The following is a 55976-nucleotide window of genomic DNA, read 5'->3' on the forward strand; positions in this document are numbered from 1 at the left end:
TGATAGTAAAATTAACGCCTATCATGTATATTCAGATACAGGCAAAGGTTCTAGTAGAAAAGTAACAAAGGATAGAGTAACCTCCATAGAGCTTAAGATAGTAGAATCTTTTTATTTTCTTCATGAAGAGTTTTTTCACTTTCACTATACTGAGAATCACAAAAAACTACTTGTTTTAGAATCCCCCCTCTTTTAACTCCACTAATTCATTATATACATTGGGGGGGGGTAATAGAGTGAGATTCTATAAGGGTAGAATCATTATGAAGAGAATCGTTCTTTATTCTTAATTCCCTAGCTTTTACTATAAGTCCAGAGATGATATAATTAAAACCAATAGAAGAAAAAAGAAGTAATACATTTTTATATTCCCACCAAGCATAAAATACTACACTGGCTATAACAAGATAGAATCTTGCTAATGTAGTTTTCTTTTTAAGATTAAAGTAAAAATATCCAATAAAAGTAAGAGGTAAAAAGATAAATATAAATTGAAATGAGTTAAAGAGCATGAATTGCCTTAAAAATCTAATCTAATATGGTAGAGGAATTTGATACAAAATTATAAATAATTAGAGAATTGAACATATTTTACTCTGGTTTCCCTGTTGAATATGCAATATAATAAATTCTTTTAAATACTTCCAAAGGATTATTAATCCTTTGGAATAGCCTTAATAATCAATTTTTATTGTTTAGTTTTACCTGCTATGATAAAACGCAATGCGTTGAGTTTAATAAAGCCAGCAGCATCGCTTTGATTATATACAGAATCTTCTTCAAATGTGCTGTATGCAGCATTAAAAAGAGAGTGTTTAGATGTCCTACCAAGCACCATCACATTGCCCTTGTAAAGTCCTAAACGCACAATGCCCTCAACCCTTGCTTGTGTTTTATCAATCAATGCTTGCAGTGCTTCTCGTTCTCTACTAAACCAATATCCATTATAAATAAGTTCTGCGTATTTTGGCATAATAGAATCTTTTAAATGTGCCTCTTCTCTATCAAGGCAAAGAGATTCGATTGCACGATGAGCTTTGAGATAAATTGTTCCCCCCGGAGTTTCATAACACCCTCGAGATTTCATACCAACATAACGATTTTCGACTAAATCAAGTCGTCCGATACCATGTTTCCCTCCTAATTCATTGAGACATCTCCAAAAGTTTGCTGGACTTAGTTTTTCTCCATTGATTGCTATACCATCTCCATTTTTAAATTCAATTGTAATAATTTCTTGTTCGTCTGGTGCATTAAGTGGTGAAACACTCCAACGCCACATATCTTCTTCAGGAGCTACATTTGGATCTTCTAAGATTTGTCCCTCATAGCTAATGTGGAGGAGATTTGCATCCATTGAATATGGTGATTTATTAGCCTTTTTTTCTATTGGAATCCCAGCAGATTCTGCATATGTGAGTAGTTTTTCGCGACTATTGAGATTCCATTCTCGCCATGGTGCAATTACTTTAATGTCTGGATTGAGTGCATATGCTCCAAGCTCAAAACGCACTTGATCGTTGCCTTTGCCTGTTGCACCATGAGAAATTGCGTCAGCATGGACATTTTTTGCGATTTCCACAAGCCTTTTTGCAATCAACGGTCGTGCGATACTTGTCCCAAGTAAATATTCTCCTTCATAGATTGTATTTGCACGAAACATAGGGAAAACGAAATCACGTATAAATTCTTCGCGTAAATCTTCTATAAATATATTTTCTGGTTTAATCCCTAATTTCAGTGCTTTTGTGCGTGCGGGTTCAACCTCTTCTCCTTGTCCAATATCCGCAGTGAAAGTAACAACTTCACAATCGTAAGTGTCGCCCAACCATTTTAAAATAACGCTTGTATCAAGTCCACCGCTATAAGCCAAGACAACTTTTTTAACCTTATGTTTATGTGGCATGTTTTGTTCCTTTACAATATTATGAAATGCTGATTCTATCATATTTTGAAGTGAATGAAACTAAAATATGGAATAATTTTGTTGGGGAAGATGATTTCTTAATACTAAATGTATTGGAATATTGTAATCGAGATTATCTAAAGACTTCTTATGCTAAGATTTTTAAAATTAAGTCATATCATTCTATTTTTTAAATGATTTAATAAATATATTTCAGTCAATCAAATCTTTAGATTTTAATTTTTTCTGAAATGCTATTATTTTATACGCATTACTCGCAACGCATTAAGAAGCGTAATCAAAGCTACACCGACATCACCAAATACAGCAATCCACATATTTGCAATTCCAACAATGCCAAGCAAAATAATCAAAAGCTTTACAGTGAGTACAAAGAAAATATTTTGCCATGAGAGCATACGAATTTTCCTTGCGATTTGAATAACACGGATAATACCCATAAGGGAAGGTGTTGTAAGGATAATATCGGCACTCTCTTTACTAATATCATTATGAGAATTTTGTGAACCAACACTAATTCCAATGTCAGCACTTGCCAATACAACAGAATCATTAATACCATCACCCACAAATGCACAAACTTTATGTGGTGGCATTCCTCTCGCGTGTGTTTCTGTTGTTTTATTATTACATTTATTAGAATCTATTTTACCCACTTTCTCTGCTTGAGCATCATGATTATCCATTAAATTTTGTAAGACTTGTGCTTTTTGAGTCGGGAGAAGATGAGCATAAAATTGTGTAATTCCTAATTCTTTTGCTATATATGCCACATTGTTTTTATTGTCGCCGCTTAAAATTGCTAAAGGGTTAATACCAAGATTACGCATTTGATTTATTGCTTCTTTGGCATCTTCTTTTAATATATCATTGATAAGGATTGCCCCGACATATATACCATTCTTTGCTATATGAACAATGCTACTAGATTCCAATAAAAGATTGGAATCTTGACTTTCAGAATATGTATAAAAAGCCTCTAAATTAATCTTATTTTCTTCCATAAGAGAAATATTGCCAACTAATATAGAATTTCCTAAACAATTTACCATTACGCCTTTGCCCTTATATTCTTTATGTTTTTGTATATCACATTCATGTGTATCAATATGTTGTGCAACATCAAGCAATGAAGTAGCTATTGGGTGATTTGAAAATCTTTCTGCACATACACAAAGTTGTAAGAGTTCGTCTTGTGTAAGATTATGGAAACACAATATTTCGCGTATTGTAAAAACACCTTGCGTAAGTGTCCCAGTTTTATCAAAAACAATATTTTGCAATTTTGCAAGTGCTTCAAGATATTCTGACCCTTTGATTAAAACACCTTTTTGACTAGCGACGCCAAGTGCAGCAAAATATCCAAGAGGAACCGATAAGACGAGTGCACAGGGGCAACTTACCATTAACACAACAAGAGCACGATAAATCCACTCATGCCATTGTGGTTCTTGCCCTATTTGTCCCAAAACAATCGGTGGAATGATTGCAACCACAAGAGCTACAAAAAACATAATTGGGGTATAGATTTCTGCAAATTGTGTGATAATTCTCTGTGTTTTTGATTTTGAACTACTTGCTTTTTCAACTATTTCTTTAATTTTTGCAATTTGAGAATCTGTAAATTTTTGACTCACTTTAACTTCTAATGCTTGACTTAAATTGATTGTCCCTGCTAATACATTATCACCTTCTTTTACACTCATTGGTTTGCTTTCACCGCTTATCATTTGAGTATCTAAATGACTTTGTCCCCGAATGATTATCCCATCACTTGGGATTTTCTCGCCAACTTTTACAAGGACTTCATCTCCTTGTTGCAAGAATCTTGGATGTATATCCTGCCATGTTTGTTTATTATCAGATCCTCTATTATTTTGTGAATCTTGTATAGTAAGAAATTGTTTTTTATGTGCTATTTCAGGCATGATTTCAAGTAAATTACTTATTGATTTTTTTGAACGATTAAGTGCAAGAGATTCTAAAAATTCTCCAATTCTAAAAAAGAGCATAACAGCCACTGCTTCGCTAATCTCGCCAATACAAAATGCTGCAAATGTTGCAATAAACATCAATAGATTTTCATCAAAAATAATTCTATTTTTCAGATTATTATAAACTGCTTGAAAAATGGGAATACCCGCAATAATATAAAGCAGAATCATCAAAATATAAGCGATAACTTTACTAAATGATATATCTTTTTGTAGTGATTCTGGTAACAATGTAAATATTTGCGATGAAAATGATATATTATATATAATATCCAAACCATTCAGAAAAGATTCTAAAGATGATGAATATAAAATTACAATAGCGATGAGGAATCCTGATAAAAGCAATGCAAGTAAGATTGCTTCAGAGCGTATAGGATTTTCTCGATGAGTTTTTTTTGTTTGCAACTTTTGAGTAGAGTGTATTTGCTTTGGATTATCACAATGTGTTTCATGAATAAAGTCTTCATGCCCGAGTCTTTGTTGTGTGAAATCTTGAGAATAAAGTTTTGTTAAAAGACTATTTGGTTCAAGCGATTTTATTTTTTTCTTTACAGATTCTATATCAGTTGTTTGGACTTCAAGAATATTGGTATTAAAATTTACACAGGCATATTCAACACTTGGCATTTTTTGTAAAGCTTTTTCTATTTTATTGGCACATGATGCACAATCAATGTGATCTATACGAAATTTTTGCATAGGATTCTCTTTCTTTAAATTCTTGGAATCTTATTGAGATACTTCAAGAATTGGAAATAATTTGATAATGTAAGTGTAGCATATTTTAATAAATACATATAGGGGTATAGGTATTAAAATATAGTAAAAAGATAATGCTTAAAAATCCAATACATTATTACAATACCACCAAAATTTGCGTATATTTTATTTCTACTTTTATCTATAATAACAAAGTCCTTGCAGTAATGAATAAAAGAATGATATTTCTCACATTTATCAAAAATGCCATCAACATTACATTGGCACTTCAAACTTAAGGCATTTTATACACAATACTTTCTTCGTGCTTTTACTTTGCACTCTTTTGCTCATGTTGATTCTTAGTATTTTTTATACAAATTTATAATTGTAGAAACACCACTTTAACTTCTTGTATATTTGCATTTTTAAGGTTTGATGTAAAACTTTGAGAAAGAATAATTAAGGGAAATAATATATATTTTTTAAGATTTTATTTATTTTACATCATATTGATACTGCTTATATAACTCCTTTAATCGTTCTTCGTCATATTTTGCAACCTTGAAAACGCCCAAAGTCTCTACTCTCTCAATACATTCCAAAAATTCTAGCACGATATGATACGCTTCTCTATTGAAAAAATCATGCACAATGATCGTGCTTTGAGGGCAATATAAAATCGCATTCAAAATACACGCCACACGAAACCTCCCATCGACAAAAATCACATCAAAATCCTGCCTTGCTTCAAAAATACTTCGCGAATAGAGTGGATAATTCTCCTTTTTGCTTTCATCGATAGGGAAGCCCCACGCCCCTGTCTCGCCAATATCGATATGGCAAAGGTTGATTCTATGGAGATTGTTTGCGATAAGTTCGTTGCGAGAAAGGAGGGCGATGAAGTCTTTGCTAGATTCTATGGAAGTGATGGTCGCTTGTGTGATATAGGCGACAAGGAAAGTGCTGCCTCCACACCCAAACTCTAAATATGATTTTGCATTGATGATATGTCGTGCGAAAAGTTCTATTTCAGTGGGGTTTGCATACATAGGGAGATATGTTTTATCCATACCCCCCCCCCCCTGTTTAAATGCTAACATTGCATTTTTTAGCCTACTTGTTATACTCATAATTTTCTCCTAAGGTTTTGTGAATAAAGATAGCATTGTATCCAAATATGCCAAAGAGATGAGAATCTGCATTGCAAAACTATTTTTCCACTATAAAATCTTATAACACGCGTTGTTTTTCAATTTCCCTAAAGACTTCAATTTCATCTTGAGCTTGTATATCATTAAATCCATCGAGCATAATCCCACATTCATATCCCTTTACAACTTCTTTTACATCATCTTTAAAACGTTTTAAGGAAGCTATTTTCCCATTCCATAACACAACACCACTGCGTAAGATTCTAACACTCAAGTTTTTCTCAATTTTCCCTTCAACAACCATGCAACCTGCTATTGTGCCAAGTTTTGCGACAATAAAAGTTTCACGCACACCTGCAATACCAACAACTTCTTCTTCAAGAATTGGCGACATCAATCCACCCAAAAGAGCTTTCATATCATCAATCAAGTCATAGATAATTGAATAGCTTTTAATCGTAATGGCAAGATCTTTTGCAAGATTTTTAATTTCGCTTGTGGGACGCACATTGAATCCTAAAATTACACAATTACTGCTTGCATTTGCTAAATCTACATCACTTTGAGTAATTCCCCCGACACCAAAACCAATAATATTAATTTCAACTTCTTGGTTATTAAGATTCTCAAGGCTAGACTTAATCGCCTCAAGGCTACCTTGTGTATCAGCACGCAATATAACAGGCAGACTTTTAATCTGTCCTTTTGCTACCATAGAACTAAGTTCATCAAAAGTAACCTTTGTGCTTTTACTTAATTGTTTTTGTCGCAAATACGCACTGCGTTTGTTTGCAATCTCCCTCGCAATAGAATCATTTTCTACTACTTGCAATAATGCTCCTGCGAGTGGGACCTCTGATAATCCGGTAATCTGTGCTACGCCACTTGGCTCTAATCTTGTAATGTTTTTACCTGTATCATCTTTTAAGGTTCGAACTTTACCATATGCTGTATCAGCAACTATACATTGCCCGATCTCTAAGATTCCTTGTTGCACAATGATTGTTGCAACAGATCCTTTTCCAATTTGCTGACTACCCTCCAAGACAATTGCTTTTGCTTTTATTTTTTGACTTGCTTTTAATTCTAAAATCTCTGCTTGCAATAAAATTGTCTCAAGCAAAACATCTACGCCATCTCCTGTTTTTGCACTAATAGGGATAAACTCATACTCTCCTCCCCAATCCATAGGTGTAAAACCTAATTCGGCACATTCGGCTTTGAGTTTATCGGGATTTGCACCTTCTTTATCCATTTTATTCATCGCTATAATAATTTGAACACCGGCTGTTTTTGCATGATTAAGTGCTTCAATACTTTGTTGTTTGACACCGTCATCTGCAGCGATTACAATAATAGCAATATCTGTAACTTGTGCCCCACGACTACGCATTTGTGCAAAAGCTTCATGTCCAGGAGTATCAATAAAACTAATCCATTTTCCATTCTTTTGCACCATATATGCACCAATATGCTGTGTAATACCACCTGCTTCGCTACTTGCAATACGCGAACTACGAATATAATCAAGCAATGAAGTTTTTCCATGATCAACATGCCCCATAATTGTAACTACAGGAGGTCGCTCTACTAAATCAGATTCTGCGATCTCTTCTTCTTGGGTTAATGGAGCATCTTGTTGTATGGTTACTTCAATATTATATTCATTTGCCAGAATCTCAATAGTATCTTTGTCTAAAAAATCATTTTTGAGCATTTTCACACCAAGTAAAAATAATTTTCCCAAGACACCACCTAATTCCAAATTTGCTTTCTCTGCAAATTCATAAACACGAATTTCCTCTGGTAGCACAAGAGAAGTAACTGCTTCATTGTTTCGCTTGATTTTTTGGTCTCGATTTTTCTTTCCTTTACCTTTTGATGGTCTCCCTATTGATCCTTCTTTCATCCATGGACTATAACGATTTACTTTAATTTTATCGTTAAGTTCATTTTTCTTTGCACGTTCTTCTTCATAGTTTTCTTGTGGAGCTTCATACGCATCTATTAATAGAATTTCATCTTGTTCATCATCATAGCCTCCACCCCATACATCTCGTTCCATTACAATAACTTGGGAATTATGTTTATGATGTTTTTCTTTAGGTTTTTCTTTCTTTTTCCTATTTTTTTCTTTCCGCTCAATATGCTTTAATTCATCAAGCATTTGTGCTGATTTTTTTTGTGTAACAATAGAATCTCTCGTGGGTTTGGCAATTTCATCATTTCTACTAATTACACGAATTGCACTAATTCTGTTTTTATTATTTGTTTTTTGGATTTGGTTTGGGTCTATTCCTTTAGGAAGGACAGATTTAGAATCATTGCCTTCTTGCTTCATAGTAACCTCAATATTTGGTTGTGTATTCTCTAATATATCGGCTTCTTGTGTAACAGGAGCAAGGATTTTCTCTTGGGTTTCTAGGGCTATTTCTGTAGGTGTTGTAATTGCATTTTTTTTCTCTTTGAAAGGCTCTATTGCTTTGTTTGCCACATCTTCTTTTCCACGACTAATTATTGTTACTTTTTTATCTTTAGTTTCTGTTTTAGTTTTTTCTGCAGATTTGACTTCTTTTTGTTCTTTTGTCTTTTTAGCACTCATTTTTGTCGCAGAATCTTTAGATATAGCTTTTTTTGTTTTATCTTGAGTTCTTGTATTTCTTTGCACAAATCCATCAGGAAGAACACCACTTGTAATATAGTTATAAAGAGTGTCTGCTTCTTCTTGGCTAATTGTGCTTTGTGCATTTTTTACTTTTAAACCTAGTTCTTTAGCTTTTTCAAGCACTTCTTTTTTGGATTTCTCACCTTTTCCTGCTTCGTCTACGATTTGTTGAATACTTACTTTATCACCCATATTTGTGCTATCTCCTCAAGTTGTTCTTGTAGATTTTGTATTTTTGTTACAATTTTTTTTAAGCTATTACAGCCTTTTTTAGTATGCAAACATTCAGAACACATATAAAAACTTCTACCATTCCCATCATATAATTCTAATCTAGATTCTGAAAACTTAAATCGTATAAGATTTTTCTGTAAACTGCGTTCGCGACATGTAATACACATACGAATACTTTTTTCAGAATAATATTGAGTAAGTTTTTTCTGCTTAATCACACACTATCCTTTTTCAAGTTTTACTCCATCATTATCAAAATCTAATGATAATACGCGAAATTTTGGAAATCTCTCACTCATTTTTTTTGATAATATGGAAGCATCGTCGCTATAACATAAGCTAAAAATAGATGACCCGCTTCCCGATAAGGTACTCATCAAAGCACCATTGCTTAAGGCAGTTTTTTGCACTTGAAATAATATCGGATAAGTATCCATTCTTGCATTTTGGTGCATTTTATCCATAGAGCTTTCTCTTAGTAAATCCCATTTTTGCATACTAAATGCTAAACTTAAGACAGAGGCACGAGAAAGATTATATACGCAATCTTGCATACTATAAGCCTTTGGCAAAATGGTACGCGTTTTTTTAGTTGCCATTGCATGGTTGGGTATAACCATAACACTTCTAACATTCTGTGGCATACGTTGTCTAATATGCATAATCATCGATTTCTTATCACCACAATGAGTTTTTATAAAACTGGCATTAAAACCACCAAAAGTTGCGGGAACGATATTGTCAGGATGTTTCTCATAATGGAATGCTAAATCAAGGATTTGTTGTTTATTAGGAATTTTTTTTGCCATTTTATATGCACTAAAAATTGCACCTACTATAATCGCACTTGATGAACCCATGCCGCGAGAAACTGGAATGTTATTATGGAATGTGAAACTAAATTCAGCATTACCACCAAGTTTTTTATAGGTTTGCATAAAAATTCTCACAAAAGTATTATCCTGAACAAAACGAGGATTATTTGTGCCTTCACCATAAACAACAATGCTTTGTTTATGAGATTCTACTATGCTAAAAAAATTTCTAAAACTGAGAGATAATCCTAAGCAATCAAATCCTGGTCCTAGATTTGCACTTGTTGCTGGCACAGAAAAAATCAAGGTTATTGTCTCCTAAAAAGATTACGGATAAATTTAGTTTATTATTATAGCAAAGAATATAGATTTTTACTACATGTCTTTCATATAAAATGGGGCAGTTGCTACAAATAAACTAACATTTAGGAAGCAACAAAAAGCTAATAGCACAACAAAGCCTACAATACTAATCCACCAAGTATGGTAGCCAAAATTCTTCTTACGCTTTTTTGGTTTTGTACTCATGCTACTAAAAATCCAAAAGATTAGCAAGAGAATACTACTTGCAAAACTTAAGATAATTTGAGAATTAATATTTGTACGCAATACCTCGATACCCACATCATCTGCTTTGAGTAAGTAAAGTAGTGAAATAACAGAAGAAAATATCCATGCAATAAAAATTCGTAAAGAAAGAATTTTATAGCGAGAAAAAACACTAATCAAGAGAACAACACAACAAAAAAGTGCCATCACAATGATATAGGCAAAGAGATGCTTTTGCAATAAAATTTGTATTGTATCAATATCAATCAGCTCTATACCAAAATAAAAAAGATCTTTGATAAAATCCATTATTTTCTTTCCTTCAATAAGATTCGAGCAAGAAATTGCTTCTCTTGCTACAAATCTTGTAAGGCACTACACAATTCCTGTAACATTGATTGTATCACCTGTTTGATTTCATTCTGCATTATACCATAACATTCCTTTTTCCCCGCAAATAAATATGCAAGCAAAAGTGAAAAACATAAATGCAGACTACTTCCCTCAAAAAGAATGACACTTTTACGCCTTTTGAAATCATTAATTTCTTGTTGCAATAAAGATTCGATAGAATCTATTTTTGTATATAAATCACCAATATTTTTTGCTTCTTGAATAAGAAGAGATTCTAAATTTCTTAAAAATTGTTTTGCAATATTGAAAATTTCTTTCGTATTAATATCAAGAAAAGCTTGTTGAAAATTCTTTTTAAAATCATGAATAGCTTGTAATTTATCAATTTTTTGCAAACTAAAATCATCTTCATTAAGACTCAGCGTATTCGCAATATACGCTCCATAACCAAGATTAATTGCGGTATTGGGGTTATAATGTTGTATTGCAGAAGCTATATTATTTGCACTAAGATAAAAAAGATCATTGCTGAACACTTTTAAATTTTTATTGGCGGATACTTGGAAGCAATCTTTTGGAATCTCAACTTTCTCTTTACCATAAAAACTATTCTTAGCGTGTTTGCTAAACCCTTCAATATACCCACAATCAAGTCCGCACAACAATATATCACTCCCCAAAAGTGCTGCCAATGCTACACCGGCATTCCCTACAAATGGGGCACTAAGTTCAAGAGAGAATGTTTGATTTGATTCTGTTGATGTATCAAAGTTTTTAGAATTTTTCTCTTTATTGTGGCATAAATGGAATGACATTTCAAAATACGCACTTGCACTTCCTCCACGCATAAACCCATAAGATTCCTTACTAAGATTAACTGCCTTTGTATCTGTCATTTGCGCAAAAATCAAAGGAATATCCTCCAATCCAGCTTCTTGCAATACATCAGCTAAATAATCAATGCGTTCGATTTCAATTTGAAAATCAGGTTTAATATTATGGTAACGCAATACTTTCAAGGCTGTTCCACAACTTAGAATAATCATAGAATCTTGATATTCTTTGATAAAATCAAGGCATAAATCAAGACTTGCCCCATTACCAACAACACAAATTGGTGCATTGATTCGCTTTGGTTGGTGCAGAATCTTACATGAGTGAAGATTCTGCACAGCGTTTTTAAAGCCAATGAGTTCATCTTCAAAGCTTCCCCAACCACGCATAATAGCCTTTTTCTCTTTTGCAACAAGTGATTTAATTGTTTGCACATTTTGTGTGTCATAATGTTGTAACTCCAAACCAATCAAATTATTTGTTAGTCTCTTTGTTGTAAAAAATGCTTTAATAAGCGGTTCACTTATATCTTTTATCATAATAAAACATGCTTGTTTTGAAACTTGTGAAAAAAGTTGTGCATAATCAAGAAAATAAAGTGAAATCCGAAAAAAATCAATATGCTCCTCATAAATCATAAGCGAGTGAAAATGATAGCCTTGCAATAAGAGATCTTGCAAAAATATTCCGCCCATAAGTCCGTAAATGCTTGTTTGGGGCAGGAATTTCATAGTTTCAAAAGATTCTAAAAGATTATTGTCAAGCAATGTATTAATTCCATTGGTAAGATTATGTTGCAATGTGTGAGAGTATTGGCTCGTAGTGTTTTTGCTGCATTCTTCCATAGAATCATATACACTCTGTATGCTAGTTTTCAATATTGCATTGCAAGCTTTTCCTGTTATTGGGAGTCGTTCTTCATTGATAAAATTACTTGTGATATTGGGATTAAAATTTACGAATAATCGCCACTTTGGATGTCGCATAGGATCTTGCGCTAAGTCTTTATGTGAAGCGAACATGCTTGAAACATGCGTTTGCGGTGTAATTGTATTATATTCTTTTGAGTTATTGGTAATATTCTCGTTTGTATTTTTTTGCAAATTCTCCTTTAAATTCGCTAGAAAATCGCGTAATACTAAAGGATATTGTAGCGTTTGACTTGGTAAGTGAATAATATTTATTCCATAAGAATCAACCTGTAAATTGTATAATAAAGGTTCTTTTGTTAATGCTTTAAAAAGTTTAGGGTTCTGTGTACGGAAAAACTCCATATTTTTATGATAATTAATTTGGAATTGTGCTGTATCATAATCGGTGTTTTCATTAAGGTTCTCAATAAATTGATTGTTTTTTATTATCCTATTCATATCTTTCTCTTTGTTTTTTGGTTTATTTTAGCTTATTATATAAGATTTTTAAGAGAAATGAATTTTTAAGAATATAATTTTAACGGAACATAATGAATTTGATAAAATAATGATATACTTTATAATAAAAATTAAATAAAAACTTGTTATTTGTTTTAACGAATCTTCTATAATAGTAGATATATTCAGTAATAATATTTGAATATTAAATATTTGTAAAATAAAAGGAATCTAATGAGAATAAATCAAAATAATATGTTGATTATTATGATAGAATAAAGAGATGTTTTAAACTTTAATATAATTTTAGAAAGATTGGGTAAGGAACTATATGAGAAAAAAAGTAGCGGCACTTGCTTATGAAGAATACAAGGATTATGCACCAAAAGTTGTTGCGAGTGGGCAGGGGAAAATTGCTGAAGCTATCATTAAAAAAGCAAATGAATATCAAATTCCATTATTTTGCAATGCTGAACTTGTAGATTCTTTAGTGAAAATGGAGGTAAATAGCAATGTTCCTCCAGAGCTTTATCAGGCTGTTGTAGATGTGTTTGTGTGGTTACAAAATACAGAATCTTCATCACATATTAGCAATAAAGGTTAAATCTCTAAAATCAAATTTATCAATTTTAAGAATGTTGTTTTAATAAATTTATATGAAGTATTTGCTTTATATTCACTCCCTAAACCCTTTATTTATCGTTTAATAAATCTTAAAAATATACTTTTTTGCATAGATATGAAAACTATACACAAATATTTTACTCAAAAAGCAAAATTTATTACAAAAAGTGATAGGTTTGTAAATAATAAGGGTAAAGTTAAAGAAGGCTTACAAGATAGTTTGGTTTCTCACAGGAATCAATAATTGAGATTCTCAATTATTTCTTTTTGCAAAATAAGTAAATTTTATATTTCAAGTTGTAAAAGATTTAAGAAAGACAATACAAATTATTGTAGTAAAATCGGAAACTTTTGACATAAATTCACTTTTTCACAAACTCAAAAAGCCCCGTTGTCCCCCAATTCACAGCATCAGGGATAGAATCTAGTTTATCTTGATAGATTTGCAACTTATCATCTCTATATTCCATACATAGTGCCGTATCAAAGCCATCAATATAGCTCATCTCAATAATCTGACATTCATTCAGTGTATCAATGATAGTTTGAGGACGATAGACGCGATGAGCGTTGAAGCAAACCTTGTCGATTTTCCCCACAGGCACACTGATATAGAGTTTCCCACCACTTTTTAGGACTCTTTGAAAGGATTTGAGGGCTTTCTCCCACGCGTCTGGTTCGATAGGGTCGCCATATCGCCCTAAACCAAAATGCTCAATACTGCAAAGTGCGGAGAGAGATTCTAAGCTTTCATCTGCGATATTTGTAAGGTTTGTCGCATTAGCTTGAGTGTATTTCCCCCCCCCCCCCCCACTGCGTAAAAATGGCGTATCAAGATTTCTCATCGGACGAATATCAATCAAACACACTTGTTGCTTGAAGCCTTGCAAATGGGCGATAAATCCCGCTACCGATGAGCCAACATCATAATGCACTTCTGGCTTATTCTCATAGACTTTGCGTGCACCCCAAATATCTTGGATAAAATATTGATTATCCATACCGCCATTTTGCACGTATTTATCATCTTTGCAGATATAATCATACTTTCGCTCCACGCTAAAACGCGTATCTTTGTGGAGGGAGATGAACTTTGCCCTATCAGATTCTATCTCTTTATCAGTCATCATTGCTTTTGGTTTTTTTATAATACCTAGTAACTGACCTAATTGTTTGAATGGTCTTTTTATTTCTCTCATAATTTTTGATGCCATATAATCCTCCAAAATCTCTTATAAATTAAGAAAAGCGTACAAATAGTCTTGCTTGACTAAAGTTTGAATAGCTTGTGGTTAAATATTGCTATTTAAAAAATTTTATTATATCCTAAAATCCTATAAATATTTTGTACAATTATATAGAATAATACATAAAAAGGTATAGAATATGCGAAGAGAAATACCAAAGATTAAAAAGATTTTACCTCGTAATGTAAATATTTTTCACAATAGGACTTATATCTATGGGTCGCCCCATAGTGGGAAGACTTTATTGGCATTGAGCTATGCAACAAATTTTTCAGATGTTGTGTATTTAAATCTTGATATGTTGATTTCAGAAACAGCAAAAAAAAATGCAAGAGAAGTTCTCTTTACTCAAAAATCTCCTACGCAACTTTTTATTATTGATAATTTTTACCAAGATTTTTTATTACATAAAGAGATTAATATACCCTGCATATTGATTGGTAATCTTAAGGAATGTCCCACGGGTTTTACAAAAGTAAAAGTGCTTGGATTAAGCTTCGAGGAATATTTAAGTTTTGATAGAAAAAATCTTAGTATTGAATCTTTGCTTTCAAATTTTATTAAAGATGGCAATAATCCTGAAATGAGTTTCCTCGCTGATTTTAAGAAGACAGAAAGGAAGTGGGAGATTATGAAATCTGCCCTACAAGATGATTTTTTACTTTTTTATTATATGTTATCATTACAATCTTTAAAAGTTAGTATTTATGGAATATACAAATATCTCAAAAAATATATCAAAATATCAAAAGATAGAATCTATGCAAGTATAGATTCTATGCATCAAAATCTTATTATTCATTTTTGCAAACATATTCATGATTTTCAAAAGGACATTCCAAATAAGAAATATAAACTTTATTTTTATGATTTTTCCCTGTGTGAATTTTCAGATTCCAAATACTTTATTCGATCGTATGAAAATATGGTTTTTTTAGAATTACTCACAATGGGCTTTTCTCTTTTTTATAGTGATATTGCTGATTTTATAGATAGAGAACATGAAATTATTTTTCTTTGTGTGCCTTTTGTGAGTCTTGAGGGAATCTGCACTCGTATTGAAAAAATACGAGCAAGCGATGAAATATATAAGAATTTTCGTATTATTGCAATTTCTATGAATCTTAATCAAGAAATTAGCACAACAATCACTATCATAGAGTTTAGTAATCTTTCTGTAATCTTACAGCATAATATGCAGAAGTTCTAAGTATATGAAAATATAAATATTGTAATAATTTATTTATATCATAATTAAAATAATTTTTATTAATAGAGAATCTTTTAAAAGTAAATATCCCTCAAATACATTATTGTATTTTTATTACATTATTTGATCTGAATATAATCTTCAATCAATAAATTTATTTCTACTGATTATCTGGTAGAGTTGCGATTTCTTGCCCCATTTTTACAAAATCATTTGTTTTTACAACCCAATTTGCTTGTGCAATAAGAACAATCGTAGAACCCATTTCAAAAGTGCCAATTTCTTCACCCGATTTAAGTATAATGGGTATGTCATATTTCCATATAGAATCACCATTTTGCGCATTCGTTTGTATTCTATCATCAAAAAGAAAACTCATCTTACCTACATTGAGTGCACCAACAGCAACATAATACAGAATCTGTTGGTTGTATCGCATTCTTATTTTAAGCACTACCCTTTCATTGAAGCGATACACCTCATCATTTTTATGCAACGAAGGAATATTAACAGGCATGAGTTTTCCTGAAAAATAATGTGCTTCTAGTATTTCTAAATCACAAGGAGCATGATAATGATGGTAATCTCTGGGGGAAAGATAGAGATTAATGAAGCTATAAGTATTAAAATCTGTGTTAAATTCCCCCAGTAATTGTGGAATACTATAACTTTTTCCTTTGATTTGCAATGCTTTGTTGTCATGTATGATACCAGATTCTATAATAAGAGAATCAGTGGGACTTATAAGATTGTATGGTTTTGTGTCAATATATCGCGGTGTTCTAAGGGAACGCGTAAAAAGTGCATTAAGTGTAGAATATTTTTCATAGGAATCAAATTCACTTAAATCGATTTTAAAGAGGTTGATATAGAATCTATTAATAAAAATTTGTATTGTTTGGGGAAATCTAATATGGGCAATTTTGCCAAAAAGTCGTGAGAATTGATTGCTGAATGCCAAGATAAATCCTTTTAATTGAAAAATAGAATTTTATTCTAGCAAAGAGTTGTTAAAAAATATGAATGAAAATATGTGTTATTGCGTTAGATTCTCTTAAAATCTACATAAAAATCGAATCAAGCAATCCACTAATAAATTCATTTTCGTGAAATTCAATGAGTTCATCTTCTTTTTCACCTACACCTAAAAAAATAATGGGCAATTTCAACTCATGAATAATGCTAAGTATTGCCCCACCTTTACTTGTCCCATCCATTTTAGTAAGAATAATGCCATCAAGTTCTAAACACTCATGAAAAATCTTTGCTTGTTCAATGCTTGAGCTTCCTTGTGTTCCATCAAGCACAAGGATTTTATGAAATGGTTGATTATTTAATGCTTTGGAACAAGTTTTAGAGATTTTTATTAGCTCATTTTTTAAATTTATTTGATTTGGTAATCTTCCAGCTGTATCAATGATTGCATAATCCATTTTGCGTGCAACCGCAGCATTAATTGTATCATAAGCCAATGCACTTGGATCATGGGCGTGTTTGGTCGTGATAATATCAACACCAATTCGTTTGCTCCATAATTCTAATTGTTCAATAGCGGCAGCACGAAAGGTATCGCCAGCACCCAATATAACTTTTTTTCCTTGTGTTTTAAATCGCTTAGCAAGTTTCCCAATACTCGTTGTCTTGCCTGCACCATTTACACCAAAAATAAGATACACTATGGGAGAATTAGCAATTTCATTGAATCTCACTTTATCATAATAGCTTTCACCACGAAAGAAACGATCGATAGCTACACGCAATTCATCTCGACTAATTTGTTCGCCTAGATTTTCTAACATCTTTTCAATGATTTCATAACTTATATCAGATTCGATTAGAATCTCTTCAAGTATATCTTTTTGAATTTTTTTTTGTTTTTGCCCTAAAAATCGTGAAATATTTTCAGAAGTTTTTTTTAAAAAAGCAAACATGATAAACCTTTCGTATCATTGAATATAGTATTGATAAAATATATTTTAATCTTAGAATCTTGTAAAATAGTATTATAAAAATCTGAATAAATTATAAAGTTATAAGTTCTCTCTTGCAAATTCAGTTAATAAAATTACTATTTTCTTTGTTTGGTTTGTGCAACTATGGTATTGCATAAAGGTTATTGTGGATAATAGCAACATTTTATATCACCTTACGATAATACTTTTTAGGATTTTTCCTCTATAATATTATATAGATTTAGAACTTTTTATTATCTCATAAAATCTTATATTTCTCAACAGAATCTTAAAATTTATCAAGATGATTTATGGTTTTCTTTGTCATCTAAGAGCATATATATATCATTTTCAAGCATTTCTTCTATGATTGACCCCTCATAACTTTGAGTAATAAAGTTATTTTTATCAAGCATTAAAAAAAGTGGGGCATTAAAATTTTTAATTTCAACATTGAGTCTGCGTTTAAGAGAATCTAGAAAAAATGTAAAATCTTTGTTAGAAGCGTTTTTTTGTGTTGTGAAAATAAGGTTTTGAAAATGCAAATTTTGGGATATGAGAGAGTCTTTCATATTTATTTGTTTATTTTCTTGTTGATGTAAAATGAAAATTTGCAGATTTTCAAAACGTGAACCAAGATTGTTAAGATGTGGCAGTATCATAGAACAAATGTTACAATTTTGTGGAAATATTGCAAATAGTGTAATTTTATTTTGTTCTAAAATACTGGATTTTTCATTGTGTTGTGATTGCAATATGATTTGTGTGAGATTATTAGAATCTTGCATTTGCAGTTTAAGAACTTGGTGTGAAATTAAATCTTGAAAAAGATAAATCTCTTGTGTATACTGCTCAACTTGCTCTTTACTATCCAAATCATCTGAACAAGCATGAAAAATGATGCTAAAACAAAGCAAAAAGACAGACAAAAGAAACTTATAGGAACACAACATTCTATTCCTTAAAAATAAATTATATTATATTATGTAAGTCAATATGTATGGGATTCTTTAAAATACCCTCTGATAATTACATTTTTTGAAATTAAAATTATAAACCATAATCATCAAGAATAAGTTAATTATATCTCATCTTTTCAATTTCTATGAACCCATAATTTTTGGGTAGAATTAAGATTCTACAAAATTTATATTATTTGGATATTTAAGATATGCGTTGTATATAAAACTTGTATAGAGATATTATTTTGGAGAGAAACAGGAAGCGATGAAATTTCATAAGATTTATCTTGAACTAAGCGATATTTGTCATCTTCAATGTTCTTTTTGTTCGCCAAAAAAAGCACAAAGAGGGCTTATGCCTTTGGCATTGTTTGATTCTATTGCAAGTCAAATCAAGCATAAAACAACATTGGTTAGCCTACATATTTTAGGAGATCCTTTGTGTGTATCAAATTTAGGTGATTATCTCGATAATATGGAATCTAAAAATATTCGACTTGATATTGTAAGTAGTGGAATCTTTTTAAGGCGAGAACATTTTAAACTTCTTTGTAGAAAGAATATTCATCAAATTAGTTTTTCACTTGATTCTTTTTTTGATAGAAATAATCAAAAAAAACTAATACCCATTTTGGAGAATAATCATACCAAGAATCAAGCTTTGTGTAGAGATATAATCAACAAGGAGTTATCCCACATGAGTTTTAAGACGCCAACAAATGATACGATGGAAGCTTTAGATAATAAAAATAAATTATATGAAATTTTATATCTTGAAAAAATATTTGAATTTTATGAGTACCTTTCTGCACAGCGATTGAAAATATACATAAATCTTAGACTTTTTGGAAATTATGATTATAGTTATATTTTACAGCGTTATAAAAATTATGAAATCCAAGAAAAAAAGAGACGAATCCGCTTAGATAAATATTTTTTCTTACGCTTTCACACGCAATTTCAATGGTTAAAATTAAGGAAATTGAAATCAGATTCTCATGTAGCAACACATTTTTTTCAGACAACAAAAAAGACTCATACATTGCAAGGGCTAAATGTGACATATACAAATCCTCAAAACTTTGTGGCACAGAGACAAGAACAACTGCGACATAATTCACCATATTGTCTAGGTGGGATTAGCCAGTTGGGAATCTTATCAAATGGAATCGTAGTGCCATGCTGCATTGATACACAAGGATATATGCAGTTGGGGGATTTACGCATACAAACTTTACAAGAGATTTTAGAATCAGAACTTTTTTTAAATTTTCAATATGCACAAAAAAACCATATTAACATTCCACCAATGTGTAAAAAATGTAATTTTAGGGGTATATAACTTATTCATGGTTATGTGTTTGGATAGAAAAACTTGAACAACATTGTTGTGAAATTGTATTTTGTAGAGATAATGCAATGGTTGTTTTTATAGAAAGAAACTTTTAATTTTTAAAAGAACATAAATGTGAGAGTGGAATTTAAATAGTAATTTTATCTACATGCACAAAAAAATCTTTTTAGAAATATCTACAAAAGCAATGAGAAGCAATAGAAAAACTTGCAAAACATAAATATATATTGTATAATTGAAGTTTTTATACTAAGGAAGGAGTTTTTATGCAAGAAACGATGACCAGAAGAGATTTTATAAAAGTGGCTGGAACAAGTAGCACATTAGTTATTGGTTCATGTTTTTTTGGAACAAGTTTATTTACTACGGCTGTGGCAGCACCTCGTGTGGATATTCAAGGTTTATTTACAACACAAAGGCTTAATAATGGTGTTGAAATGCCAATTTTTGGATTTGGAGCTTATTCCACAGCTTTAGGTGAGGATAAAATAAAAAATACTCAAGCAGTGCTAGAAGCTTTAAAAATAGGTTATAAACATATTAGTGTTTTTGAAACAGAAGAAGTCATAGGTAATGCTTTGATGCAAAGCGGTATCCCAAGAGATGAAATATTTCTTTCTTTACAATTAGATAACAAAATTACCACAGAAGATGATTTTATTGTTGCATTTAATGAGAGTTTGGCAAAATTAAAAACAAATTATGTTGATTTACTAACAATTTTTTTCCCTCCAATTGATACAATTAATAATGATATTTTTAATCAAAAAGTAAATTTATGGCAAACTCTGGAAAAACTTTATAAAGAAAAACGAGTTAAGGCTATTGGGGTAACAAATTTGAATAGAGATTTATTTGAGCAGTTTTTACCTGAATGCGAGATTCGACCTATGGTAAATCAGCTTGTTTTAAATCCTTATAATTATGATGATAGGTTAGTCGAAACTTCCTTTAATCGTAAAATGCAAGTCGCCACTTTTGTTCCATTTGGGTCAGGGAAAGACTTAATCTATGAGCCAACTATTACAAAAATTGCACAGAAATACAACAAAACAGCTTCACAAGTTATTTTACGATGGAATTTACAAAAAGGTTATATAACATTTGCTAGTTCAGCTGATGTAAACGTCATAAAGGAATATAGCGAGGTGTTTAACTTTATGCTTGATGCGAAAGATATGAAAGCAATCTCTAAATTGAAGGGAACTCAAAAGTCAAAGTAAATTAATTTATTGTAATATAAATCCCATACACTCATTATATTGATATTGTATCTTGGGTTTCTTGAAAATAAAAACCATAGAGTTTTGGTTCTATTGTTATCTACATGTGTTTCACATTTATTTTATTATATTTCGCAAAATAACTATATTATTACTTCATATCTCTTAATAGGAATTTTTTGTTCTCGTTTCTTTGATAGAGTAATTTTTCGGTATAGAAATGATCTATAAAATACACTAGAATATGTAATTGTATATTTTTGAAATAGCAATCTCACATATTGTTATTTTTATAGCTAATAATATTGGCAATATATTCTATTAATTTTTATTTTTATAGAAATGTTTAAAAGCGTAAAAGAATAATAATTCTACTTTAAAGATTTGTTATAATTTTTACAAAAAAATCCTCTATTAAATGCAATGTAAATCAAAATTCTTGTTTTTTTATTTTATTCCACTATTTTGTTACTTTTAGTATTACAATATGGTATATTTAATATTAAAATAAGAAACATAATGTTTCTTTTTGATACAAAGTATATAGATTAAAATATATCTAGAACAAAAAATATGAAGTTTAGAGAATAATTTGATACAATACTATTCAGCACATTCTTAATGAAAATTCTTTATTTTGAATATCAAATTTGTAGAGTAGAATCTACATAGAAACTCCAACTAAATCGTAAGTGATAATGTGATTTTTGTAAAGTTTTGGAGACTAATTGCGAGAATGTGTAAATTAGGTTTGCCTAATAAAACCAAAAAAATGCAAAGGAGAAGTTATGTTAGAAATAAGATGGCATAGCAGGGCTGGACAAGGAGCTGTAACAGGTGCCAAAGGATTAGCCGATGTAATTGCTGGTATAGGCAAGGAAGTTCAAGCATTTGCTACCTATGGTTCAGCTAAACGCGGTGCAACAATGGCAGCATTTGATAGGTTTGATGATTCTCCTATTCTTAATCATGAGAAATATATGGAGCCAGATTATGTGTTAGTAATTGACCCGGGATTAACTTTTATTGCAGATATTTTTGAGAATGAGAAACCCACGACAAAATATATCATCACTACACATTTAACTAAAGATGAATTAATTGCTAAAAAACCAGAATTAAAGACAAAAGAGGTATATATCGTAGATTGTATTAAAATTTCCCTTGATACTCTTGGTAAACCTATCCCAAATGCCCCAATGCTTGGTGCATTCATTAAAATTTCAAATATACTTGGTATTGAGGAATTTAAATCTGCATTTAAAAAAGTGCTTGGAAAAAAACTTCCTCAACAAGTTATTGATGCGAATATGTTTGCAATTCAACGAGCATATGATGAAGTAAAGTAGCCTAGATGATTCATAGAAAGTCTTAAGAATTATTATGGTTAAGATTAAAAAAAGGATATAACATGCAAAATATTACTAAAGGTTGGAATGATTTACTACCAGGATCAGTTGTTTTTCCCCTTGAAACAGAAGGTGAAAAAAGTTTAGAGATACATCAGGAAAATCGTATATATACTGAAGGTAGCTTTTATACGCAAAGTGTTGCACATTGGAGAACAGAAAAACCTGTATATAATACAGAACATTGCATTAATTGTTATCAGTGTTGGGTGTATTGTCCTGATAGTTCTATTCTTGTTCGAGATGAGAAAATGAAAGGTGTTGATTATCAGCATTGCAAGGGTTGTGGTATATGTTCAAATGTGTGTCCGACCAACCCCAAATCGCTTATTATGTTCCAAGATTTTGTTACAACACAAGAGGCTATTACACAATGGCCAATAAAAGAAAAAAAGAGTAAGGAGTAAAATATGGCAAAGATTTATGAACTGCAAGAGGTAGAAGTGTGGGATGGTAATGTTGCTGCAAGTCATGCTTTACGACAAGCACAAATCGATGTAATGGCTGCTTATCCTATTACCCCATCAACTCCTATCGTGCAAGATTATGGTAGTTTCATTGGAAATGGTTATATTGATGGTGAGTTTGTTCTAGTAGAATCTGAACATGCTGCAATGAGTGGTTGTGTTGGTGCTGCTGCTGCTGGGGGCAGGGTGGCAACTGCAACAAGTTCACAAGGTTTGGCATTAATGGTTGAGGTACTTTACCAAGCAAGCGGTATGCGTCTACCTATTGTATTGAATCTCGTAAACCGTGCTCTTGCTTCTCCGTTAAATATACATGGGGATCATTCCGATATGTATTTATGCCGTGATGCGGGTTGGATTCAACTCACAACTTGCAATCCTCAAGAAGCTTATGATTTTAATCTCATGGCATTTAAAATTGCCGAGGATTATGATGTGCGTGTCCCAACAATCGTTAACCAAGATGGTTTTTTAAGTTCACATACAGCACAGAATGTCCGCCCATTAAGCGACGAAGAAGCATATAAGTTTATAGGTGAATATAAGGTAAAGAATCCTTTACTTGATTTTAGTAAACCAATTACCTATGGGGCACAAGCAGAAGAAGATTGGCATTATGAACATAAGGCACAATTACATGCTGCAATTATGGATTCTATGCCTGTAATTGAACGTGTATTTAAGGAATTTAAGGACAAAACAGGTAGAGAATATCACCCAGTTATGTCTTATGATATGGAAGATGCAGATGTTGCTATTTTTGCCATCGGGACAACAGCGGAATCTGCTAGAGTAGCAGCAAAAACAATGCGATCAAAAGGAATTAAAGCTGGTGTGGTCACAATTCATGTTTTAAGACCATTCCCTTATGAGCAAGTTGGTATTGCCCTAAAACATGTTAAGGCAATAGCGATTATGGATAAATCTTCACCAGCTGGAGCTATGGGAGCCATGTTTAATGAAGTCAGTGCAGCAATTTATCAGGTAAGCACGACTGCTTCTAAACCAATTCTTTCTAACTATATATATGGTCTGGGAGAAAGAGATTTAACGCAAAAAGATATTATAGAAATTTATAATGAACTTGGTGCAGATGTAAAGGCAGGAAAATTAACACATAAGACACAACAATGGATTTGTTTGCGTGGTGCGAAAATGGGCTTTCATTAGACTATAAAATGTATATGGTTTATGAGGGTTAGTTAAAGATCGCGAATGTAAAGTAAAAGATAATAATTTTATGATATACAATAGACATTAGGTATTAGGTTTGTGTAGTAAATGTTGTAATGTATAGCGAAAGAAAAGTTGAGAAATTTTGTAGCAAAATATTCGAAACCCAAAAAAGGATAAAAATGACAAAAGAAATTAAGAATCTAAAGCAATTTAGTAAGACAGCAGAAAGGTTTGAAGGTGCACATTTATTGTGTCCAGGTTGTGCACATGGTATGATTGTGCGTGAGGTATTAAACGCAGTTGATGGACCTATAGCCATTGGGAACTCTACTGGTTGTCTTGAAGTATCTACAGCTGTGTATCCACATACTTCATGGGATGTTCCTTGGATACATATTGGTTTTGAAAATGGTTCAACAGCTATATGTGGTGCTGAAGCAATGTATAAAGCACTTGAAAGAAAAGGGAGGTATAAAGGACAGAAACCAAAGTTTATTGCATTTGGTGGTGATGGTGCAACTTATGATATTGGATTTCAGTTTATTAGTGGTTGCTTTGAACGCGGACACGATTTTACTTATATCTGTCTTGATAATGAAGTGTATGCAAATACTGGTGGACAAAGAAGTGGTTCTACTCCTCTTGGAGCTAGCACTTCAACAACACCTGCTGGCAGAGTCAGCTATGGTAAAAAACAAAAGAAAAAAGATTTATTAAGTATTATGGCGGCACATGGAAGCCCTTATGTAGCTCAAGTTGCTCCAAATAAGTGGAAAGACATGAATGCAAAAATTAAAAAGGCAATAGATACTGAAGGTCCGACTTTCATTAACGCAATGAGTGCTTGTACAACTGAATGGAAGTTTAATTCTAATAATACAGTGGATATGAGTGATCTGGCTGTTGATAGCCTTGTTTTTCCATTATACGAAATTATCAATGGACATGAATTGCATATTACATATCGTCCAAAAAAGGTGATTCCTGTACGTGAGTATCTTGCAACACAGGGTAGGTTTAAGCACTTATTTAAACCAGAAAATGAACATATTATTGAACAATTCCAAAAAGATGTAAATGAGCGATGGGAGTTATTACAAAGACGAGAAGAAGCAAAATTATAACTAAAAACTTAATATGGATTTTATGGGAAAGTTCTTCACATTAAAGAATCTTAAATAGAGATTCTTTTTGCAATATTTTACTTTATCACTCAAAACTTATCATTCTCTCTTAAACAGAATCTCTTTTACTAATCTTCAAGTATATTTGGGTATGTGAATATTTTTACAATACTTATACTTTTATATTATTTTGTTTTTTATTTGTCGAGTTATGATTTCAAAGATTCTAGAATCTTTGAAAAGTTTTAAAGAATCTGAAAGTGGTTTTTGATTATCTGTGTTATAATATTTTTCTCAGTAAAAATATTATAACATCATAAGATTTTGTTGTATAGATATTCACTTTATCAATTAGACATGATTATCAAAAATCATAATGTTACTTGAGATAAATTGATGTTAAAATTTTATGTTTCTAAGAATATTTTGCAATTATACACAAGGTAAGTAATGTCTAAGCTCGTTATAAATCATAAATGTATTGCATGTGATGCGTGTCGTGAGGTCTGTCCTACACAAGCAATTAATGTGGGCGATCCTACCTATAATATCAATCAAGATATATGTATTTTATGTGTTGGATATGCAGATAATCCAAACTGTATGACAGTATGCCCCATTGATGCAATTTTATTTGAGAAAGTGGATTCTAAGATTCTAGCTTGATGGGAGAAAAATATGGCAAAAATTACAACAATTATTGATATTGGTTCAAATTCGGCTCGTATGGCAGTATTTCAAAAAACAAGTCGTTATGGTTTTCATCTTATTTATGAATTAAAATCAAAGGTAAGAATTTCAGAGGGGAGCTATGAACATAATTCTTACCTTCAACCTCCAGCAATGCAAAGAGCTATTGAAGCCCTAAAAGAGTTTAAATGTGTGAGTGATTCTCTAAAAAGTAAGAAACTTATTTGTGTTGCTACTTCAGCAATTCGTGATGCACCAAATAAAAATGAATTCATTGCACGAGTAAAAAGAGAGTGTGGTATCCATATAAAAGTTATTGAGGGTGCAAAGGAAGCATATTTTGGGGCAATAGCGTGTGCAAATCTTTTGCATAAAAAAAGTGGTATAACCATTGATATAGGTGGTGGTAGCACAGAGTTAGCATGTATTGAAAATGGCGAAATTAAAACCATGATTTCTTTAAATCTCGGAAGTATTCGATTAAAAGAACTCTTTTTTGACCATGGACAAACGCAAGAGGCTTATCAATATACAAGAGAATATGTACGCAATAATATCGTGGAAGTATTGTCATTTTGTCAGCATTCAAGTTTGCATAATAACCTTTATATGTTTGGAATTGGTGGTAGCATTCGGGCGTATGCAAAATATGAGATGAATTTAGAATCTTATATGTTTAATTTTCTACATGGATATGAATTGTATGCAAGAACAATTCTCCCACATTTAGACGATATTGTGCATTCTACTCCACAGGGTCTTTTTGAGAAAGGTTTTGAAGAATCAAGGATAGATTCTATTCGACCAGGACTTTTAATTTTGCAAGTAATTCTTGAAGAGCTTCAGGCACAAAAGCTTATTATTAGTGGTGTTGGTGTGCGAGAGGGCGTTTTTTTACATGATATGCTTCGCAACCACAAGGGAAAGATTCCAAATAATATTAATCCAAGTGTGCGCTCCTTACAAGATATTTTTCTTACAAGCGTTGATGATTCTAAAATGATTAATAGACATTCAAGAAAGCTTTTTGTATTATTGAGTGAGAGATATTCTTTGCAAAATCATTATCTACAAAATTTAGAAATTGCAGGAAAGCTTTATAATGTTGGCACAAATTTTAATTTTTACCAAGCACACAAGCATAGTGCTTATATAGCATTAAATTCTCTTAATTATGGTCTTTCACATAAAGAGAGATACACCATAGCAATGCTTCTTGAGTATTCCCATAAAAAGCGTCCAAAGATTCCAAGCGCAAGTGAAGAAGATCTTTTACCATCACATGACACATTGCAGATTCTAAGTTTTATTTTTGCAATTAGTGTTACACTCGCAAAAGAAAAAAATGTAATTTTTGAATTACAAGATTCGACACTTTATGTTCATATTAATTCGCTACCTTTAGGGCAGATCTTGCGTGAGATTGTCTTGCCAAGATTTCAACATCAGCAAACTCTTGTTTTAGAAATAGTTACCCCATAGAATTTACTTTTGTTTTGCATATTTATTATGAATGTGGGAAATCATAAATCATTTTTTGAAATCTTTGTGCGATTGTCTTAGCACGTTGCAATATTTGAGCTTGACATTGTGGGTTATGATAGACTTCTTTGAGCGATTCGTCAAAGAGTGATAGCCAAATATGAAAGTATTCTCTTGGGAAAGGATCAAGTTCTAAATGAGCTTTCAAAGGATACCCATTATATACCCCTTGTTCTCCTAAAAGATTAGCACGCCAAAATGATGCAATTTTTTCTTTGTGTGCTTTCCATGATTCTTCGTCTGTACCTACTTTTGCATTAAATATTGCTCCAAGTTCCTGATTTTTTCGGATTTTATTGTAGAAAATTTCCATCAGTTTTGCTATCGATTCTGGATTGATTTCATTATACTTCATGATTACCTCTTGTATTATAAAGCAAATTTTTAATCTTTTAATAATGTCAAATTTATTTGTATTATAATTTATGTTCTATAAAAAATTGTTAATACAAGTTCATTTTTCCCAAAATTATAGAATCTTTGATGGTACGCTATAAGCACTAATTATATATCCTACCTGTGTTTGACTATAATTTGCAGGGATATTTATGTTATAATTGGAAAAATATTTGTAGAAAAATGTATAGGAGGCTACATAATGATTGTTTGGATACGCCTTTGCAAAAGCTTTAGAAATTCAATATAATACAGAGGTAAAATTAGATATTCTTTTTTATACAAAGAAAATTAATCGCAAGAATAATAACATTCGTAATTTTGAGCTATCACACTTCGATGTTCATATAAAATACGCATTTGGTGTTGCCAATCGCCTTGATAAGATTATTACTTCTCTGATACCAAAAAGATTCCGTGCGGATTTCACCCCCTCCCCATTCAATCTAATTAAAGATAATAAAGATTTGCACATAAAAATAAAAGAGAGATACCCATTTCCCAAAGATACTTATTTTGAGGGATATTTTCAGAATCTTGTATATTTTGATCATATTAGAAATATTTTATTGCATGATTTTTGTCTAAAAACCCCATTAGATTTGAAGAATAAACAATTACAAGATTATATATTACATACACACAACTCCGTTTTTCTGCACATTAGACGAGGTGATTACTTGGAATATGAACATAGTGGATTTATAAATCTCACATATACAAATTATTATAATACTGCACTAAAAACTATACAAGAAAAATTAGGAAAAGCACATATTTTTATTTTTAGTAATGATATGGTTTGGTGTAAGGAGCATTTTTTAAACGGGCTAGATTCTAAAATTTTACAAGATCTTACCTTTCAATTTGCTGATAACAATAATGAAGGAAGTGCAGCTTTTGAGATGGAACTTATGAGAAGTTGCAAACATGGAATTATTGCAAATTCAACATTTAGTTGGTGGGCTGCTTATTTAATACAATATCCAAATAAAATTATTGTTGCACCCAATGAATTTTTTACGATAGTTCAAGATTCTTATTCTGTTTTTCATGATTATGAAGATAAGATTTTACCGAAGAATTGGCATAGAATTCCTCTTACTAAAGAGAATAAATAGAGGTTTTATAACTAAACAAATTTTTCATGAACAACATAGACCTGATAACTTCAATATATCTAAATATCTAAGTAAAATTATATTTTAAAGTATCCCATTTGTTTTTTCAAAGTGTCTGATACTGTTTGAAGATCATCAACTGTTGCACTCGTTGTTTCCAAAGATTTTCTTGTGCTAATAGAAAGTTCAGAAATATGTTGAATATCTTCTGTGATGCTTGTTATTGTATTAGCTTGTTGCATTGATGCACTTGCAATTTCTTGTGCTTTTGTAAGAGAATCTTGAGCTTGAGTTTGTATTGCATTCAATAATGATACAGATTCTAAGATAAAATCTTGTCCTTTTTGTATTTGTGGAATAACAACTTCAATAGATTCCACAGAGCTTTCAATGCCTTCTTGAATAAGCTTAATGATGTTTGCAATTTGACCTGTGCTTGTCGCTGTTCTTTCTGCAAGTTTTCTGACTTCATCGGCTACAACAGCAAATCCTCTTCCATGTTCTCCTGCTCTTGCTGCTTCTATGGCTGCATTGAGTGCTAAGAGATTTGTTTGGTCTGCTATTTCTGCAATCAAGCTTGTGCTTTGACTGATTTCTAATGATTGTTGTTGCAAACCACGGATATTTGTTGCAGATATATTAATGATTTCTGTAATTTTACTTATTTCTTGTGCTGTTGTATTAATCACTTCAACACCCTTATGGGATAATTCCACGCTCTTTGTTGCATTTTCTTCAGAAAGTTCTGTTGCATTAGATATTTCTAAAACAGCTTTATTGACTTCACTGATTTTACTAGCAACAAGCATAGAACTTTGTGTTTGTAGTTCTGCTGTTTTTTGTGCTTCATGCGATACACTCGAGACTTTATGTGTTGCCTCATTAATTCTCTGTGAAGACTTCATTATTGAGTTTACGATTTCTTTTAGATGTGTTTGCATTGTAGCAATCGATGCCAACATACTTTCTTCATTTCTGTATTGAACATTGTCGCAGAGGTTTCCTTTCGCGATTTGAGATACGATGTATGCAGCGGTATATGGTTCTCCACCTAGAGAATTTAGTAAGCTCCTTGAGATATAGAATGCGACTAAAACACCAAAAACTAGACTCAATCCAACAAGCACATAAAGTATGACTTTAAAGCTATCCACGGATTTACGCAACTCTTGTGTAAGATTTTTATTTTTTTCTTCTTCTAGGTTAATAAACTTATTTATCTGTGCCAACCACTGCACAAAAAGTGGGGCGACCTCTTGTAGTTTTTGCATTACAAGTGCATCAGCACCATTTTGTTTTAAGTGGATAATTTCTTCAATAATGGGTGTAGCGGTAAGTCTTATTTCTCGAATAGCATTATAAATTTGTGTTTCCTGCGAATCAAACATATTGTTTGCGATAAAATGTGTCCGCATATTATCAGCAGAAGCTTTATAATCTCCCTCTAACTTTTTTATTTCAGCAATCAAATTGTTGAGTGCTGCTTGATTTTTTGAATCTGCAAGGACGACATCACGAATACCAATAGAACGATCATGCACACTTCCACGCCAGTCAATTGCATAACGTTGTTTAACCGTATTCACATCATTGATTTGTCGCAAACTTTTGATGATATAATTTACTCTTATAATACTGATTGTGGTAACAATACATGAAAAAAGCAATAGGATTCCAAATCCTATGGTAAGCATTGTCCCGACACCCATTTTTTTAGACTTCATAACAAACCACCAAACTTTCATTTTTTCAGAAATTATAACTAAAAAGTTTAATAAATATACAATTATTTTTTTTTTTTTGTAAAATATTTTGAAATATTTACTAAATGATTGTTCTATTTCTATAAAATAAGTAATTTTTATCAATTAATATAGAATATTCTACTTTTTGGGCATACATATTGAGACATGGATTATGTATGTAACCCCAATCTTACTTCAATACAATTAAAATTCTTCCTTGATAAATTCTAAAATCACGATTCAGAAAAATACTTTCTTTCATACTTTATGAAACAAATATGACTAGATATAACTAAGTATCGTGTTTTAAAAAAGGAATTTGTATTGCGTATTTGGAATTTATGCAAAATTTTTTCATGCAACTTAATATTTGTGTATTTTACATGTCACTATAACTTCATATAAAAATCTATTTGTTCAGAATCTAATTTATATATTTGAAATGTTTCAAAGTAGCTTTTTGTTTGACTCTGAATAGATTGAATGAGGGTAATGAACAATAATAGAGAAAAAGGAGGCGTTTATCTGAAGTAAATACAAGATAGATTCCAAAAAAATTTACAATTTACAATTATCGTTCAAAAGCAGGATAACTTCCAAGCCATTTGATTTCACCCTGTCGTTTTGTGAAGATTCTCTGTATATTTGCATCGTCTCTATGCCCATGAAAATCCATGTAAAAACCAGATTGAAAACCTGCTGTGGCAACAATCGGACGAGAATCAATTTTTGTAATATTAATATTCTCTTCTTTAAAATCTCTCAATAATTCAAAAAGTGCCCCTGATTTTTCAAAGTCTTTTATAACAACAAAAACTGAGGTTTTATCATGTTTTCCGCGCACATTATGAAAATCACTAATAATTACAAAACGCGTTTTGTTTTCAGAATGATTTTGTATGTTTTCAAATAAAATCGGAATCTTATGTAGTTTTGCTGCAATACCAGAACAAATTGCTCCACTTTTTGTGTCTTGACTTGCATATTTTGCACCAAGTGCTGTGGAATTAACAGCTATACGTTCTACATTATTTAGTTCATAATGTAATAAAAAATCACTGCATTGCCCAAAAGCTATGTCTTTAGAGTAAATCCTCTCAATATCATTAAGATTTTGTGCGGTTGTTGCAAAACTATGATGAATTGACAAAATAATTTCATTAACAATCGTAAAATTATATTTTGCAAGATTATCAATAGTTTCACCAACCATGCCGTTTGTATTGTTTTCAATCGGTATCACACCGTATTTTGCATTTTTATGATAAAGGGCTTCAAAAACAGAAGAAATGGTTGTGAGTCCGAGATAGGAGCTTAATGGTCCAAACATGCTCTCTGCGGCTTGATGTGTGTAGCTCCCAATTGGTCCCAAAAATGCAATTTTTTGAGGAGTTTCAAGATTGCGAGAAATCGCAAAAATCTCATAAAAGACCGCTTCGATAGTAGGTTTATCAAGATTGGAAAGATTACTTTGCTTGACATACGAGAGAAGCTTATCAATGATTTCTTTTTCACGATCAGGACGATATATACTTGCTTGATTTTTTACCTTTAAATGTCCGATTTGCTTTACATACTCGAATCGCTTATGTAAAAGTGTAATGAGGTCTAAATCAATCTTGTCAATATATTCACGCAATTCTTGTAATTTTGATTCTATATCTTGTATAATATCTGCCATACATTACTCCATATTTATTGTCATTAATTATATACTTTCATTGTAAGCTTTACTCATGTATTTATTTGCAAGACAAGATATATTATAATATTCCAAAGAATTTTTATTTCTTAATTTTATATTATGTAATAATCTAAAAGCAAATTATACTTAATTGAAAATATTCAATGATTATATCATAATCTTTGCTAGTATAATTGAGATTCAGAGAATCTTGCTAAGTGTTTCAATAATTTCAGATGATTGAATTTCTTGTTTTTCTAATCCCTCGCGTTTAATGAGCTCTACAATCCCATCATTGAGTCTTTTGCCAACAATGAGTGCATATTGAAATCCGATAAGCTCAAAATCATTCATTTTACTTCCAAATCGCTCATTTCTATCATCTATAATTACTTCAATCCCTAAATCACAAAAATATGTATAAATTTTTTCACCAAATTGCACTTCTTCTTTATTTTTCATATTGGAAATAATAATATCAAGCTTGAATGGTGCAACTTCCCCCCATACACACCCTTTATTATCTGATTTTTGTTCCAATATTGCCGATAACAACCTTGTTACACCAATACCATAACAACCCATAATAAACGGCTTACTTTTCCCATGAGAATCAAGAAAACAAGCTTCCATAGGCACAGAATACTTTTCTCCGAGTTTAAAAATATGTCCAACTTCTATACCTTTAGTATATTGTAGCACACCACAACATTTGGGACATAAATCTCCTTCTTGCACTGCAACTAAATCTTTATAAAGTAAATCTTGAAATTCAGCGAGATTCACTCCAACATAATGGAAAGAATCTTCATTTGCACCACATATTAAATCCTCTCCATCACGCAATTCTTCATCAAAAAAAATCAAGTCTGAACCTGTAATACTGCGTAAATGTATAGGTCCAATAGAGCCTGATGGGAGATTATATTTTTCTAAAAAGGTAATTTCGGCATCAAACAATTCTAATACATCAGGCTTTAAGGATTTTACTGCATTGAAAGCTTTTGTAGATTCTAACTTATCGTTACCGCGCATGAAAAAGATTGCAATTTCTTCTCTGTCTTTAAATACAGCTTTTTTCACGACAGCTTTTATCAGAAAATGAGTATCAACTTTAAAGAATCTGCTTAGGTCATCAATAGTTTTTACATTTGGGGTCTCAAACTTGTGGTATGGGCTTGTTGCTTGTGGTGGAATAACAGATGAGGTTTTAGGTTGTCTTCTTGCTGCCTCAATATTTGAGGCATAATCGCATTTTGTGCAAGTAACAATAGTATCTTCGCCGCATTCTGCTAATACCATAAATTCTTTGCTACCACTTCCTCCAATAGCACCAGAATCAGCATCTACAATACGAAAATCAAGTCCTAGATTCTGAAAAATCCTTTTATATGTGTCTTTCATATTGTTAAATTCATTGTTCAGACACTCTCCATCTGCATGAAAACTATAAGCATCTTTCATCACAAACTCTCTACCACGCAATAATCCAAATCTTGGACGCATTTCATCTCGAAACTTTAAGTGAATCTGATAAAGACTAAAAGGTAATTGTTTGTAGCTTTTGACATAGGTTTTGGCAATTTCTGTAACACACTCTTCATGAGTTGGACCAAGCACAAATGCAGCATTTTTTCTGTCACGAAAGATTGCTAATTCCCCATATTGTTCATACCTACCACTTTTTTCCCATAATGTCGCTGGAGTCAGAAATCCCATAGTTACCTGATTTGAGCCAGCTTTGTTCATTTCTTTTTGTATAATCGCACTAATCTTATCTAATACGATTTTCCCAAGCGGGAGAAAATTATAGATACCACTTCCAATTTGATGGATAAAGCCACCACGAATAAGGTAAATATGGCTTTTTAGAATACAATCTTTTGGTGCTTCTCGTAGTGTTGGGGCAAAAAATTTGCTTAATTTCATATTACTCCTTCTTATAAAATGGTATTTACAACTCTAGTATTTTGTATTGTAAAATTATAAACATTCTATATTAAACTCTTCTTAAAAATCATAAAATATATACAAATAAGCCATCATTTATCTTAATTAATAAGAAGTTTAGTTGTTGAAATCTTATTAAGTATTTTATGACAAAAATTTGCTAGATAGATTCTGTTTAATATTATTCTTCTTTTGAATATGCTTTATATAGTTTAGAAAGTGAAAGTTTTTCTATAATTTTAGATCTCATAATTTTTAACATTATCCATTTCATGTTGTCCAGAAATGAGGTAGTCTTTTGCTCAAAGTTAGATGTTCCTAAGATTCTATTTATGATTGAAATACTGAAGGCTTTTTGATTTTTTATTCGTTATTGCAAAGTTTAGTATTAATGAGTTTTATTGAAACTTTATATCCTCTGGTCATTCATATATTTTGTTGTCTCTAACTTCATATAATTTTATACAATTTGTTTAATTCTATATAATATAAAAGTTTATTCTTGATTACATAAAGTGGTGTTGATGGGGTGGCTTGAGTAGATAAGGAGTAAGCTTGCGGATAAATTGTATATTATTTCTTATTTTAAATAAATATTTTATTAATTCAAGATAGCTTTTTAGACATATTAAGGATTCATAGAATAATTATTTGCACAATGAAGCTTTAACAAAAATAATAGTTTGGGTTGGAAAGGAATTTATTTCAAAAATGTAGGCTAATTTTATATTAAGAATGGCGGAACGGACGGGGCTCGAACCCGCGACCCCCTGCGTGACAGGCAGGTATTCTAACCAACTGAACTACCGCTCCAAAATAAACAAAGCAACCTAATTCATCATATTAAAATGTTATTTATTATGATTAGATAATCTCTAGTTTTATGGTGGTCGCTATAAGACTCGAACTTATGACATCCACCTTGTAAGGGTGGCGCTCTACCAACTGAGCTAAGCGACCAAGCATAAATTAAACTAATATTGCATATATTTAAAGTATTGGTGACCCCTAGGGGATTCGAACCCCTGTAGCCACCGTGAAAGGGTGGTATCCTAACCGTTAGATGAAGGGGCCACACATACTTAGTAATGGATTAAAAATGGTGACCCGTGTTGGATTCGAACCAACGGCCCATTCCTTAAAAGGGAATTGCTCTACCAGCTGAGCTAACGGGTCAAGCTAAAAGATAAAAATAACTAAGCAACTTATGTTAATCAAAATGAAAAAGCAATTATATAAAAATATTTTGCTAAAGTCAAGTATTTTTGCTAATGTTTATAAATTTATATGATTAGAAATAAAAATTGCAAGCAGGAACGCTAGAAACCAACTTTTATCCCTTATCAATAGTTAAGAACAAAGATTTTTATTGAATTCTTGTAAGGCTGAATAAAATAGTGGATAAAATATGCGATAATTCTTTGTTCTGGCTGTTTTTAGATTTTTTGAGATTATTTTTATGTTATAATATCTATTTGTATATGAGGTTTATATTTTGCTATTTGCAGTATATCAAAAGAAATTTTTTATTGTCTTCTTTCTCATTGTGACTTGTCTACTGATTATCATTGGAAGTGTTCGTAGAGATCTTTTTCAATATCATAGCTATAATGATTCTGCCTTTTTATTGCCACAGAATACTCTATACCCACTTTCGCAAAATGATAAAGAGATAGTTGATACTCTTATACATACAAAGATTCTGAAAGATGAAAGTTTATTTAAAATAATTTCAAATCCAGAGTTAAGTGTGCATGCGAGTGCTATTATGGAAAAAGATTCTACTCTTATGGCATTATTTTATGCAGGAACGAAAGAAGGTGCGGCTGATGTGAAAATCTACCAAAGTTTTTTATACAAAGATTCTAAGGAATGGAGCAAATCAAAACCGATTTTAACGCGACAGGATCTTGAATATTTAACAGGAAAATATTTTCGTAAACTTGGCAACCCTATTGTTTTTAAAGATAATCAAGGGAAGGTGCATTGTTTCGTTGTTGGTGTGAGTCTTGGGGGTTGGGCAACAAGTAAGATTTATCAATTCTATTTTGATTCTATGTGGGCATTGCACTATGTTGGCGAGTTACATTTAAGTCCATTTGGTAATCTTTCGCATCTTGTAAGAACTCCTGCCATTCCATTACAAAATGGTGGTTTTATTGTGCCTATAGCTCATGAAATGTGGATCAAATATCCACTTATTGTTTTTTTTGATAAAAATGGTGTAATGAGATTCAAAAAAAGAATAAATAAACTTACGCAGCAACTTCAACCTACAATCATGCCTATTGCCAACAGGGATTGTGTGGCATTTTTTAGAAGTCAAAATATCTCGGATGTTCCACCCGGATTCTATCAAGAGTGTCATGAGAATGCAAATGTGTGGGACACCCCGATTCTTAGTAATCTTTCAAACCATGATTCTTCAAGTGTCTTAATAAGCTTTGATAATTATGGCAAACAAGAAATTTTACTTGCACACAATAATAAAACACGCAAGAATCTTACACTTTATTGGTTGCAAGACCATAAACAAGGAGTCTTTAAAGAACTTTTTAAGATTGATGAACAAAATGGTGAAGTAAGCTATCCCGCAATGGCAATAGATAATGAGAATCTCTATATTACATGGACATTTTATCGTAAAAATATTAAATATACATCCATTAAACTTTCTATTTTGGGGACGCTTATAGAAAATGCAAAGAATGAGATTTTAGATAATGAACAGAATCTTAATATGAAATCTCAAGTTTTGTCATCACAAGAAGCGGGTTATTTATGATAAGCACTTCTATTGTTTTTTTTGGTATCATCATATATTATGTTCATGCACTTTGCATGTTTTGTGTTTCTTTTACTATACAATCAGAATATTCTATATATTACAAATATGGAATTTATACAATTTATATGGCATCGTTAATACTTACTTTGTGTTGTTTTTTTATTCCTCTTTATGAAGGATTTTCAGCTATTGTTTTATGCTATTCTCTTTTTGATATACCATGTGTATTGTGTGTTTTGCTTACTTTTTATTTAATATTAAAAATTCTTTTGCAGGATTATTATATTATTAAAGAAAAGAATCTAAGTCTTTGTAATATTACTGCATTGAGGGGATTTATACATAAGTCTTACAAAAGATACATAAATATAAAAAAATCTGTGTTGCCACTATTTATTGTCCAGAATCTGTATAAAACACATACTTTTGCATTTATCATATTGATGATGTTTGGTTTTTTACTTTATGGTAATACACTGAATCTTTTAGAGTTTGATTTATATCATCAGAATCTTTATATTCATGCTCTTGTTGTTTTTTTCTTAATAGGTTGTATTTTTTATTGTGACAGAATCTTTGGAATTTTTTGTTTATTAGCACTTATTCCTTTTGCGTTTAGTCAGGCATTTGATTATAGCATTTTAGAATTTTTAATCTGCCCTTATTTATGGGTTTTTAGTTTTTATTATGTTGCACAGAGAATGATAAAAACTCTATGGCATTTCTTTGTGTGGTAATATCCCAATCGCAGAGTGTATGAAAATAAAATTTTTTCTAGAATCTTTGATTATTTGAATAAAGAAAAGATTCTCATGGAGTGAGATTTATTGATTGCTACTCATATTATAATATATTTCCCATGCATGGTAAAACAATAAAATAGCAAAAAAGCTAAAAAGCAATGCACAAAGTTTATCAATATAATAAAAAGCCTTATCATTAATCATATGACGAAAAAATGTTGCGAGGAATATGACAAAAAGAAATGCACTACTTAATCCACAAAAAAGAACAATTAAGCTTGAGAGAATCTTATTCTGCATAAAAGGTGCAACCATTATGCTAAAAAATAAAATTGCTTTAGGATTAGTGAGATTGATAAATAACGCTTTAAAATAAGTATCATGTTCTTTATTTTTGTTTTGAATATAAATGGAAGTAAATTTGGCTTTTATAAGTTGATATGCAACAAATATTAAATAACATCCGCTAACTATGCTTAGCAACAATTGAAAAAAATGACTGCGGAAAACATACACAAAACCAAAATAAATCATACTAAGAAAGATAATCCAACCAGTGGCAATACCACAAAAAACCTTTATGCCTTGCCATCCACCAAATCGCAAAGTATTACGCATTACAAGTAGAATATCTGGACCTGGTGTTATTCCACCAACAAATGCAACAATGAAAAGAATACAAAAATCCATATTTATTCCTTGTTATGAAATCATGGTATTATATAGTTTTAGACTTAAAATATAAATAAAAAATTTAGTGATTTGTATTCAGTATATATTTTAATTTACATATTGTATTGTTAGGAGTGTATAATTCTGTCTTAATTTATTCCGTAAAGTAAGTGTTAAAACTACATTAAATAAATCATTTGGTAATTATCTCTATTTTACATCAAAGCTTGTAATATAAAAATCTAATAAAATTTTATGAATTTTTAAGTTCTAACCATTAAGACAAGTCTATAAAAGCAAACTTTTGAAAACTATTATATATCAATTATGATAATATCTTTTTTATTATTCCTAAGGATATAAAACAAGTTGAACATCTTATGTATTACTTTTTTAGGCACAGAGTATTCTCTGTCACTTAGTTACAATTTGTTATAGTCGAATATTATTCTGGTGCATTTACTTTAGAATCATCAATCGTAAAATCAAGAAATTCTGATTTAAACCCATGATTTGCGATGCTATTATAATGCTGTGCAGCTGCATTATAATTCTCTGCTTCTTGATAAAGTAATCCAAGTGCATAGCGACTTTCATGATTTGCACTCGAATCCATTTTAGATAGTTGTAACAAAAGACTTGCTGCATTTTTATGCTCCGCACCAATCGCAGCCACTGCACCCATAAGTCTTGTTACACTGTCATCTTCTTTTAATCCATTAATTAACCTATCATAAATAGCATAGCCTTCTTCAAAATTTTGTTGATAAATATTCAAAAGTCCTAAAGCTTGCAGTAATCCATTTGGATTTTTTGTTTGTGTGCTAAGCTTAGAGTTTAAAAGATCTTTTTGACGACTAAGGTTTCCTGTAATGAAACCAACATAAATATATAATTCGCGTGCAAAACTTGGTCCATAAAACACATTATCAAGATTCATATTGTCTTCCCTAAAAAGATATTGGAGATTAAGAGCAGAATTTTTAACATTCGAACCATAATTTTTTGCTAAATCAAGTAATAAATTTGACACAATATCATGAGGTTGATTATTCTTTAATCGTTGGAAACCTGCTACAATATTTTGCATATCACGCATATGCATCGCACTAATTGATTGAAATGCCAAAGAAATTGCACGATTATCATCTGTACTTGGTGTATAGATTCCTGTCTTTTTTGGATCGTTTGCCCATTCCTTTAATCTTCTAAAAAATTGTAATTCACTATCGGACATTTTAGATTCTGAAATACTTTGTGCAACATTAGAACTTAAGGTCATTGTATCCTTGTAAATAAGATTCCCCGCAATCATTGCAAATATGCCTGCTTGTAAATCAGTCATATCAAGATGATATGAACGCAAGAAGTGTTTGTAAGCATTACCGAAATCCCCGATTTGTGCATAAATTAATCCAAGATTATAATGTAAAACCGCATGATTTGGATTTTCTTCAACATGTTGTTTGATAAGCTCTAATCCACCACGCAAGTCATTTTGATTAATTCTTTTTAGAGCCTGTGCAATGCTTGTATTAATATTAGAAATTGTTGCTCCACGCACGAGGATTGCACGACTTTCCTCAAGGTTACCTTGATTGATTTTAGAATCTAAAACTCCTGTTGAAATAATCTCTAGAGCTTCAATAACATTAAATACACGATATGGTGCATAATAAAAAAGAATTTTGCTTGTTAAAAGATTGGAGTGTTCGAAGCTTCGATTCCAAAATTCATCTTGAGCAAGTTGCACATCAAACATTGTTGGTGATACTCTTGCCTTAATTGGATATGGATTAGCAAGATTTTGATCTTTATGCACTACTGCAAATTCATCAATAATTTTTGCAGATTCAATAAAATCACCCAATTTTAAACTAATAATTTGCATTGTCATTTTTGCATGCCAATCTTCTGGATATTGCATGAGGTAATTAAATACATGCCCTCTTGCAGCATTAAGGCTACCTTGTCTCGCAAGGAGTTGTCCCAATGCGAGCTCGTCTTGCTTTTGTGCCACTGCTTTAAGATTATTGTAGGCTTGAACATTATCATTAAAAAGTGTATAAATCTTTGCAGCCAATCTTTTAGAATCTTTATCAAAATTTACATTTTGATCATGGTTGAGTGGTGATAATGCTTCAAAATATTGCCCCTGATAATATTGATTGAGGGCATAGGAATAAGCATAAGGAGGAAGATTGCTAATTTGATGTGCATAAGTATTGGCAATATTGATATAATAACGATATTTTTCCATATCTCCAAGACGAAATGCACTTACAGCTGCATTGAGTGCACTAAGCGTAATATCTTCACCAGCTGCAATTGCCTTATCATAATACTCCATACTTTTTTCATAATCTTTTGATTTTGCATTAATAACACCAAGATTATAGTTTGCGATAGCTTTTGAATATGTTGCGATTTGATTAAATAAGTTGAGTGCTTCTTGCTTATTACCTGTTTTATAGAGCATATCAGCTTTTTGAATCAGTGCTTCAAGATTTTTATCATCTACTATTGGCGGTCTTGTTGCAAGTGCAGAAAAATCGGGGACTACAACTCCATTTTGCTGATTAGAATCTCCTTGTATCGTTCCTTGTTGTGCATTTAATTCTCCTCCACTTAAACCTGTTGTGCCACTTTGTGTTGATTGATTATTTATTTGTTCCTCTGGATTATGTTTTGGTTTGAAAGCACTTACAAGGGCAAAAATAATGATAATAAATAAAAGAATAATGAGAGTAACCAACAAAATACGCTTTTGGAGAGGATTCAACTTTTCATCAATATTTCGTATTACAGGAATATCTTTTGCATTATCGCGTGCAAAGTTTTCTAAAGGTGTAAAAAGTGCTAAGAATTTATTTGGCTTTTTTGCTTTTTGTGAGTCTTGTGTCTTAGTATTTTCTTCCTCATTTACCTGAGGTTCTTTAGAATCTTTATTAGTATCTTCTGTTGCCAAATCTTCCAGAGATAAGTCATCTTGCGATTTTTGTTCTTCTGCCATGTTTTATCCTACAAAATTTGAATCTATAAATATTTTTGCAAAACCTTAGGTATTTCAATACTGCCATCAGCTTGTTGAAAATTCTCCATTATTGCTACAAGAGTCCTACCCACTGCTAAACTTGAACCATTAAGAGTATGAACAAGTTTATTTTTTCCGTCTTCTTTATAGCGAATCTTCGCTCGTCTTGCTTGGAAATCTCCACAATTAGATACAGAACTAATCTCACGATAGCAATTTTGCCCGGGTAACCATACCTCTAAATCAACTGTATTGCATGCTGAAAAACCAATATCACCACTACAAAGCTGCACAAGACGATGAGGTAGCCCTAAAGATTCTAAAAGCCTTGAAGCATTCTCAATCATACATTGTTGCATATTTATACTTTGCTCTTGAGTAGTAATCGCAACTAATTCTACTTTATCAAATTGATGTTGTCTAATAATACCTCGCGTATCACGTCCTGCACTCCCAGCCTCTTTACGAAAGCAGGGGGTATAGGCTGTAAGCATAATCGGGAGATTTTCTACTTTTATAATTTCACCTTGATAAAGATTTGTGAGTGAGATTTCAGAAGTCGAAATTAAATAAAGGTTGTGCCCTCTTTCACTCTCTGCATCAAGCGTATTGTCAATACGAAACATATCATCAGCAAATTTTGGTAGTTGCCCTGTTCCCATCATGGCTTGCTCATTAACGATAATTGGAACGGAACATATTTCAAAACCATTCTTACGATTAAAATCAAGCATATATGAAATCAACGCATGGTTAAGCCTTGCACCTTCATTACGCAAAACAGAGAATCTGCTCTTTGCAAGTTTCACTCCAGCGTCAAAATCAATCCATTTATTTTGCTCAGCTAATTCCCAATGCTCTTTTGGTTTAAAATCAAATTTTTTAGGTTCAAGTATTTGTTTTATTTCTACATTATCAGACTCATCTTGTCCAAAAGGTGTATTAGAATCAAGTAAATTTGGAATGCGCAAAAGCATATTATGCAACTCTGCTTCTTGATTAGAGATCATTATCGTATCATTTTTTATTTCTTCTTTAAGTAAATCAAGTTTATTCTTATAATTTTTTATAGTCTCAGAATCTACTTTATTTTTTATTAATTCACCATATTGTTTTGAAAGTTTATTTTGTTCTGCTTGTTTAGATTCTGTTTTTATTTTAAATGCTTTATACATGCTTACAAAATCACGGAGCGAAGAAAGAACTAATGGATCTATATTGCGTTTAGAGAGATTGTTTGAAACAAAATCAAAATCATTAAGTAAAAGTTTGGTATCTATCATACATAACCTATTAAAATTGAGTTCATTAAAGTATAAAAAACTAATTATAACAAAAATATATAAAATCTCTTTGATAAAAACTTTTTTTTTGTTAAAATACTAATATTAAAAACTAAGGAGTTTTCTTTTGATAGCTGATATTGATAAAACCACTTCTTTACATTTAAATAATCAAGCTCAATTTTTGTGCTTTACGCTAGAAGATCCTCAAGCAGATAATGACGTGCAACTTTATGCCATGAATGTTTTTAAAATTCGTGAAATTATTTATTATGATGGTGAAATAACAGAAACTGCTGGAGAAAATGAGGGGATTGTATTGGGATATTTAACCGTTCGTGGTGAGAGCATACCACTTGTGGATATGAGACGGTGGCTTTACTTTAATCCAACAAATCCAAAACGCAATTTGTGTGAATTTTCAACAAAAAATCCTAAAACTCTTGTAATCTTATGTAATTTTTCACAATGCACCGTAGGGCTAAAGATTCTTGGTGTTAAAAGAATTATACAAAGGAGCTGGGATTCTATTATTGTTGGCAGTGAATACGGCTTTGATGGAAATAATAAAATTACTGCAACAACAAAATTTGATGATGGGTCTGTTGTACAAATTATGGATGTTGAACGCATGGTGTCTGATGCGTTTCCTAGTTTAGAAGCTACACATGAACTTGAACTAGAGCATCTTAAACCGATTGGTAGCGAGAGGGTGATTTTATTGGCTGAAGATTCTAAACCTGCACAAAAATCCTTACAAACTATTATGGAAAAACTTGGACTTCGTTATTTTACTTTTCCAAATGGTAAGGCATTGCTTGAATATCTTTATAGCCCAGGTGTGGTAAAAACAGTTGGGGCGGTTATTACTGATTTAGAAATGCCACTTATTTCTGGTTTTGAAGTTTTAAAGCACATTCGAGAAACTGAATCAACAAAAAATCTTCCTGTTATTGTTAATTCCTCAATGAGCAATGATTCAAATATTGAAAAAGCACAAAGCCTACAAGCAAATGCCTTTATTACGAAATCTCGTCCAGCAGAAATAGAAGATGCGTTGCGTGAGGCGTTGCAAGGATAAATTCATATTTTAATGCAAAGTTTTAGTAGTGATAGAAATGCTTCGAACTTCATCTATGCAAATAATCTCTAAAAATAAAATGAAAATCCAATATTATTTTGCCACATTGCATTGCTCTGATAAAAAATACTTCTAGAATTTAATAAATTATGATAGCCTATCGTTTCAATAAACATATCAATATCTTTTGTAATTCCTATGCCCATATAATGATACAACTTTGAATCATATCCGCGATTATTTCCAAAGAAGTCATAGTAGTAGTTATAATTTAATATCCATTTGAATGGGACATTACCCAATGAAAAACTCGAAATAAATCCCGTTTCAAATCCTATTGCAACATTATTAATTATGTCATAACGATAGAAAAGCTTTGGCACTGTATAGAATCCAAATGCTCCAGCATAAGCTCCAATACCAAAACCTACCTCGATGGTTGGAAAAATATAGCTATTTGAATTTGGCTGTGCCAAAAAAGTATTATTTGCACCATGCTGATAAAGATTAGTTTCAAAAGCAATACGCATATATTTTGAAAATATTTTTGTGCGTGGAAAATCCATAATAGATTGTGTTTTTAAAAGTTCGATATTTTCGATATAGGGCATATTACGATAAAAATCAAAACCTACTTTCATATTCATCAGTTTTGCCTCTGTATAATCTTTATATGCTACATTCACATTCCGAAGATCTGAATAAATAGGTGTTATCTCAAGTTTTAGGTGATGAAAACTTGGTGTGTCTGTTCGCACATAAGGAGAGATAAAATTACCATAAAATAGAGCAATACGAGTATTATTTTTATTTTGTGTAACATCATTTGCACCATATTTTTCTATGAACTTTATTTTATTTTTTGGGTGATGTGTCTCTGTAAGTTCAATAAGATTTTTAGATTGCAGGAGATGAAGATATTCTGTCGGTGTTTGAAAAAGTTTCCAATTTTGTAACAAAAATTCTGGATTAATAGCTCCAAGTGCACTACGAACAGCGTCATTGCAATTATAGCTCATGAAGCTATAATTAATCTCTTTTCCCTTAAGCTCCCAAATATGTTGTTGGAATCTAGATACTTCTTTCTCATTGAGTTTAACACGGAAACTATAAACACTCCGATTTTGATTTTGTATATAATCATCTTGCAAATATTCTAATGGCTTAATTTCATAATCACCTTTAGCACCTGAAGTAAAAAGTGCTATGTAAGTGATTGGATTAAATCCAAGTTCATTGTCTCTTACAAAGAAACTAATGGTAAAATCCTTGTTTAATACCTTAGTGGTTTTTGGAGTATCTGATTGTATCAAGTCTTTTGTCGTAAAACGAAAGAAAATATGCCCTAGAGATGAACCGGGGGCACTCTCACTTTCACTTGCAAAGTTAAGAAAAATTTTCTCAAAAGGCATATTTTGCATAAATTCTTTATACTCAATACAATTTCTTTCGTCTATGAGATTATGAAGTATTTGTTTGTATGGGGCTGGGGTATGTTTTAAGATATATTGTATACGCAGAGGAAATCGGCATACAACACTATTGTTATCATTGCGTGATATATTTGTATTCAAATCTAATGTGCTACTTCTAATATGTTGTTCAATAAATAACTGATAAATAAGTGCATTATATTCTGCTTGAGGATTTTTATAACCAACCGAACTTATAAAATAATTTGATTTTTTGTTAATAAGAGACTGATGTCCTCTATAATGTAACAATGTTTGCCATTCACTATCATTTTGCACATCTTGATCCAATAATATATTATATAATAATATATTATCCTGCAACAGGAAAGCATTACTGAAATTTGAATACAATATAATGCAACATAGCAATATTTGAAATATTCTTAATTGATTCCTCATTATCAAAACTTCATAAAACAAACAATTCATTTTCTATGCAAAAACTAATTGACCTTGAAATAAAAACTATTATTTATATAAAAATTATTCCTTAATCCATATCAAACCTTACTTGTTCATACCACAAAAGTCTTTTATCGCTTCGATTTTATCTGTTTTTTCCCAGCTAAACTCGGGTAACTCTCGTCCAAAATGCCCATAAGCTGCGGTTTTTTGATATATCGGACGCAACAAATCAAGAGATTCTATAATGCCTTTTGGTGTGAGTTTAAAGACTCTTTTAATACATTCTGTGAGTTTAGAATCTTCTACTTTGCCTGTGCCTTGTGTATCTACAAGTATTGATACTGGTTCTACCACGCCAATAGCATACGCCACTTGCACGATAGCTTTATCGCAAACTCCACTTGCTACGAGGTTTTTTGCTACATATCTTGCCGCATAAGCCGCGCTTCTATCGACTTTGCTAGGGTCTTTCCCGCTAAATGCACCTCCGCCATGCGGACAACTCCCGCCATAAGTATCCACAATAATCTTTCGTCCTGTAAGTCCTGCATCGCCTTGTGGTCCGCCAATGACGAATTTCCCTGTGGGATTGACAAAATAGCGAATATTATCATTGAGATATTCTTTTGGTAGGACTTTTTGCACGATTTCTTCTATCACGGCGTCCCTCAAATGTGTTTGACTTGTCTCTGGGCTGTGTTGCGTGGAGAGAACGATAGTATCAATCGCCACTGGCTTGCCATCTTCATATCGCACGGTAACTTGAGATTTGCCATCTGGTCGCAAAAACGGCAATGTGCCATCTTTTCTCTTTTGTGCTAAACCTTCAGTTAATCGATGTGAAAGCCATATCGGTAAGGGCATAAGGGAGGGGGTTTCACGACAGGCATAGCCAAACATTAGCCCTTGGTCTCCTGCTCCAATCTCGCCATCTTCCCTATCTACGCCCTGATTAATATCTGGACTTTGTTCTCCGATACCATTAAGCACCGCTGCGGAGCGATAATCAAAGCCATATAGCGCGTCTGTGTAGCCGATTTCTTGCACGACTTTTCGTGCTATTTCTTGCATAGGCGCATACACATTTGTTTTGAGCTCTCCTGCGATGACGCAAAAGCCGTTACTCACAAGCGTTTCGCACGCTACACGAGCATTTTTATCACGCGAGATAATATAATCTAGCACAGCGTCGCTGATTTGGTCTGCCATTTTGTCTGGGTGTCCTTCGGTTACAGATTCTGAAGTGAAAAGAAACGATTTTTTCATAAACTCACCTTGTGTTTTGGATTTTTTGCTTGTTGTGAATGGGCGAAATAATAGCACAAAATATTAAATATACATATTGTAATTTTGATTTTATGATAAAAAATATCTCATAAATGATTGCAAAAAGCTATTCAATATAATTTTAATTAATATGCTCAATCAAAATTATATTGAATATGAAAATTGTAATATTATGGGAAAAATAGTATTATTGTTAATCATTTAAATAATAAAAAACACAAAAGATATATTTTAGATGTTTTAATTCTGGCAACACAGAAGGATACAATGTATATTCACATAGTGTAAATATACTTAAATTATATTAAATATTCTTGAAAACTTAATTTTGTATTGTAAGCAAAAAATGATGCTCTTACGAATTTATCCTAAAGAAAACAGAAGAATTAATCTACCAATATTGACAAACACAATATGTAAATGATAAAATTATGCAAATTTTCTAATGAGGTTAAATATATGAACATAATAGGATTCCCAAGAATTGGTGAAAAACGAGAGTTAAAAAAGGCTTTAGAATCTTTTTGGACAAAAAAAATGAGCGAAAATGAACTTCTTTGTGTAGCGAAGGAACTTCGCACATTGCATTGGAGTTATCAGAAAAAATGCCCTTTTGTTGTTGTTAATGATTTTAGCCTCTATGATAATATGCTAGATTTAAGTTACGCTTTGGGTGCTATTCCTGCGAGATTCCGTAATCTTAAAGGTTTGGAGCTTTATTTTGCAATGGCACGCGGAAATGGCGAAAATGTCGCATGTGAAATGACAAAATGGTTTAATACTAACTATCATTTTGTTGTACCTGAATTAAGCAAACATGATTGCTATACAGTTAATGCAGAAAAAATCATTAATGAATATAATGAAGCAAAATCGTTGGGGTATGCTCCAAAGATTAGTCTCATTGGTCTTTTTACCTATATTGGTCTTTCAAAAACAAGTGATAACTCAAGTAAAAAAGATATTTTTCCACATTTGAAAAAAGTTTATTTAGAACTCATCAAGACTTTAAGTACATTGGAAAAAGGGACAATCATTGAGTTTCATGAACCTATTTTTGTAAAAGGTGAAAATGAATTTTTCCCTTATATCAAAGAAGTATATAATGAAATTTGCACATTTGGAGTAAAAGCGATCGTAACAACTTATTTTGAAGCAAGCAACGAAGCAACAAAGATATTGGTAGAAACAAATATTGAAGGTTTGGGGTTAGATTTTCTGTATGGAGAAAATAATCTCACAAGTCTTCAGCTTATAGCAAATGCAGGTAAAAAGCTTTATGCAGGGCTTATTGATGGACGAAATATTTGGGTCGCAAATCTTGATTCTAAACTTAGTATTCTTGATAAAATCAGCCTTATTGTTCCAAAAGATCTTATTCATATTGGCACATCCTGTTCGCTTTTGCATGTGCCTTTCAGTAAAGATTCTGAAATAAAAATGGATAAAGAAATTTTAAGTTGGTTGAGCTTTGCAAAAGAAAAAGTGCGAGAATTGGAACTTTTAGAATCCCTTTTTAGAAATGGGATAGTAGATTCTAATAAGGAAGCATACGAATTCAATAAAACTATCAATGATGGACGCAAGCAATCACAAAAAATTCATGATACAAAAGTGCGAGAAAGAATTGCGAATCTTGTTATCACTGAACGAAAAGAATCTTTTCAAGCAAGAATTAAAACTCAAAGAAAAGAATTAGGCTACCCAGATCTTGCAACGACTACGATTGGAAGTTTTCCACAGACTCCAGAGTTGCGTGCATTGCGACAAAAATATAAAAAAGGTGAGATTGATACAGATACATACGAAAATGGAATCAAGGAATACATTACAGAGTGTATTAGATTCCAAGAAGAAATAGGGTTAGATGTGCTTGTGCATGGCGAACCAGAAAGAAATGATATGGTTGAATATTTTGGTGAACAGATGAAAGGATTTGTATTTAGCCAAAATGGTTGGGTGCAAAGCTATGGTAGTCGATGTGTAAAACCCCCAATTATTTATGGTGATACAAGTCGCCCAGAATCTATGACATTAAAATGGTCAAGTTTCGCTCAATCACTAAGCAAAAAGATTGTGAAAGGTATGCTTACAGGTCCCGTTACGATTCTTAATTGGTCTTTTGTGCGAGATGACCTTGCACGGAAAGAAGTATGCAAACAACTTTCACTTTGTATCGCTGATGAAATATCAGATTTACAAAATGGTGGAATTAGAATCATTCAAGTAGATGAGGCAGCATTTAAAGAAGGGTATCCATTGCGAGAAGAAAATATTAAGGAATATGAAACTTGGGCATTAGAATGCTTTAAAATCTCAAGTTCTGTTGCAAAACCTCAAACACAGATTCACACACACATGTGTTATAGTGAATTTAATGATATTATCAAAACTATTGAGGCAATGGATGCTGATGTGATTAGTATTGAGACTGCAAGAAGTGGTAATGAATTGCTAAAGATATTTAAGCAAGTTGGATATGCAAATGAAGTTGGACCTGGTGTGTATGACATTCATAGCCCAAGAATCCCAAGTGTTGATGAAATATACAAGCAGATCAAGCTTTTACTTGAAGTTTTACCAAAAGAACAATTATGGATCAATCCAGATTGTGGGTTAAAAACAAGAAAATGGGAAGAAGTCAAGCCAAGTCTTAAGAATATGATTGAAGCTGTAAAAAAGATTCGATCTGAAGGTTAAATTACTTTGATATGTTGCGAGATGGTTAGATTATAATTTCTTTAACAATACAAAAAATAGATATTAAGATATTCTTTGTTTTATGGGTAGCAAAGCACAGATTAAGCTATCACTAAAACTAAAAAAGTAAAATAAAACGGATTATGATTCCTGCAAATAATAGTAATCCTCAAAATGTAAAAGCCTGTATGTAGAAAACAAAAAACACTTCAGATAAAATTTAACTCACTCTTGAGCCATTCTCCTTTTCTTTTTCAACACGTAATAAACTTAAACCATGTGAATCCTTACATGCGAGTATCATTCCCTCACTCAATTCACCCATAAGTTTTGCTGGTTTTAAATTACTAAGAACAAAAACTTGAGTTCCAACAAGACTTTCGGGTGTATAAAATTCAGATATTCCTGCAATAATTTGTCTTGGTCTCTCTTCATTTATATCCACTTTGAGTTTTAAAAGTTTATTGCTTTTTGGTAATTTTTGTGCTTCTAGGATTGTCCCTATTTTGATTTCTATTGATTGAAAATCTGCAAGTGTAATTTCATTCTCAATTTTTAGAGAACTAAAAATCTCTTGAGATTGTGTTTTAGAATCTTTGGCCATATCATTTACATGAGAATGATTGTTAATTTTTTGAGTATGCAATTTCATTTGGGGTTCTTCTATTTTTGGAAAAAGTGCCTCAATTTTTGTAATCTGGAATCCACGCAAATACGCATACTGAATAATTAAACTATGGAATTGTTCATGATTAATTCTTATCCCTAAGCATATTGCAATTTTTTCACAAATATGAGGCATAATAGGATAAAGTAAAAGTGTAACTTTTGCTAAAATATTAGCAATTAGATTGAGAAATGCCTTGCAATCTTCAAAGGCATTGCGTTTAATAAGCTCCCAGGGTGCTACTTGCGTAATAAGTGAATTTGCCAAATAAAGTATTTCCCAAACAGATTCTAAATATTTATTTGGTTGCATAGAATCCATAAATGCAAGACATTCATGACACAATGAATCAATTTTCTCTCGCTCTACTTGATAATGATTAATCGTAAAACTCTCATGTAAATCAAAATTAAAATATTTTTCACTCATACCAATTAAACGATTTACAAGATTCCCTAAATCATTGCTTAATTCACCATTATTTCGATTAATCAATGCTCTCTCTGAAAAATCACCATCTTGTCCAAATGGCACTTCTTTGAGTAAAAAATATCGGAGAATATCAATTGAGTATGCTTCCTTGATTTCAAGGGGATTGATTACGTTGCCTAAACTTTTACTCATTTTCACACCATCGATAGTCCACCATCCATGCACAAAAATATGCTCTGGTAATGGCAAGCCAAGACTCATAAGGAATGCTGGCCAATAGATAGCATGGAATCTCAAAATATCTTTTCCCACAATATGTGTCGTATGCTCAAAATATTCCATTTTAGATTCTAGAGTAGGATTTTGTTCTGGTTTATGTTTAAGTTGTTGTTTTGCATTATTATAATCAAGTCCATATCCCAATGCGTTTGCATAATTCATAAGTGCATCAAGCCATACATAAACAATATGACTTTCATCTTTAAGTTTAAACGGAACTTTTATCCCCCATTCGAAACTTGTACGCGTAATAGATAAATCCTGTAAATTCCCCTCCACAAATTTTATAACCTCATTTCTTTTATGAGCAGGTAAAATGCAATTTGGATTATTCTTATACCATTCCAGTAGCTTTTCTTGATATTGTGAAAGTCTGAAAAAATAGCTCTCCTCTTTTACAATGCGAGTTTCTTTTCCACAATCTGGGCAATAAACACCCTCTAAAACTTGTGTTTGTGTAAAAAAACTTTCGCAACTTACACAATATTGCCCCTCATATTCACCTTTATAAATATCACCTTTATCATACATGATTTCAAAAGCTTTTTGCACACCTAAAATATGCTCGAGATAAGTAGTTCTGATAAATTTATCATAATCAATATCAAATGCGTCCCATACGGAGCGGAATTTTTGACTAATTGAATTGGTATATTCAATAGTTTGGATTCCATGTTTTTTAGCTGCTTCTTCGATTTTTTGTCCATGCTCATCTGTCCCTGTGAGTAAAAATACATCATCTCCTTTAAGTATCCAATATTTTTTAACCACATCAGCAATAATTGTTGTATAAGCATGTCCTATATGTGCAATATCATTTACATAATAAATAGGCGTTGTAAGCAATCGTTTCATATCTTCTCTTTATAGTGGGATTGGCTTTATGAGAATCTATTTATTACAGAAACAAACTTCCCTGCAAAGATTCTCTCTTACTTTTTTATTTAGAGCTATTCTATCGTTGATTTTTAAAGATTTTGTTGTTATTGTAAAATTCCTAATTTTTTCTTAAGTTTTTGGATTATTTTTTGCTATATTTTTATCGCTAGATTTTATTTATAGTTGAAGGTACATTTTGTCTTCATAGTATGGTAGATTTATTATTGAACTGAATTTAAGAAGTTCTAATTTTACCATTAAAATAATTTTATATAGTATAAAAAGACAAAAAAATAGATACAATACTAAAATAAAAAAATGTATTAAGAATATAAAAATTCTTGTATGAAAATATTTTAAAGGTTGATGATGCACGATTATTTAGTTGTTGGTAGTGGTTTATTTGGGTCCATTTTTGCCTATGAGGCTCGAAAAAGAAATAAAACATGTCTTGTAGTTGAAGCGAGAGATCATATTGGTGGAAATTGCTATACCAAAAATATTGAAGATATTAATGTGCATTATTATGGTCCACATATTTTCAGAACAGATGATATAACAATTTTTAATTATATGAAACAATTTTGTGAGTTTAATCACTTTATAAATTCACCTATTGCAAATTATAAAGGTAAACTTTATAACCTACCCTTTAATATGAATACTTTTTATCAAATTTTTAAGACAACAACACCTAGAGAAGTACAAGCTATAATCGAAGAACAAAGGAAAACAATCAGGGATGAACCAAAGAATTTAGAAGAACGAGCTATTTCGTTGGTTGGTGTTGATGTGTATGAGAGACTTATCAAAGAATACACACAAAAGCAATGGGGGAAAGAGTGTAAGGATTTACCAGCATCTATCATTAAGAGACTTCCCGTGCGCTTTACTTATGATAATAACTATTTTAATGACTCATATCAAGGGATTCCAAAAGGTGGTTACACAAAGATATTTGAAAAACTCCTTAAAGACTGCGAAGTGAAACTTGGAATTAATTATTTAAAACACAAGAATGAATTTAAAGCTAAAAAGGTTATTTTTACAGGAACAATAGATTCTTATTTTGATTATAGCTTAGGGGAGCTCGAGTATAGAAGCCTAAGATTTGAACACGAAGTGCTAAATGTGAAAAATTATCAAGGTGTGGCAGTAATGAATTTTACAGATAAATCTAAGCCTTATACACGCATTATTGAGCATAAGCATTTTGAGTTTGGAAAACAAGAAAAAAGTGTAATTTCCAAAGAATATCCACAAGATTGGCATAAGGGCATAGAGCCTTATTATCCCATCAATGACGAAAGAAATTCTAGGCTTTATGAAAAATATTTGAATCTAGCAAAGCAAGAGAAAAACATAGTTTTTAAGGGAAGATTGGGGGAATATAAATATTTTGATATGCAAGATGTTATAAAATCGGTACTTAAATTTGTGAAACTAGAATTTGGAGAATTAAATATGGATGCAATAAACGATATAGATTCCAGAATCATTAATATAGATATTCCTAAAGTATCTATCGTGGTGCCATCTCTGAATGTAGCTCCATATATCAAGGAATGTATGGAGAGCATTATTAATCAAACACTAAAAGATATAGAGGTGATCTGTGTAGATGCAAATTCAAATGATGGTACACTTGAGATTCTAAAAGAATATGAACAAAACGATGCAAGAATTAAAGTTATAGTTAGTGATAAAAGAAGTTATGGTTATCAAATGAACCTTGGTATAAAAGAGGCTAAGGGAGAATATTTAGGTATAGTGGAGCCAGATGATTTTATTAAAGAAAATATGTATAAAACACTTTATAATCTAGCAAAAGATGAAGATGTAGAGATGATACGCGAAAATGCTATTTATTTTTATGAGAAAAATAATAAATACGAAATGTCAAATGTGAATGTGGTATGGAATGGTTTGGCATATGGAAAAATTAATAATATAAATACAGATATAAGAGTCCTTACAAAAGTTCTTGTGGGTATGAATGCACTTGGAATCTATAAGCTGTCTTTTATCAAAGAGAATGATATTAAGTTTAATGAAACTCCGGGTGCTTCTTATCAAGATAACGGATTTTGGTTTCAAATGAATATGTTAGCCAAAAGCATATATTTTCACAATGACGCACATTATTACTATCGAAGAGATAATCCAAACTCATCTTGTAATAATAAAGAAAAAATTTATGATATATGTAAGGAATACGATTTTATTGTGGATATGCTAGAGAAATATAATACAAAGGATTTAGCCCCCATTGTGGCTTATCTTCGGTTTAATATGTATATTTGGAATCTTAATCGGATAGATATATCCCTTGTGGCTGATTTTGCGAAACGATTTTTTAATGATTTCGTGGATTTGAATAATAAAAAATTACTTGATATAAAATTATTTCAAGATGACGGATTAAGATATTTATCACTACTTTTGCAAGCAGACACATTGCAAGAGGTGGTTTATTTGGCTATTTATTTTAGATTCCAACAAAAATATTATTATATTGAGAATGGGGGGGGGGGATATAGAACATATTTTAGTAGCTATGTCTAAAGATTATAAATATTGTTTTCAAAATAATTTAATAGACAAAAACCTCTTTAACAAAAAAGAATTTCAATGGCTCTTAACTTTAACCAAAAATCCATATAGAATCTATCGTAAAATAAAATGGAAAAAAAGCTTCATAGGCTCCATAGTGAGAAATCCTAAGAAAATTTTAAAATTAATAAATAATACTTCTCAAAAATGAAAATTAATTTAAAAAATATAGGGTATAGAAAGGATAGTAATGAGTAATAAACCAAATATAAAACCTTTAGTTTCTATAATTATTCCATTTTATAATGTAGAAAAGTATTTAAGTCAATGTTTAGATTCTATCATAAATCAAACCTATAAAAATTTAGAAATTATTTTAATCAATGATGGGAGCAGTGATAAGAGTGGAAGCATTGCCAAAGAATACGAAAATCTGGATAAAAGAATCAAAGTATTTGAACAAAAAAATATGGGTGCTGGAGCTACAAGAAATGCTGGATTTGTAAAAAGTAGTGGAGAATATGTATTATTTTTTGACTCCGATGATTGGTTGCACAGTTGCGATGCTATTGAGCTTTTAATCACACGGGCATTACAAACGCACGCTGATATAATCATCGCTCAATCAAGAGCATATAGAGACAAAGACAAAAATTTTGAGGATATGCCACATTCTTTAAGAATGGATTTGTTGCCTCAAAAAGAAGCTTTTAATTATACTGATTTTCCAAAATATATCTTTAATTTTTGCGTAGGTTGGGCTTGGGATAAATTATATAAAAGAGATTTTATTGAAAACCATAAGATTGCTTTCTCTGAAGTTGCTTCTACCAATGACTTATATTTTGTATTTTTATCTTTGTTTTTTGCAAACAGAATTTCTATAGTCCCACAAATTTTATTTATTAAGAGGATACAGCTTTTGCATTCTATTGGAGCGACTTTATATAAAAATCCATTATTATTTTTTGAAGAAACTATGAAGCTCAAAAAGGCACTATTAACTGGGGGGGGGGGGGGGGCAAGACCATGTTCACAAAAAGTTTATGATTTTCTTCTAATTTTTTTTGTTTGTTTTTTTTCTCTGTAAAAAAATGCAAAAATACAGAATAATTTTAAAAAAAGCTTAAATAAAAAAAAAAGGAAAAACTTTGGAAATTAACGTGGAGAGTGTATTAAAAAATATTTAAATATTATATTAAAAATCTTTAAAAAATATTTATA

The 55976-nt window shown here is 31.4% G+C and carries 41 protein-coding genes, 4 tRNA genes and 1 pseudogene; 19 read left to right on the forward strand and 27 right to left on the reverse strand.

Features of this window, described 5'->3' with window-relative positions:
* Positions 1–196, forward strand: a 196-nt coding sequence (locus CQA53_RS12325; RefSeq protein ID WP_181882378.1) for a hypothetical protein, incomplete at its 5' end; no start/stop codon positions are given.
* Positions 197–209: 13 nt separating this feature from the next.
* On the opposite strand, the gene CQA53_RS06425 is transcribed toward CQA53_RS12325, so the two are convergent.
* The 9 genes from CQA53_RS06425 to CQA53_RS06465 form a co-directional block, all read right to left on the reverse strand.
* Positions 210–512 (reverse strand): hypothetical protein, encoded by a 303-nt coding sequence (locus CQA53_RS06425; protein WP_115543198.1) that lies wholly within the window; start codon positions 510–512, stop codon positions 210–212.
* Between the two features lie 176 nt (positions 513–688).
* A complete protein-coding gene (locus CQA53_RS06430) occupies positions 689–1906 on the reverse strand; it encodes an argininosuccinate synthase (RefSeq protein ID WP_115543199.1) in 1218 nt (405 codons plus the stop codon).
* 257 nt (positions 1907–2163) lie between these two features.
* Positions 2164–4623 (reverse strand): heavy metal translocating P-type ATPase, encoded by a 2460-nt coding sequence (locus tag CQA53_RS06435; RefSeq protein ID WP_115543200.1) that lies wholly within the window; start codon positions 4621–4623, stop codon positions 2164–2166.
* A 497-nt stretch (positions 4624–5120) separates the two neighbouring features.
* Entirely contained in the window at positions 5121–5756 is a 636-nt protein-coding gene (locus tag CQA53_RS06440) for a hypothetical protein (RefSeq protein ID WP_115543201.1), read from the reverse strand.
* A gap of 100 nt (positions 5757–5856) precedes the next feature.
* Positions 5857–8634 (reverse strand): translation initiation factor IF-2, encoded by a 2778-nt coding sequence (infB, locus tag CQA53_RS06445; RefSeq protein ID WP_115543202.1) that lies wholly within the window; start codon positions 8632–8634, stop codon positions 5857–5859.
* Positions 8619–8894: a DUF448 domain-containing protein gene (locus CQA53_RS06450; protein ID WP_245945745.1), complete on the reverse strand. Its 276-nt coding sequence runs from the start codon at positions 8892–8894 to the stop codon at positions 8619–8621. The genes infB and CQA53_RS06450 overlap by 16 nt, the downstream gene beginning before the upstream one ends.
* Positions 8895–8897: 3 nt before the next feature.
* Positions 8898–9797 carry a homoserine kinase gene (gene thrB, locus CQA53_RS06455; protein ID WP_115543203.1) on the reverse strand — a complete coding sequence of 300 codons (900 nt, stop codon included), beginning with the start codon at positions 9795–9797 and terminating at the stop codon, positions 8898–8900.
* Positions 9798–9866: 69 nt separating this feature from the next.
* Positions 9867–10349, reverse strand: a complete 483-nt coding sequence (locus CQA53_RS06460; protein WP_115543204.1) for a hypothetical protein — start codon at positions 10347–10349, stop codon at positions 9867–9869.
* Positions 10350–10396: 47 nt separating this feature from the next.
* Positions 10397–12598 (reverse strand): 6-hydroxymethylpterin diphosphokinase MptE-like protein, encoded by a 2202-nt coding sequence (locus CQA53_RS06465; RefSeq protein ID WP_181882379.1) that lies wholly within the window; start codon positions 12596–12598, stop codon positions 10397–10399.
* A gap of 331 nt (positions 12599–12929) precedes the next feature.
* Here CQA53_RS06465 and CQA53_RS06470 point away from each other — a divergent pair, with 331 nt between their 5' ends.
* Entirely contained in the window at positions 12930–13202 is a 273-nt protein-coding gene (locus CQA53_RS06470; protein WP_115543205.1) for an EscU/YscU/HrcU family type III secretion system export apparatus switch protein, read from the forward strand.
* Between the two features lie 382 nt (positions 13203–13584).
* Here the strand turns inward: CQA53_RS06470 and CQA53_RS06475 are convergent, their stop codons facing one another.
* A complete protein-coding gene (locus CQA53_RS06475) occupies positions 13585–14436 on the reverse strand; it encodes a DUF268 domain-containing protein (RefSeq protein WP_245945746.1) in 852 nt (283 codons plus the stop codon).
* A 172-nt stretch (positions 14437–14608) separates the two neighbouring features.
* Between CQA53_RS06475 and CQA53_RS06480 the strand changes: the two genes are divergently transcribed.
* Positions 14609–15679: an ATP-binding protein gene (locus CQA53_RS06480; RefSeq protein ID WP_115543206.1), complete on the forward strand. Its 1071-nt coding sequence runs from the start codon at positions 14609–14611 to the stop codon at positions 15677–15679.
* 160 nt (positions 15680–15839) lie between these two features.
* Here CQA53_RS06480 and CQA53_RS06485 read toward each other — a convergent pair whose 3' ends face one another.
* From CQA53_RS06485 to CQA53_RS06495, 3 genes are all read right to left on the reverse strand, one after another.
* Positions 15840–16643, reverse strand: coding sequence for a phosphatidylserine decarboxylase (locus CQA53_RS06485; RefSeq protein WP_407918845.1), 804 nt, complete (start codon positions 16641–16643; stop codon positions 15840–15842).
* 97 nt (positions 16644–16740) lie between these two features.
* Complete coding sequence (gene ftsY / locus CQA53_RS06490) at positions 16741–17610, reverse strand: signal recognition particle-docking protein FtsY (protein WP_115543208.1); 870 nt, start codon at positions 17608–17610, stop codon at positions 16741–16743.
* A gap of 320 nt (positions 17611–17930) precedes the next feature.
* A complete protein-coding gene (locus tag CQA53_RS06495; RefSeq protein WP_115543209.1) occupies positions 17931–18584 on the reverse strand; it encodes a hypothetical protein in 654 nt (217 codons plus the stop codon).
* 274 nt (positions 18585–18858) lie between these two features.
* Between CQA53_RS06495 and CQA53_RS06500 the strand changes: the two genes are divergently transcribed.
* The 8 genes from CQA53_RS06500 to CQA53_RS06535 all read left to right on the forward strand — a co-directional run bounded on the left by CQA53_RS06500 (position 18859) and on the right by CQA53_RS06535 (position 27518).
* On the forward strand, positions 18859–19935 hold the full coding sequence (locus CQA53_RS06500; protein ID WP_115543210.1) for a radical SAM/SPASM domain-containing protein: 1077 nt from the start codon (positions 18859–18861) through the stop codon (positions 19933–19935).
* A 278-nt stretch (positions 19936–20213) separates the two neighbouring features.
* The gene (locus CQA53_RS06505) at positions 20214–21170 is read left to right on the forward strand and encodes an aldo/keto reductase family protein (RefSeq protein ID WP_115543211.1); all 957 of its coding nucleotides are present in this window, start codon (positions 20214–20216) and stop codon (positions 21168–21170) included.
* 788 nt (positions 21171–21958) lie between these two features.
* Positions 21959–22519 carry a pyruvate flavodoxin oxidoreductase subunit gamma gene (locus CQA53_RS06510; RefSeq protein ID WP_115543212.1) on the forward strand — a complete coding sequence of 187 codons (561 nt, stop codon included), beginning with the start codon at positions 21959–21961 and terminating at the stop codon, positions 22517–22519.
* Positions 22520–22581: 62 nt separating this feature from the next.
* On the forward strand, positions 22582–22986 hold the full coding sequence (locus CQA53_RS06515; protein ID WP_115543213.1) for a 4Fe-4S dicluster-binding protein: 405 nt from the start codon (positions 22582–22584) through the stop codon (positions 22984–22986).
* 3 nt (positions 22987–22989) lie between these two features.
* Positions 22990–24216, forward strand: a complete 1227-nt coding sequence (locus tag CQA53_RS06520; RefSeq protein WP_115543214.1) for a 2-oxoacid:ferredoxin oxidoreductase subunit alpha — start codon at positions 22990–22992, stop codon at positions 24214–24216.
* Between the two features lie 185 nt (positions 24217–24401).
* Entirely contained in the window at positions 24402–25346 is a 945-nt protein-coding gene (locus tag CQA53_RS06525) for a thiamine pyrophosphate-dependent enzyme (RefSeq protein WP_115543215.1), read from the forward strand.
* 450 nt (positions 25347–25796) lie between these two features.
* Positions 25797–26012, forward strand: coding sequence for a 4Fe-4S binding protein (locus tag CQA53_RS06530; protein ID WP_115543216.1), 216 nt, complete (start codon positions 25797–25799; stop codon positions 26010–26012).
* Between the two features lie 12 nt (positions 26013–26024).
* Positions 26025–27518 (forward strand): Ppx/GppA phosphatase family protein, encoded by a 1494-nt coding sequence (locus CQA53_RS06535; protein ID WP_115543217.1) that lies wholly within the window; start codon positions 26025–26027, stop codon positions 27516–27518.
* A 25-nt stretch (positions 27519–27543) separates the two neighbouring features.
* Here the strand turns inward: CQA53_RS06535 and CQA53_RS06540 are convergent, their stop codons facing one another.
* Positions 27544–27933: a group III truncated hemoglobin gene (locus CQA53_RS06540; protein ID WP_115543218.1), complete on the reverse strand. Its 390-nt coding sequence runs from the start codon at positions 27931–27933 to the stop codon at positions 27544–27546.
* Positions 27934–28180: 247 nt separating this feature from the next.
* Here CQA53_RS06540 and CQA53_RS13565 point away from each other — a divergent pair, with 247 nt between their 5' ends.
* Entirely contained in the window at positions 28181–29095 is a 915-nt protein-coding gene (locus tag CQA53_RS13565) for an alpha-1,2-fucosyltransferase (RefSeq protein WP_115543219.1), read from the forward strand.
* 77 nt (positions 29096–29172) lie between these two features.
* Here the strand turns inward: CQA53_RS13565 and CQA53_RS06550 are convergent, their stop codons facing one another.
* The 7 genes from CQA53_RS06550 to CQA53_RS06580 all read right to left on the reverse strand — a co-directional run bounded on the left by CQA53_RS06550 (position 29173) and on the right by CQA53_RS06580 (position 35650).
* Complete coding sequence (locus tag CQA53_RS06550) at positions 29173–30819, reverse strand: methyl-accepting chemotaxis protein (RefSeq protein ID WP_245945747.1); 1647 nt, start codon at positions 30817–30819, stop codon at positions 29173–29175.
* Positions 30820–31411: 592 nt separating this feature from the next.
* On the reverse strand, positions 31412–32521 hold the full coding sequence (locus CQA53_RS06555) for a bifunctional chorismate mutase/prephenate dehydratase (protein ID WP_115543220.1): 1110 nt from the start codon (positions 32519–32521) through the stop codon (positions 31412–31414).
* Positions 32522–32725: 204 nt separating this feature from the next.
* Entirely contained in the window at positions 32726–34453 is a 1728-nt protein-coding gene (locus CQA53_RS06560; RefSeq protein ID WP_115543221.1) for a proline--tRNA ligase, read from the reverse strand.
* Positions 34454–35210: 757 nt separating this feature from the next.
* Positions 35211–35287 (reverse strand) — tRNA-Asp (locus tag CQA53_RS06565).
* 71 nt (positions 35288–35358) lie between these two features.
* Positions 35359–35434 (reverse strand) — tRNA-Val (locus tag CQA53_RS06570).
* Positions 35435–35473: 39 nt separating this feature from the next.
* Positions 35474–35548 (reverse strand) — tRNA-Glu (locus CQA53_RS06575).
* A 26-nt stretch (positions 35549–35574) separates the two neighbouring features.
* Positions 35575–35650 (reverse strand) — tRNA-Lys (locus CQA53_RS06580).
* A gap of 319 nt (positions 35651–35969) precedes the next feature.
* Between CQA53_RS06580 and CQA53_RS06585 the strand changes: the two genes are divergently transcribed.
* On the forward strand, positions 35970–37259 hold the full coding sequence (locus tag CQA53_RS06585; protein ID WP_115543222.1) for a sialidase family protein: 1290 nt from the start codon (positions 35970–35972) through the stop codon (positions 37257–37259).
* Complete coding sequence (locus CQA53_RS06590) at positions 37256–37999, forward strand: hypothetical protein (RefSeq protein WP_115543223.1); 744 nt, start codon at positions 37256–37258, stop codon at positions 37997–37999. The genes CQA53_RS06585 and CQA53_RS06590 overlap by 4 nt, the downstream gene beginning before the upstream one ends.
* An 87-nt stretch (positions 38000–38086) precedes the next feature.
* Here CQA53_RS06590 and CQA53_RS06595 read toward each other — a convergent pair whose 3' ends face one another.
* The 3 genes from CQA53_RS06595 to serS form a co-directional block, all read right to left on the reverse strand.
* Positions 38087–38695 carry a LysE family translocator gene (locus CQA53_RS06595; RefSeq protein WP_115543224.1) on the reverse strand — a complete coding sequence of 203 codons (609 nt, stop codon included), beginning with the start codon at positions 38693–38695 and terminating at the stop codon, positions 38087–38089.
* A 427-nt stretch (positions 38696–39122) separates the two neighbouring features.
* On the reverse strand, positions 39123–41690 hold the full coding sequence (locus CQA53_RS06600) for a tetratricopeptide repeat protein (RefSeq protein ID WP_115543225.1): 2568 nt from the start codon (positions 41688–41690) through the stop codon (positions 39123–39125).
* Between the two features lie 23 nt (positions 41691–41713).
* Positions 41714–42994, reverse strand: a complete 1281-nt coding sequence (gene serS / locus CQA53_RS06605; protein ID WP_115543226.1) for a serine--tRNA ligase — start codon at positions 42992–42994, stop codon at positions 41714–41716.
* 127 nt (positions 42995–43121) lie between these two features.
* Here serS and CQA53_RS06610 point away from each other — a divergent pair, with 127 nt between their 5' ends.
* Positions 43122–44075, forward strand: coding sequence for a chemotaxis protein (locus CQA53_RS06610; protein WP_115543227.1), 954 nt, complete (start codon positions 43122–43124; stop codon positions 44073–44075).
* Positions 44076–44143: 68 nt separating this feature from the next.
* On the opposite strand, the gene CQA53_RS06615 is transcribed toward CQA53_RS06610, so the two are convergent.
* Complete coding sequence (locus CQA53_RS06615) at positions 44144–45826, reverse strand: lipoprotein N-acyltransferase Lnb domain-containing protein (RefSeq protein ID WP_181882380.1); 1683 nt, start codon at positions 45824–45826, stop codon at positions 44144–44146.
* A gap of 231 nt (positions 45827–46057) precedes the next feature.
* The gene (gene metK, locus CQA53_RS06620) at positions 46058–47221 is read right to left on the reverse strand and encodes a methionine adenosyltransferase (RefSeq protein ID WP_115543229.1); all 1164 of its coding nucleotides are present in this window, start codon (positions 47219–47221) and stop codon (positions 46058–46060) included.
* 480 nt (positions 47222–47701) lie between these two features.
* Between metK and metE the strand changes: the two genes are divergently transcribed.
* The gene (metE, locus tag CQA53_RS06625) at positions 47702–49942 is read left to right on the forward strand and encodes a 5-methyltetrahydropteroyltriglutamate--homocysteine S-methyltransferase (RefSeq protein ID WP_115543230.1); all 2241 of its coding nucleotides are present in this window, start codon (positions 47702–47704) and stop codon (positions 49940–49942) included.
* A gap of 220 nt (positions 49943–50162) precedes the next feature.
* Here the strand turns inward: metE and metG are convergent, their stop codons facing one another.
* Positions 50163–52175 carry a methionine--tRNA ligase gene (gene metG, locus CQA53_RS06630; protein WP_115543231.1) on the reverse strand — a complete coding sequence of 671 codons (2013 nt, stop codon included), beginning with the start codon at positions 52173–52175 and terminating at the stop codon, positions 50163–50165.
* Positions 52176–52568: 393 nt separating this feature from the next.
* Between metG and glf the strand changes: the two are divergent.
* From glf to CQA53_RS06645, 3 genes and pseudogenes are all read left to right on the forward strand, one after another.
* Positions 52569–53648 (forward strand): annotated as a pseudogene (glf, locus tag CQA53_RS13730) (UDP-galactopyranose mutase); the annotation flags it as partial.
* A 15-nt stretch (positions 53649–53663) separates the two neighbouring features.
* Positions 53664–54764, forward strand: coding sequence for a glycosyltransferase family 2 protein (locus tag CQA53_RS13735; protein ID WP_407918846.1), 1101 nt, complete (start codon positions 53664–53666; stop codon positions 54762–54764).
* Between the two features lie 238 nt (positions 54765–55002).
* A complete protein-coding gene (locus tag CQA53_RS06645) occupies positions 55003–55842 on the forward strand; it encodes a glycosyltransferase family 2 protein (protein WP_115543233.1) in 840 nt (279 codons plus the stop codon).
* Positions 55843–55976 lie beyond the last annotated feature (134 nt).

It is taken from the genome of Helicobacter didelphidarum, assembly GCF_003364195.1.
In the GTDB taxonomy this organism is placed as follows: domain Bacteria; phylum Campylobacterota; class Campylobacteria; order Campylobacterales; family Helicobacteraceae; genus Helicobacter_A; species Helicobacter_A didelphidarum.

Excerpts from the sequence above, each read along its gene's own strand:
- CQA53_RS06425 (WP_115543198.1), bottom strand. The coding sequence starts at position 512 with ATGCTCTTTAACTCATTTCAATTTATATTTATCTTTTTACCTCTTACT.
- CQA53_RS06430 (WP_115543199.1), bottom strand. The coding sequence starts at position 1,906 with ATGCCACATAAACATAAGGTTAAAAAAGTTGTCTTGGCTTATAGCGGT.
- CQA53_RS06435 (WP_115543200.1), bottom strand. The coding sequence starts at position 4,623 with ATGCAAAAATTTCGTATAGATCACATTGATTGTGCATCATGTGCCAAT.
- CQA53_RS06440 (WP_115543201.1), bottom strand. The coding sequence starts at position 5,756 with ATGAGTATAACAAGTAGGCTAAAAAATGCAATGTTAGCATTTAAACAG.
- infB (WP_115543202.1), bottom strand. The coding sequence starts at position 8,634 with ATGGGTGATAAAGTAAGTATTCAACAAATCGTAGACGAAGCAGGAAAA.
- CQA53_RS06460 (WP_115543204.1), bottom strand. The coding sequence starts at position 10,349 with ATGGATTTTATCAAAGATCTTTTTTATTTTGGTATAGAGCTGATTGAT.
- CQA53_RS06465 (WP_181882379.1), bottom strand. The coding sequence starts at position 12,598 with ATGAATAGGATAATAAAAAACAATCAATTTATTGAGAACCTTAATGAA.
- CQA53_RS06470 (WP_115543205.1), top strand. The coding sequence starts at position 12,930 with ATGAGAAAAAAAGTAGCGGCACTTGCTTATGAAGAATACAAGGATTAT.
- CQA53_RS06475 (WP_245945746.1), bottom strand. The coding sequence starts at position 14,436 with ATGGCATCAAAAATTATGAGAGAAATAAAAAGACCATTCAAACAATTA.
- CQA53_RS06480 (WP_115543206.1), top strand. The coding sequence starts at position 14,609 with ATGCGAAGAGAAATACCAAAGATTAAAAAGATTTTACCTCGTAATGTA.
- ftsY (WP_115543208.1), bottom strand. The coding sequence starts at position 17,610 with ATGTTTGCTTTTTTAAAAAAAACTTCTGAAAATATTTCACGATTTTTA.
- CQA53_RS06495 (WP_115543209.1), bottom strand. The coding sequence starts at position 18,584 with ATGTTGTGTTCCTATAAGTTTCTTTTGTCTGTCTTTTTGCTTTGTTTT.
- CQA53_RS06500 (WP_115543210.1), top strand. The coding sequence starts at position 18,859 with ATGAAATTTCATAAGATTTATCTTGAACTAAGCGATATTTGTCATCTT.
- CQA53_RS06505 (WP_115543211.1), top strand. The coding sequence starts at position 20,214 with ATGCAAGAAACGATGACCAGAAGAGATTTTATAAAAGTGGCTGGAACA.
- CQA53_RS06510 (WP_115543212.1), top strand. The coding sequence starts at position 21,959 with ATGTTAGAAATAAGATGGCATAGCAGGGCTGGACAAGGAGCTGTAACA.
- CQA53_RS06515 (WP_115543213.1), top strand. The coding sequence starts at position 22,582 with ATGCAAAATATTACTAAAGGTTGGAATGATTTACTACCAGGATCAGTT.
- CQA53_RS06520 (WP_115543214.1), top strand. The coding sequence starts at position 22,990 with ATGGCAAAGATTTATGAACTGCAAGAGGTAGAAGTGTGGGATGGTAAT.
- CQA53_RS06525 (WP_115543215.1), top strand. The coding sequence starts at position 24,402 with ATGACAAAAGAAATTAAGAATCTAAAGCAATTTAGTAAGACAGCAGAA.
- CQA53_RS06530 (WP_115543216.1), top strand. The coding sequence starts at position 25,797 with ATGTCTAAGCTCGTTATAAATCATAAATGTATTGCATGTGATGCGTGT.
- CQA53_RS06535 (WP_115543217.1), top strand. The coding sequence starts at position 26,025 with ATGGCAAAAATTACAACAATTATTGATATTGGTTCAAATTCGGCTCGT.
- CQA53_RS06540 (WP_115543218.1), bottom strand. The coding sequence starts at position 27,933 with ATGAAGTATAATGAAATCAATCCAGAATCGATAGCAAAACTGATGGAA.
- CQA53_RS06550 (WP_245945747.1), bottom strand. The coding sequence starts at position 30,819 with ATGAAGTCTAAAAAAATGGGTGTCGGGACAATGCTTACCATAGGATTT.
- CQA53_RS06555 (WP_115543220.1), bottom strand. The coding sequence starts at position 32,521 with ATGGCAGATATTATACAAGATATAGAATCAAAATTACAAGAATTGCGT.
- CQA53_RS06560 (WP_115543221.1), bottom strand. The coding sequence starts at position 34,453 with ATGAAATTAAGCAAATTTTTTGCCCCAACACTACGAGAAGCACCAAAA.
- CQA53_RS06590 (WP_115543223.1), top strand. The coding sequence starts at position 37,256 with ATGATAAGCACTTCTATTGTTTTTTTTGGTATCATCATATATTATGTT.
- CQA53_RS06595 (WP_115543224.1), bottom strand. The coding sequence starts at position 38,695 with ATGGATTTTTGTATTCTTTTCATTGTTGCATTTGTTGGTGGAATAACA.
- CQA53_RS06600 (WP_115543225.1), bottom strand. The coding sequence starts at position 41,690 with ATGGCAGAAGAACAAAAATCGCAAGATGACTTATCTCTGGAAGATTTG.
- serS (WP_115543226.1), bottom strand. The coding sequence starts at position 42,994 with ATGATAGATACCAAACTTTTACTTAATGATTTTGATTTTGTTTCAAAC.
- metK (WP_115543229.1), bottom strand. The coding sequence starts at position 47,221 with ATGAAAAAATCGTTTCTTTTCACTTCAGAATCTGTAACCGAAGGACAC.
- metE (WP_115543230.1), top strand. The coding sequence starts at position 47,702 with ATGAACATAATAGGATTCCCAAGAATTGGTGAAAAACGAGAGTTAAAA.
- metG (WP_115543231.1), bottom strand. The coding sequence starts at position 52,175 with ATGAAACGATTGCTTACAACGCCTATTTATTATGTAAATGATATTGCA.
- CQA53_RS13735 (WP_407918846.1), top strand. The coding sequence starts at position 53,664 with ATGGATGCAATAAACGATATAGATTCCAGAATCATTAATATAGATATT.
- CQA53_RS06645 (WP_115543233.1), top strand. The coding sequence starts at position 55,003 with ATGAGTAATAAACCAAATATAAAACCTTTAGTTTCTATAATTATTCCA.